The 57,671-nt window shown below is 51.1% G+C and carries 53 protein-coding genes, 3 tRNA genes, 3 other RNA genes, 2 pseudogenes and 1 other annotated feature (2 of these 62 running past the window's edge); of the genes and pseudogenes, 34 read left to right on the forward strand and 27 right to left on the reverse strand.

Annotated features, from left to right (window positions below; all coding sequences use genetic code 11):
• The 12 genes and pseudogenes from OGY83_RS03635 to OGY83_RS25165 form a co-directional block, all read left to right on the forward strand.
• Positions 1-3,448 carry the 3' portion of a nitrate reductase subunit alpha gene (locus tag OGY83_RS03635; RefSeq protein WP_191235268.1) on the forward strand. 296 nt of this gene lie to the left of the window's left edge, so the window shows 3,448 of its 3,744 coding nt (coding positions 297-3,744); its start codon lies off the left edge, out of view; it ends in the stop codon at positions 3,446-3,448.
• Positions 3,445-4,983, forward strand: coding sequence for a nitrate reductase subunit beta (narH, locus tag OGY83_RS03640; protein WP_003020747.1), 1,539 nt, complete (start codon positions 3,445-3,447; stop codon positions 4,981-4,983). Before OGY83_RS03635 ends, narH begins: the two co-directional genes overlap by 4 nt.
• Entirely contained in the window at positions 4,980-5,690 is a 711-nt protein-coding gene (narJ, locus tag OGY83_RS03645; protein WP_079937407.1) for a nitrate reductase molybdenum cofactor assembly chaperone, read from the forward strand. Before narH ends, narJ begins: the two co-directional genes overlap by 4 nt.
• Positions 5,690-6,367, forward strand: a complete 678-nt coding sequence (gene narI, locus OGY83_RS03650) for a respiratory nitrate reductase subunit gamma (protein WP_079937406.1) — start codon at positions 5,690-5,692, stop codon at positions 6,365-6,367. The genes narJ and narI overlap by 1 nt, the downstream gene beginning before the upstream one ends.
• 101 nt (positions 6,368-6,468) lie before the next feature.
• Positions 6,469-7,476: a 3-oxoacyl-[acyl-carrier-protein] synthase III C-terminal domain-containing protein gene (locus tag OGY83_RS03655; RefSeq protein ID WP_286635306.1), complete on the forward strand. Its 1,008-nt coding sequence runs from the start codon at positions 6,469-6,471 to the stop codon at positions 7,474-7,476.
• Positions 7,473-8,489, forward strand: coding sequence for an NAD-dependent epimerase/dehydratase family protein (locus OGY83_RS03660; RefSeq protein ID WP_286635307.1), 1,017 nt, complete (start codon positions 7,473-7,475; stop codon positions 8,487-8,489). Before OGY83_RS03655 ends, OGY83_RS03660 begins: the two co-directional genes overlap by 4 nt.
• Positions 8,467-9,273 (forward strand): MBL fold metallo-hydrolase, encoded by an 807-nt coding sequence (locus tag OGY83_RS03665; RefSeq protein WP_191235271.1) that lies wholly within the window; start codon positions 8,467-8,469, stop codon positions 9,271-9,273. Before OGY83_RS03660 ends, OGY83_RS03665 begins: the two co-directional genes overlap by 23 nt.
• On the forward strand, positions 9,270-10,556 hold the full coding sequence (locus tag OGY83_RS03670) for a F390 synthetase-related protein (RefSeq protein ID WP_286635308.1): 1,287 nt from the start codon (positions 9,270-9,272) through the stop codon (positions 10,554-10,556). Before OGY83_RS03665 ends, OGY83_RS03670 begins: the two co-directional genes overlap by 4 nt.
• Positions 10,553-11,170, forward strand: a complete 618-nt coding sequence (locus OGY83_RS03675) for a phosphatase PAP2 family protein (protein ID WP_079937401.1) — start codon at positions 10,553-10,555, stop codon at positions 11,168-11,170. The genes OGY83_RS03670 and OGY83_RS03675 overlap by 4 nt, the downstream gene beginning before the upstream one ends.
• Entirely contained in the window at positions 11,163-12,287 is a 1,125-nt protein-coding gene (locus OGY83_RS03680; protein ID WP_286635309.1) for a sterol desaturase family protein, read from the forward strand. Before OGY83_RS03675 ends, OGY83_RS03680 begins: the two co-directional genes overlap by 8 nt.
• Positions 12,274-13,380, forward strand: coding sequence for a fatty acid desaturase family protein (locus OGY83_RS03685; RefSeq protein ID WP_286635310.1), 1,107 nt, complete (start codon positions 12,274-12,276; stop codon positions 13,378-13,380). The genes OGY83_RS03680 and OGY83_RS03685 overlap by 14 nt, the downstream gene beginning before the upstream one ends.
• Positions 13,381-13,601: 221 nt before the next feature.
• Positions 13,602-14,346 (forward strand): annotated as a pseudogene (locus OGY83_RS25165) (glycosyltransferase).
• 105 nt (positions 14,347-14,451) lie between these two features.
• Here OGY83_RS25165 and OGY83_RS03700 read toward each other — a convergent pair.
• From OGY83_RS03700 to OGY83_RS03735, 8 genes are all read right to left on the reverse strand, one after another.
• Positions 14,452-14,583, reverse strand: a non-coding RNA gene (locus tag OGY83_RS03700) — RtT sRNA.
• A 44-nt stretch (positions 14,584-14,627) separates the two neighbouring features.
• Positions 14,628-14,712: transfer RNA gene (locus OGY83_RS03705), tRNA-Tyr, on the reverse strand.
• A 34-nt stretch (positions 14,713-14,746) separates the two neighbouring features.
• A non-coding RNA gene (locus tag OGY83_RS03710) (RtT sRNA) lies at positions 14,747-14,878 on the reverse strand.
• Between the two features lie 44 nt (positions 14,879-14,922).
• A tRNA-Tyr gene (locus OGY83_RS03715) sits at positions 14,923-15,007 on the reverse strand.
• Positions 15,008-15,041: 34 nt separating this feature from the next.
• Positions 15,042-15,173, reverse strand: a non-coding RNA gene (locus tag OGY83_RS03720) — RtT sRNA.
• A 44-nt stretch (positions 15,174-15,217) separates the two neighbouring features.
• A tRNA-Tyr gene (locus tag OGY83_RS03725) sits at positions 15,218-15,302 on the reverse strand.
• Between the two features lie 156 nt (positions 15,303-15,458).
• Positions 15,459-16,301, reverse strand: coding sequence for a formyltetrahydrofolate deformylase (gene purU, locus OGY83_RS03730; protein WP_003020737.1), 843 nt, complete (start codon positions 16,299-16,301; stop codon positions 15,459-15,461).
• A gap of 55 nt (positions 16,302-16,356) precedes the next feature.
• Positions 16,357-16,812: a YchJ family protein gene (locus OGY83_RS03735; protein WP_079937398.1), complete on the reverse strand. Its 456-nt coding sequence runs from the start codon at positions 16,810-16,812 to the stop codon at positions 16,357-16,359.
• Between the two features lie 111 nt (positions 16,813-16,923).
• On the opposite strand from OGY83_RS03735, the gene rssA reads away from it, so the two are divergent.
• The 3 genes from rssA to galU all read left to right on the forward strand — a co-directional run bounded on the left by rssA (position 16,924) and on the right by galU (position 20,052).
• A complete protein-coding gene (rssA, locus tag OGY83_RS03740; protein WP_079937397.1) occupies positions 16,924-17,835 on the forward strand; it encodes a patatin-like phospholipase RssA in 912 nt (303 codons plus the stop codon).
• A gap of 90 nt (positions 17,836-17,925) precedes the next feature.
• Positions 17,926-18,939, forward strand: coding sequence for a two-component system response regulator RssB (gene rssB, locus OGY83_RS03745; protein ID WP_079937396.1), 1,014 nt, complete (start codon positions 17,926-17,928; stop codon positions 18,937-18,939).
• A gap of 204 nt (positions 18,940-19,143) precedes the next feature.
• Positions 19,144-20,052: a UTP--glucose-1-phosphate uridylyltransferase GalU gene (galU, locus tag OGY83_RS03750; RefSeq protein WP_286635313.1), complete on the forward strand. Its 909-nt coding sequence runs from the start codon at positions 19,144-19,146 to the stop codon at positions 20,050-20,052.
• 136 nt (positions 20,053-20,188) lie between these two features.
• On the opposite strand, the gene hns is transcribed toward galU, so the two are convergent.
• Positions 20,189-20,602, reverse strand: a complete 414-nt coding sequence (gene hns, locus OGY83_RS03755) for a histone-like nucleoid-structuring protein H-NS (RefSeq protein ID WP_003020723.1) — start codon at positions 20,600-20,602, stop codon at positions 20,189-20,191.
• A 610-nt stretch (positions 20,603-21,212) separates the two neighbouring features.
• Between hns and tdk the strand changes: the two genes are divergently transcribed.
• Positions 21,213-21,830, forward strand: coding sequence for a thymidine kinase (gene tdk, locus OGY83_RS03760; protein ID WP_008784954.1), 618 nt, complete (start codon positions 21,213-21,215; stop codon positions 21,828-21,830).
• A gap of 237 nt (positions 21,831-22,067) precedes the next feature.
• Here tdk and adhE read toward each other — a convergent pair whose 3' ends face one another.
• Positions 22,068-24,746 (reverse strand): bifunctional acetaldehyde-CoA/alcohol dehydrogenase, encoded by a 2,679-nt coding sequence (adhE, locus tag OGY83_RS03765; RefSeq protein WP_123267320.1) that lies wholly within the window; start codon positions 24,744-24,746, stop codon positions 22,068-22,070.
• 487 nt (positions 24,747-25,233) lie between these two features.
• Between adhE and ychE the strand changes: the two genes are divergently transcribed.
• From ychE to OGY83_RS03800, 7 genes are all read left to right on the forward strand, one after another.
• The gene (gene ychE, locus OGY83_RS03770) at positions 25,234-25,881 is read left to right on the forward strand and encodes an NAAT family transporter YchE (protein WP_003020714.1); all 648 of its coding nucleotides are present in this window, start codon (positions 25,234-25,236) and stop codon (positions 25,879-25,881) included.
• A 771-nt stretch (positions 25,882-26,652) separates the two neighbouring features.
• Positions 26,653-28,284: an oligopeptide ABC transporter substrate-binding protein OppA gene (gene oppA / locus OGY83_RS03775; protein ID WP_003020712.1), complete on the forward strand. Its 1,632-nt coding sequence runs from the start codon at positions 26,653-26,655 to the stop codon at positions 28,282-28,284.
• A 233-nt stretch (positions 28,285-28,517) separates the two neighbouring features.
• Positions 28,518-29,438 (forward strand): oligopeptide ABC transporter permease OppB, encoded by a 921-nt coding sequence (oppB, locus tag OGY83_RS03780; RefSeq protein WP_003020708.1) that lies wholly within the window; start codon positions 28,518-28,520, stop codon positions 29,436-29,438.
• Between the two features lie 14 nt (positions 29,439-29,452).
• Positions 29,453-30,361, forward strand: coding sequence for an oligopeptide ABC transporter permease OppC (gene oppC, locus OGY83_RS03785; protein ID WP_003020701.1), 909 nt, complete (start codon positions 29,453-29,455; stop codon positions 30,359-30,361).
• 11 nt (positions 30,362-30,372) lie between these two features.
• Entirely contained in the window at positions 30,373-31,386 is a 1,014-nt protein-coding gene (gene oppD, locus OGY83_RS03790) for a murein tripeptide/oligopeptide ABC transporter ATP-binding protein OppD (RefSeq protein ID WP_003833364.1), read from the forward strand.
• A complete protein-coding gene (oppF, locus tag OGY83_RS03795; protein ID WP_003833363.1) occupies positions 31,383-32,387 on the forward strand; it encodes a murein tripeptide/oligopeptide ABC transporter ATP-binding protein OppF in 1,005 nt (334 codons plus the stop codon). Before oppD ends, oppF begins: the two co-directional genes overlap by 4 nt.
• A 46-nt stretch (positions 32,388-32,433) precedes the next feature.
• On the forward strand, positions 32,434-33,270 hold the full coding sequence (locus OGY83_RS03800) for an ion transporter (RefSeq protein ID WP_079937393.1): 837 nt from the start codon (positions 32,434-32,436) through the stop codon (positions 33,268-33,270).
• 37 nt (positions 33,271-33,307) lie between these two features.
• Here OGY83_RS03800 and OGY83_RS03805 read toward each other — a convergent pair whose 3' ends face one another.
• Positions 33,308-33,637 (reverse strand): HI1450 family dsDNA-mimic protein, encoded by a 330-nt coding sequence (locus tag OGY83_RS03805; RefSeq protein ID WP_003020691.1) that lies wholly within the window; start codon positions 33,635-33,637, stop codon positions 33,308-33,310.
• Positions 33,638-33,671: 34 nt separating this feature from the next.
• Positions 33,672-35,132 carry a cardiolipin synthase gene (cls, locus tag OGY83_RS03810; protein WP_003020687.1) on the reverse strand — a complete coding sequence of 487 codons (1,461 nt, stop codon included), beginning with the start codon at positions 35,130-35,132 and terminating at the stop codon, positions 33,672-33,674.
• Positions 35,133-35,274: 142 nt separating this feature from the next.
• On the opposite strand from cls, the gene OGY83_RS03815 reads away from it, so the two are divergent.
• A complete protein-coding gene (locus OGY83_RS03815) occupies positions 35,275-35,448 on the forward strand; it encodes a YciY family protein (RefSeq protein WP_003020684.1) in 174 nt (57 codons plus the stop codon).
• 50 nt (positions 35,449-35,498) lie between these two features.
• Here the strand turns inward: OGY83_RS03815 and OGY83_RS03820 are convergent, their stop codons facing one another.
• On the reverse strand, positions 35,499-35,795 hold the full coding sequence (locus OGY83_RS03820; RefSeq protein ID WP_003020675.1) for a YciI family protein: 297 nt from the start codon (positions 35,793-35,795) through the stop codon (positions 35,499-35,501).
• A gap of 215 nt (positions 35,796-36,010) precedes the next feature.
• On the opposite strand from OGY83_RS03820, the gene tonB reads away from it, so the two are divergent.
• Complete coding sequence (gene tonB, locus OGY83_RS03825) at positions 36,011-36,739, forward strand: TonB system transport protein TonB (RefSeq protein WP_191214474.1); 729 nt, start codon at positions 36,011-36,013, stop codon at positions 36,737-36,739.
• Positions 36,740-36,803: 64 nt separating this feature from the next.
• Here the strand turns inward: tonB and yciA are convergent, their stop codons facing one another.
• The 4 genes and pseudogenes from yciA to OGY83_RS03845 all read right to left on the reverse strand — a co-directional run.
• Positions 36,804-37,205, reverse strand: coding sequence for an acyl-CoA thioester hydrolase YciA (yciA, locus tag OGY83_RS03830; RefSeq protein WP_003020670.1), 402 nt, complete (start codon positions 37,203-37,205; stop codon positions 36,804-36,806).
• Between the two features lie 165 nt (positions 37,206-37,370).
• Positions 37,371-37,910 carry a septation protein A gene (locus OGY83_RS03835; protein WP_003020667.1) on the reverse strand — a complete coding sequence of 180 codons (540 nt, stop codon included), beginning with the start codon at positions 37,908-37,910 and terminating at the stop codon, positions 37,371-37,373.
• A 54-nt stretch (positions 37,911-37,964) separates the two neighbouring features.
• A complete protein-coding gene (locus tag OGY83_RS03840; RefSeq protein ID WP_003020663.1) occupies positions 37,965-38,708 on the reverse strand; it encodes a YciC family protein in 744 nt (247 codons plus the stop codon).
• Between the two features lie 28 nt (positions 38,709-38,736).
• A pseudogene (locus tag OGY83_RS03845) lies at positions 38,737-38,823 on the reverse strand (YkgJ family cysteine cluster protein); the annotation flags it as partial.
• Between the two features lie 283 nt (positions 38,824-39,106).
• On the opposite strand from OGY83_RS03845, the gene ompW reads away from it, so the two are divergent.
• The gene (gene ompW / locus OGY83_RS03850; RefSeq protein ID WP_003833354.1) at positions 39,107-39,745 is read left to right on the forward strand and encodes an outer membrane protein OmpW; all 639 of its coding nucleotides are present in this window, start codon (positions 39,107-39,109) and stop codon (positions 39,743-39,745) included.
• A 427-nt stretch (positions 39,746-40,172) separates the two neighbouring features.
• Complete coding sequence (locus OGY83_RS03855) at positions 40,173-40,889, forward strand: YebC/PmpR family DNA-binding transcriptional regulator (protein WP_003020658.1); 717 nt, start codon at positions 40,173-40,175, stop codon at positions 40,887-40,889.
• A gap of 403 nt (positions 40,890-41,292) precedes the next feature.
• Here OGY83_RS03855 and OGY83_RS03860 read toward each other — a convergent pair whose 3' ends face one another.
• On the reverse strand, positions 41,293-41,730 hold the full coding sequence (locus tag OGY83_RS03860) for a hypothetical protein (RefSeq protein ID WP_286635314.1): 438 nt from the start codon (positions 41,728-41,730) through the stop codon (positions 41,293-41,295).
• A 259-nt stretch (positions 41,731-41,989) separates the two neighbouring features.
• Here OGY83_RS03860 and OGY83_RS03865 point away from each other — a divergent pair, with 259 nt between their 5' ends.
• Together OGY83_RS03865 and OGY83_RS03870 are read left to right on the forward strand one after the other, a co-directional pair.
• Positions 41,990-42,265, forward strand: a complete 276-nt coding sequence (locus tag OGY83_RS03865; RefSeq protein WP_003833349.1) for a hypothetical protein — start codon at positions 41,990-41,992, stop codon at positions 42,263-42,265.
• A 186-nt stretch (positions 42,266-42,451) separates the two neighbouring features.
• Complete coding sequence (locus tag OGY83_RS03870; protein WP_003833346.1) at positions 42,452-43,924, forward strand: GGDEF domain-containing protein; 1,473 nt, start codon at positions 42,452-42,454, stop codon at positions 43,922-43,924.
• 32 nt (positions 43,925-43,956) lie between these two features.
• On the opposite strand, the gene trpA is transcribed toward OGY83_RS03870, so the two are convergent.
• The 6 genes from trpA to trpL form a co-directional block, all read right to left on the reverse strand.
• The gene (gene trpA / locus OGY83_RS03875; RefSeq protein WP_079937387.1) at positions 43,957-44,763 is read right to left on the reverse strand and encodes a tryptophan synthase subunit alpha; all 807 of its coding nucleotides are present in this window, start codon (positions 44,761-44,763) and stop codon (positions 43,957-43,959) included.
• Positions 44,763-45,956 (reverse strand): tryptophan synthase subunit beta, encoded by a 1,194-nt coding sequence (gene trpB, locus OGY83_RS03880; protein ID WP_003020645.1) that lies wholly within the window; start codon positions 45,954-45,956, stop codon positions 44,763-44,765. The genes trpA and trpB overlap by 1 nt, the downstream gene beginning before the upstream one ends.
• Positions 45,957-45,966: 10 nt before the next feature.
• Positions 45,967-47,328 (reverse strand): bifunctional indole-3-glycerol-phosphate synthase TrpC/phosphoribosylanthranilate isomerase TrpF, encoded by a 1,362-nt coding sequence (gene trpCF / locus OGY83_RS03885; RefSeq protein WP_502873064.1) that lies wholly within the window; start codon positions 47,326-47,328, stop codon positions 45,967-45,969.
• Positions 47,329-48,924 (reverse strand): bifunctional anthranilate synthase glutamate amidotransferase component TrpG/anthranilate phosphoribosyltransferase TrpD, encoded by a 1,596-nt coding sequence (gene trpD / locus OGY83_RS03890; RefSeq protein ID WP_003020639.1) that lies wholly within the window; start codon positions 48,922-48,924, stop codon positions 47,329-47,331.
• On the reverse strand, positions 48,924-50,486 hold the full coding sequence (gene trpE, locus OGY83_RS03895) for an anthranilate synthase component I (RefSeq protein ID WP_286635899.1): 1,563 nt from the start codon (positions 50,484-50,486) through the stop codon (positions 48,924-48,926). Before trpE ends, trpD begins: the two co-directional genes overlap by 1 nt.
• 23 nt (positions 50,487-50,509) lie before the next feature.
• Positions 50,510-50,604 (reverse strand) — a sequence feature (Trp leader region).
• Positions 50,581-50,625, reverse strand: a complete 45-nt coding sequence (gene trpL, locus OGY83_RS03900; RefSeq protein WP_191229385.1) for a trp operon leader peptide — start codon at positions 50,623-50,625, stop codon at positions 50,581-50,583. (Overlaps the previous feature by 24 nt.)
• A 135-nt stretch (positions 50,626-50,760) precedes the next feature.
• Here trpL and rnm point away from each other — a divergent pair, with 135 nt between their 5' ends.
• From rnm to rluB, 3 genes are all read left to right on the forward strand, one after another.
• Complete coding sequence (rnm, locus tag OGY83_RS03905; RefSeq protein WP_008784938.1) at positions 50,761-51,639, forward strand: RNase RNM; 879 nt, start codon at positions 50,761-50,763, stop codon at positions 51,637-51,639.
• Complete coding sequence (locus tag OGY83_RS03910) at positions 51,636-52,256, forward strand: L-threonylcarbamoyladenylate synthase (protein ID WP_003833336.1); 621 nt, start codon at positions 51,636-51,638, stop codon at positions 52,254-52,256. The genes rnm and OGY83_RS03910 overlap by 4 nt, the downstream gene beginning before the upstream one ends.
• Before the next feature lie 100 nt (positions 52,257-52,356).
• Positions 52,357-53,232 (forward strand): 23S rRNA pseudouridine(2605) synthase RluB, encoded by an 876-nt coding sequence (gene rluB / locus OGY83_RS03915; protein WP_003020625.1) that lies wholly within the window; start codon positions 52,357-52,359, stop codon positions 53,230-53,232.
• An 82-nt stretch (positions 53,233-53,314) separates the two neighbouring features.
• Here the strand turns inward: rluB and cobO are convergent, their stop codons facing one another.
• Positions 53,315-53,905: a cob(I)yrinic acid a,c-diamide adenosyltransferase gene (cobO, locus tag OGY83_RS03920; protein WP_123267310.1), complete on the reverse strand. Its 591-nt coding sequence runs from the start codon at positions 53,903-53,905 to the stop codon at positions 53,315-53,317.
• Positions 53,902-54,663 carry a YciK family oxidoreductase gene (locus OGY83_RS03925; protein ID WP_008784935.1) on the reverse strand — a complete coding sequence of 254 codons (762 nt, stop codon included), beginning with the start codon at positions 54,661-54,663 and terminating at the stop codon, positions 53,902-53,904. Before OGY83_RS03925 ends, cobO begins: the two co-directional genes overlap by 4 nt.
• Before the next feature lie 221 nt (positions 54,664-54,884).
• Between OGY83_RS03925 and sohB the strand changes: the two genes are divergently transcribed.
• Positions 54,885-55,931 carry a protease SohB gene (gene sohB / locus OGY83_RS03930; protein WP_191228682.1) on the forward strand — a complete coding sequence of 349 codons (1,047 nt, stop codon included), beginning with the start codon at positions 54,885-54,887 and terminating at the stop codon, positions 55,929-55,931.
• A 108-nt stretch (positions 55,932-56,039) separates the two neighbouring features.
• On the opposite strand, the gene OGY83_RS03935 is transcribed toward sohB, so the two are convergent.
• Positions 56,040-56,291: a YciN family protein gene (locus OGY83_RS03935; protein ID WP_003020616.1), complete on the reverse strand. Its 252-nt coding sequence runs from the start codon at positions 56,289-56,291 to the stop codon at positions 56,040-56,042.
• A 398-nt stretch (positions 56,292-56,689) separates the two neighbouring features.
• Between OGY83_RS03935 and topA the strand changes: the two genes are divergently transcribed.
• A protein-coding gene (gene topA / locus OGY83_RS03940; protein ID WP_194210844.1) for a type I DNA topoisomerase crosses the window boundary here: on the forward strand, positions 56,690-57,671 show its start. The gene runs 1,616 nt beyond the window's last position; only the first 982 of its 2,598 coding nucleotides appear in the window; it begins with the start codon at positions 56,690-56,692; the stop codon falls past the right edge of the window.

Consider the following 57,671-nt stretch of genomic DNA (forward strand, 5'->3'; position numbering starts at 1 on the left):
TTCCTGGTATCTCTACAGCGCTAACCGTCTGAAATACCCGCTGATGCGCAAACGCCTGATGAAAATGTGGCGTGAAGCGAAAAGACTGCACAGCGATCCGGTAGACGCATGGGCTTCCATCATCGAAGACGCCGATAAAGCAAAAAGCTTCAAACAAGCGCGTGGTCGTGGTGGTTTCGTGCGTTCTTCCTGGCAGGAAGTGAACGAGCTGATTGCCGCTTCTAACGTTTACACGGTCAAAACCTACGGTCCTGACCGTGTGGCGGGCTTCTCGCCGATCCCTGCGATGTCGATGGTTTCCTACGCCTCCGGTGCACGCTATCTGTCGCTGATTGGCGGCACCTGCCTGAGCTTCTACGATTGGTACTGTGACCTGCCGCCTGCGTCTCCGCAGACCTGGGGCGAGCAGACTGACGTTCCGGAATCTGCCGACTGGTATAACTCCAGCTACATCATCGCCTGGGGTTCCAACGTTCCGCAGACCCGTACCCCGGATGCGCACTTCTTTACGGAAGTTCGCTACAAAGGGACCAAAACGGTCGCCATCACCCCAGACTACGCCGAAATCGCCAAACTTTGCGATCTGTGGCTGGCTCCGAAGCAGGGCACCGATGCCGCAATGGCGCTGGCAATGGGCCACGTCATGCTGCGTGAGTTCCACCTTGATAACCCGAGCCAATACTTCACCGACTACGTGCGTCGTTACACCGACTTCCCGATGCTGGTGATGCTCGAAGAGCGTGACGGGTATTATGCGGCGGGTCGTATGCTGCGCGCCGCCGATCTGGTTGACTCCCTGGGTCAGGAAAATAATCCAGAGTGGAAAACCGTTGCCATCAATACCGACGGCGAAATGGTTGCGCCAAACGGTTCAATTGGTTTCCGCTGGGGTGAAAAAGGTAAATGGAACCTTGAGCAGCGCGACGGCACGTCCGGTAACGAAACCGAACTGCAGCTCAGCCTGTTAGGTAGCCAGGACGACATCGCTGAAGTCGGCTTCCCGTACTTTGGCGGCGAAGGCACCGAGCACTTTAGTAAAGTTGAACTGGAAAATGTTCTGCTGCACAAACTGCCGGTAAAACGCCTGCAGCTGGCAGATGGCTCTACCGCGCTGGTGACTACCGTTTACGATCTGACCATGGCCAACTACGGTCTGGAACGCGGTCTGAACGATGAAAACTGCGCCTCCAGCTACGACGATATCAAAGCGTATACCCCGGCATGGGCAGAAAAAATCACTGGCGTATCACGCTCTCAGATCGTGCGTATTGCCCGTGAGTTTGCCGATAACGCCGATAAAACCCACGGACGTTCGATGATCATCGTCGGCGCGGGTCTGAACCACTGGTATCACCTCGATATGAACTATCGTGGGCTTATCAACATGTTGGTGTTCTGTGGTTGCGTCGGTCAGAGCGGCGGCGGTTGGGCCCACTATGTCGGCCAGGAAAAACTGCGTCCGCAGACCGGTTGGCAGCCGCTGGCGTTTGGCCTTGACTGGCAGCGTCCGGCACGTCACATGAACAGTACGTCCTATTTCTATAACCACTCCAGCCAATGGCGCTATGAGACGGTTACGGCACAGGAACTACTGTCCCCGATGGCGGATAAGTCTCGCTATAGCGGCCATCTGATTGACTTCAACGTTCGCGCTGAACGTATGGGCTGGCTGCCGTCCGCGCCGCAGTTGGGTACTAACCCGCTGTACATTGCGCGTGAGGCGGAAAAAGTCGGTATGACACCGGTGGATTACACCGTTAAATCTCTGAAGGAAGGTTCTATTCGCTTTGCGGCTGAACAACCAGAGAACGGTAAAAACCATCCGCGTAACCTGTTTATCTGGCGTTCTAACCTGCTCGGCTCTTCCGGTAAAGGCCACGAGTACATGCTGAAGTATCTGCTGGGTACTGAACATGGTATTCAGGGGCTGGATCTGGGTAAACAGGGGGGCGTGAAGCCAGAAGAAGTGGAATGGCAGGATAACGGCCTGGACGGCAAACTGGATCTGGTGGTCACGCTGGACTTCCGTCTGTCGAGCACCTGTCTGTACTCTGACATCGTGCTGCCGACCGCCACCTGGTATGAAAAAGACGATATGAATACCTCGGATATGCATCCGTTTATTCATCCGTTGTCTGCCGCCGTTGATCCAGCGTGGGAATCGAAGAGCGACTGGGAAATCTACAAGGCTATCGCTAAGAAATTCTCTGAAGTTTGCGTGGGCCACCTCGGCAAAGAAACCGACGTAGTGACGCTGCCTATCCAGCACGACTCCGCCGCCGAACTGGCGCAGCCGTTGGATGTTAAAGACTGGAAAAAAGGCGAATGCGATCTGATCCCAGGCGTTACCGCGCCGCACATCATGACCGTTGAGCGTGATTACCCGGCAACCTACGAACGCTTCACCTCTATCGGTCCGTTAATGGACAAAATCGGTAACGGCGGGAAAGGGATTGCCTGGAACACCCAGAGCGAAATGGACCTGCTGCGTAAGCTCAACTACACCAAGGCTGAAGGCCCGGCAAAAGGCCAGCCGATGCTGAATACGGCGATTGATGCCGCTGAAATGATCCTCACCCTGGCACCGGAAACCAACGGTCAGGTGGCGGTGAAAGCCTGGGCGGCGCTGAGTGAATTTACCGGTCGTGACCATACGCATCTGGCGCTGAATAAAGAAGACGAGAAAATCCGCTTCCGCGATATTCAGGCGCAGCCGCGCAAAATTATCTCCAGCCCGACCTGGTCAGGTCTGGAAGACGAACATGTTTCTTACAACGCTGGTTACACCAACGTTCACGAGCTGATCCCATGGCGTACGCTGACTGGTCGCCAGCAGCTGTATCAGGATCATCAGTGGATGCGAGACTTCGGTGAAAGCCTGCTGGTTTACCGTCCGCCAATCGACACCCGTTCGGTGAAAGAGGTGATGGGCGAGAAATCAAATGGTAACCCGGAAAAAGCGCTCAACTTCCTGACGCCACACCAGAAGTGGGGTATCCACTCCACCTACAGCGATAACCTGCTGATGCTGACGTTAGGCCGCGGCGGTCCAATTGTGTGGATGAGCGAAGCGGATGCGAAAGATCTGGGTATCGAGGATAACGACTGGATCGAAGTCTTCAACAGTAACGGTGCGCTGACGGCGCGTGCAGTTGTCAGCCAACGTGTTCCGGCCGGGATGACCATGATGTATCACGCCCAGGAACGTATTGTGAATATTCCGGGGTCGGAGATTACCGAGCAGCGTGGCGGGATCCATAACTCGGTGACCCGTATTACACCGAAACCGACGCACATGATTGGTGGTTATGCCCACCTGGCCTACGGCTTTAACTACTACGGCACCGTAGGTTCGAACCGTGATGAGTTCGTGGTGGTTCGTAAGATGAAGAACATTGACTGGTTGGATGGCGAAGGCAATGACCAGGTACAGGAGAGCGTAAAATGAAAATTCGTTCACAAGTCGGCATGGTGCTGAATCTCGATAAGTGCATCGGTTGCCACACCTGTTCAGTAACCTGTAAAAACGTCTGGACCAGCCGTGAAGGTGCGGAGTATGCCTGGTTTAACAACGTTGAAACCAAACCGGGTACTGGCTTCCCAACTGATTGGGAAAACCAGGAAAAATGGAAGGGCGGTTGGATCCGTAAGATCAACGGTAAGCTGGTGCCGCGCATGGGTAACAAAGCGCTGCTGCTGGGTAAAATCTTTGCTAACCCACATTTGCCAGGCATTGATGACTACTACGAGCCGTTTGACTTCGATTACCAGACGCTGCACAACACCCCGGCAGACAGCAAAGCGCAGCCGATTGCCCGTCCGCGCTCGCTGATCACCGGTCAGCGTATGGATAAAATCACCAAAGGTCCGAACTGGGAAGATGACCTCGGTGGTGAGTTTGAGAAGCTGGCGAAAGACAAGAACTTCGAGAACATGCAGAAGGCGATGTACGGCCAGTTCGAAAACACCTTCATGATGTATTTGCCGCGTCTGTGCGAGCACTGCCTTAACCCGGCGTGCGTGGCGACCTGCCCGAGCGGTGCCATCTACAAGCGTGAAGAAGATGGCATCGTGCTGATCGATCAGGACAAGTGCCGCGGCTGGCGTATGTGCATCACCGGTTGCCCGTATAAAAAAATCTATTTCAACTGGAAGAGCGGTAAGTCAGAGAAGTGCATCTTCTGCTATCCGCGTATCGAAGCCGGTCAGCCGACCGTGTGCTCCGAAACCTGCGTCGGTCGTATCCGTTACCTCGGCGTACTGCTGTATGACGCGGATGCGATTGAAAGCGCGGCAAGCACCGAGCATGAGAAAGATCTGTATCAGCGACAACTGGACGTGTTCCTCGATCCGAACGATCCGGCTGTTATTGAACAGGCGCTGAAAGATGGTATCCCGCTGAGCGTCATCGATGCCGCACAGCAGTCTCCGGTTTACAAAATGGCGATGGACTGGAAGCTGGCGCTGCCGCTACATCCGGAATACCGCACACTGCCGATGGTCTGGTACGTGCCGCCATTGTCACCGATTCAGTCAGCTGCTGATGCGGGCGAGTTGGGCAGCAACGGTATCCTGCCGGATGTTGACAGCCTGCGTATCCCGGTTCAGTACCTGGCGAACCTGCTGACCGCAGGTGACACCCAGCCGGTGTTGTTGGCGCTGAAACGTATGCTGGCGATGCGCCACTACAAACGTACGGAAACCGTTGACGGCAAAGTTGATACCCGTGCGCTGGAAGAGGTGGGCTTAAGCGAAGCGCAGGCACAGGAAATGTATCGTTACCTGGCGATCGCGAACTACGAAGATCGTTTCGTGGTGCCGAGTAGCCATCGTGAACTGGCGCGTGACGCGTTCCCGGAGAAAAGCGGTTGTGGCTTTACCTTCGGTGACGGTTGCCACGGTTCTGATACTAAATTCAATCTGTTCAACAGCCGCCGCATCGATGCTGTCGATGTGACCAGCAAAACGGAGCCGCACCAATGATTGAACTCGTCATTGTTTCGCGTCTGCTCGAGTACCCGGATGCTGCCTTGTGGCAGCATCAGCAGGAACTTTTCGATGCACTCGCGTCATCTGAGAACCTGGATAAAGAGGATGCCCAGACTCTGGGCGTTTTCCTGCGCGATCTAACCGCGCAGGACATGCTGGATGTGCAGGCCGCCTACAGCGAACTGTTTGACCGTGGCCGTGCCACATCGCTGCTGCTGTTTGAACATGTTCACGGTGAATCCCGCGATCGCGGTCAGGCTATGGTTGACCTGATGGCGCAGTATGAGCAGCACGGTTTGCAGCTCGACAGCCGCGAACTTCCCGATCATCTGCCGCTATATCTGGAATACCTTGCGCAACTGCCGAAAAGCGAAGCGCTAGGTGGCTTACAGGATATTGCGCCGATTCTGGCACTGCTCAGCGCTCGTTTGCAACAGCGTGAAAGCCGTTATGCGGTGCTGTTCGATCTGCTGTTAAAACTGGCGAATACCGTTATCGACAGCGAAAAAGTGGCTGAAAAAATTGCGGATGAAGCCCGTGATGATACCCCACAAGCGCTGGATGCGGTCTGGGAAGAAGAGCAGGTGAAATTCTTCGCCGATCAGGGGTGTGGCGAGTCGGAAATCTCCGCTCACCAGCGTCGTTTTGCCGGGGCCGTTGCGCCGCAGTATCTGAATATCACCACCGGAGGACAGCAATAATGCACTTCCTGAATACGTTCTTCTTTGACATCTATCCGTACATCGCGGGTTCTGTCTTTCTGATCGGCAGCTGGCTGCGTTATGACTACGGGCAATATACCTGGCGTGCGGCTTCCAGTCAGATGCTGGATCGCAAAGGGATGAACCTGGCGTCAAACCTGTTTCACATCGGGATCCTGGGTATTTTTGCAGGGCACTTCCTTGGCATGTTGACGCCGCACTGGATGTATGAAGCGTGGCTACCGCTTGAAGTGAAACAAAAGATGGCAATGTTTGCGGGCGGTGCCAGTGGCCTGATGTGTCTGATTGGTGGCGTACTGCTGCTGAAACGTCGTCTGTTCAGCCCACGCGTGCGGGCCACCACTACCGGAGCGGATATTCTGATCCTCTCACTGCTGGTGATCCAGTGTGCGCTGGGCCTGCTGACCATTCCGTTCTCCGCCCAGCATATGGACGGTAGCGAGATGATGAAGCTGGTGAATTGGGCGCAGACAGTGGTGACATTCCACGGCGGAGCGTCTCAGTATCTGGATGGCGTCGCATTTATTTTCCGTGTGCACCTTGTGCTGGGTATGACGCTGTTCCTGTTGTTCCCGTTCTCGCGTCTGGTACACATCTGGAGCGTCCCGGTCGAGTATTTGACCCGCAAGTACCAGATTGTTCGCGCACGTCACTAAGCCAAGATATAAACGCAAAAAACCAGGACAAAGCTCCTGGTTTTTTTTGCATTTGATTTCGATATCATGCTGCGAATCGTGGAATAAAGAAATGAAGCATAATGGAATATTCAGCTCACCCTGGCGTTAACATGGCGCTAAAAATCGTCTCGACCGGCATTGCTCTGCCGCCGACACGGATCACATCATCAATGCTTGACCTTCAACTCGGCAAACCCTCGGGCTATGTGGAAAAACGTTCGGGTATTGCCTGGCGCTATCACGTGACCAACGATGCCAGCCAGGCTGAGCTAGCGGCACAGGCGCTACACCATGCGCTTGACGCCGGGGCGTTATCACCGTCTTCCATTGATCTGCTGATTTGCGCGTCAGCCATTCCGTTTCAGGCTCTCCCGTGTAGTGCAACCCATATTCTGAAAGCTGCAAGGATGCCTGCCGGAATCGCGGGTTTCGACATCAACAGCAGCTGCGTTAGCTTTATTTCCGCACTGGAAGTGGCAGCCGGATTGGTAAACACCGGTGCGTATTGTCGTATCGCCATTGTGTCAGCAGATATTTCCTCGCGCGGTATTGACTGGGGGCATGAAGAATCCTCGCTGATTTTTGGCGATGGTGCGGCATGCGTTATTGTCGAACGTGGCGACGGTTCAACCGGCATTCTGGCAAGCTTGATTGAGATGTATCCGGACGGTAGCGAGTTGTGTGAAATTCGCGCGGGCGGCACGCGGCGTAACCCCCGTGCAGGGATGATCGAGAGTGATTTTCTGTTTCACATGCAGGGGAAATCATTGTTTCGTTATGCTTCTTCCTTAATTGAGGATTACTTTGCCCGCCTGCTGGCGAAAAGCGACGTTACGCTGTCCGACATTGCCACGGTGGTGCCGCATCAGGCCAGCCATCTGTCGCTGGAACATATGCGTAAACGACTGCGCGTGCCGGAATCCGCTCTCATTGACATCTACCGCCACTATGGCAATCAGGTCGCGGCGTCTATACCAACCGCGCTGCACGAGGCCATCGTTAGTGGACGACTGGTCGCAGGTCAACCGGCAATGCTGATAGGGACGGCAGCAGGGCTGACGCTGGCGGGCATGGTCTTCATACCGTGAAAATTCTGCTGACCGGCGCGACCAGTGGGCTGGGGCGCAATGCCGCAGAGTCTTTACTGATGTCCGGACACGATGTGGTGGCTATCGGGCGCAATACGAATCAGGGGGCAGCGCTTACGCAATGGGGAGCGAGGTTTGTGCCACTCGATCTGGCGTGCGCCAGCGATAAGGACTTTTTCAGGCTGGTCGACGGCTGTGATGCCGTGTGGCACTGTGCGGCAAAGTCATCGCCGTGGGGTAGCCGCGCTGATTTTTACCAGAACAACGTTCTGGTTACGCAGCGGCTGGCGCAGGCGGCGGGCAGGGCGCAGATCCCGCGCTTCGTTCATATTTCCACTCCGGCGGTGTATTTCGATTTCCGCCACCACTATGATCTGCCGGAGAGCTACCTTGCACGCCGCTTTAGTAGCCACTATGCCGATAGTAAATATGCCGCAGAACTGGTGATTACCGACGCGGTGCGCGCTTTTTCAGCGACGACATTTATTATGCTGCGTCCGCGCGGCCTGTTTGGCCCATATGATAATGTGATTGTCCCGCGACTGCTACAGCAGATTCATCGGGACGGCGGCGTGCTACGTTTACCGCGCGGTGGTGAGGTGCTGCTGGATCTCACTTTCGTGCAGAACGTGGTGTATGCCATGGAGCTGGCTACGACGGTGGCGTCGCTGCCTTCTGGTCGCGTCTATAACGTGACTAACCATCAACCCCAGCGGCTGAAGGTGATGCTTGATGCGCTTTTGCGAGAACAGCTTGGGCTACGTTATCGCCTGTGTCAGGTGCCGTGGCAGCTGTTGTCTCTGGTCGCCAGCGGAATGGAACTCATCGGACGCTGTCTTGATAAAGAGCCGCCAGTAACTCGCTACAGTGCAGGCACCGTCTGTTTTGATATGACACTGAGTACACAACAAGCCATCAATGAACTGGGTTATCGACCAAGAATTTCAATGACGGAAGGCATTGCACTGACCGGCGAATGGATGAGAAAGCATGGCAACTATCACCGCCTTTGAGGTTGGGTACTGCACGCATATAGGGTGTATGGCACTAAAAGGCGCCGGGTTGCGCGTTTGCAAATTCCCGTCGCGGGCATACTTGCTGGAAGCTGGCGATCAACGCTGGCTATGGGATACCGGTTACGCCTCGTGGTTTGAGCAATACACCCGTTCTGGCGTTTTTCGATTCTACCGTCAGGTGACGCCAGTCTACTTCGACCCAAACGCCTCGTTGGCCCGACAGTTGCTCGCACGAGGGCTGGTCAGCTGCGATATCAGCGCCATTATTCTGTCGCATTTTCATGCCGATCATGTGGCCGGACTACGTGATTTCCCCGATGTCAGCTGCATCTGTTCGGGTGAAGGGTGGGCGCAGGTCAGAACGCTGCGCGGATTTGGTGCCCTGCGCCAGGCCTTTGTGCCAGGACTGTTTCCGGCAGAATTTGAGTCGTCGTTAACGTTTATTGAGCGTTTTGAGCACCTGATATTACCCGCTGCGTTGGCACCCTTTACGCGCGGCTATGAACTTCCGGGAAGTGATGGGCAGATAATCCTGGTGCCGCTTCCAGGCCACGCTGCCGGGCATATTGGCGCGTTTGTGTTGACGGATGATGGATGGACATTGCTGGCGGCTGATGCGGCCTGGTCGCCCGCCAGTTATCGTGAGCTACGAGGTCCGTCCCGGCTGGCAAATTTGGTCATGTCTGATTCCACTGCGTATTACCAGACCCTTGCGCGGTTAAATCAACTCTGGCAGAACGGCGCTACGGATATTCAGTTATGCCATGAGGGTGATTTATGATCCCATTCGCGCTTCTCTGGCGCTATTTCTGCACCCGCAAGCTGCGCTTTACCGACAGGGCCTCTCTTGAGGCCTGGCAGGAAAAAAGAATGCAGGCTTTCCGTCGCCGGGTATTAGTGAAAAGTCCGTGGTTCCGAGATTATCTAGCGAGGCCTTTTTGCGAATGGCCGACGATGGACAAAACGCAGATGATGACCCATTTTGATGAGATGAACACGGCCGGGTTACAGCGTGATGCTCTGATGGCATGCGCGTTGCGCAGTGAACACAATCGCGATTTCTCGCCTAAGGTCGGTGAGTTTAGCGTGGGCCTGTCTTCCGGAACTTCCGGGCAACGCGGGCTGTTTGTGGTGAGTCCACAGGAGCAACTGCTGTGGGCGGGGGCGATTCTGGCAAAAGTCCTGCCCGATGGATTGCTGGCTGGTGAGCGCGTGGCATTGTTCCTGCGTGCAGATAATAATCTGTACCGCAGAGTGAATAATCGCTGGCTCAGTCTGGAATATTACGATCTTCTTGCCCCGTTTCAGCCGCAGCTCGCACAGCTTGAGGCGCAGATACCGACGCTGATTGTTGCTCCCGCGCAGGTACTGCGCGCGCTGGCGCTGGCCGTACGTGCCGGAACGCTGACTCTGAAGGTGAAAAAAGTGATTTCGGTGGCGGAGGTGCTGGAGGAGCAGGATCGCACTTTGCTGCGCGACGTATTCGGCGAGGTCGGTGAAATTTATCAGGCTACTGAGGGCTTTCTGGCCTCAACCTGCGCCTGCGGTACGCTGCATCTGAACGAAGAGTTTATTCATGTCGAGCCGGAATGGCTAGATGAGCAGCGGTTTATTCCGGTTATCACTGACTTTACCCGCAGCACGCAGCCGGTGGTTCGCTACCGCCTTAATGACGTACTGGTGGCGAGTGATAAGCCGTGCCCTTGTGGCAGTGCCGCCAGGGCGATTGTCCGTATTGAAGGTCGGCAGGACGATCAGTTGCTGCTGCCTGACGTGACGGGAGGAGAGCTGGTCGTATTTGCCGATGCCTGTAGCCGGGTGCTGGCTATCGTGTTGCCCCCCATGGTCGATTATCGGTTGGCACAGACGGCCGCCGACGCGCTCTCGCTTACCGCTGATTGCGAGCCGACGACGTTACAAGCCTGCCAGCAGGCGCTGAATGATTTTTTTGCCCGTCAGGGCGTGGATGTGTCGCGTCTGGCGTGGACGCAAATATCAGCATCGCCACCGACGCAGTTTGACGCGAAACGGCGGCGGATTATCCGCCAGTGGGGCGCAGTATGAGAATGATATTTTTGCGACTTAAACAGATGCTGCTGGGCTGGGGTACGGTGGGGATCGTTTATTCGTGTTGCGATCGTTTGCAGGGGCAGGGATCGCTGCTTACGCCCTGGGTCATCGATCGGGTGATTCCCTTTTCACCCACGGCGGTCTGGCTTTATTTATCGTTCTTTCTGCTTATTCCAGCAGGCTACTTTCTGGTGCCGCTGGTGCAATTACGCTGGCTTACGCTTGCCATGCAGATTGCGGCAATAGGGGCTGGGAGTATTTATCTTATGTGGCCGACGACGATGCAGTATCCGCCGCTGGCCGTTGACGGGCTGTCGTCTCAGGTACTGGGCTGGTTGATCGGTATCGATTCGCCGCAGAACTGCTTTCCCTCCTTTCACGCGGGGTTAACGTTGCTTACTGTCTGGGCTATCGCTATGCGGCGGCAGACGGTGATAACCACGGTGAGTCTGGTGTGGGCGCTGGCGATTGCTATCTCGATCCTTCAGTTGCGTAGACATTTATTTATCGATTTAGTGGGTGGCGTGTTACTGGCCGGAGGAAGCGGCTGGCTGGCAATGTATATCGTCGCAAGGAAAAAGCAACACAGGGAAATACGTTATGAGTGAATTATTGTACCCCATTATTTTTATGTTAATACTGGTGACCTGCGAGGCGTGTTTTCTGCAATGGTCGCGCAAAAAGAAAATCGACTGGCGCGATGTGATTTTCAATCTCAATTCCGGGCATATTGTGCTGTGGATGTTTCGCTGCCTGGAAGTGCTGTGTTATGCGCTGATTCTCCAGTACGCAAATTTGCATCTTTTTGATGGGGTAGCTGCAGGCTGGGTCTGGCTGTTTACGGTGGTCGCGTGGGATCTCTGCTTCTACTGGCTGCATCGCCTCCATCACGAGCGGCGCTGGCTGTGGGCGGTGCATGTTGTCCATCATCAGGGGGAACACTATAACCTGTCCCTGGGGGTCAGAAATTCCTGGTATTCATCCCTTACGGGGATCCCATTTTTTATGGTGCTGGCGGTGTGCGGCGTTCCGTTGACGGTGTACCTGACCGTTTCGGTCATCCACTACACTGTTCAGTTTTTTAACCATAATGCGTTTACGCCCCGCCTTGGCTGGCTGGAAAAGGTATTTATTACGCCGTCTCACCATCGTGTACACCACTTGAATGAAAAACGCTATGCCGATACCAATTATGGCGGCACCTTTCTTATCTGGGATCGGCTATTCGGCACGTATTGTAAAGCACCGCCCGTAGAATCGGTTGAGTTCGGGGTGAAAGGCAGCCAGCTTTCAGGCAACCCGCTACGTGAAAGCAATGTGCCTTTTCTCAAGCTGCTTGGGCTAGCGCCTTCTCAACGTCAGAGCGAGCGTCAGAGTAGTGGCGGGGCGATGATCCTTATTACGGGTGCGCTGTTATTATTTGTTCTGGTTCTGGGCTATATCCAGCGGTACGGCTACCAAATCGAAAGTATGTCGCCTGAACAGGCACTACTGGTTGTGCTATTGGCGGCAGGCACAGTGGCGCTTGGCGGTATCAGCGACGGACAGCGCTGGGGGAAGCGAGTCTGGGGTGGGGTTACGCTACTGTTATTGGTCCATCCGCTGCTGTTTACGTGGCATGAACTTCTCTGGCGCGTGACGCCTGTCCTGCTGGTTATCCACGGCATGATGGTCTTCTGCGGGGTTGGTAGCCGAACAGTAGGAGCGGCGCGTGAATCTGTTTAATCCACAGACGCGACTGACCTTTCCTGCGGATGACCCAGCGCTGGTCAAGGCATTGCAGGTTCAGTCTCGCGCCTTGCTGATTGCGCATAACGATCGACGCTACGCCGATAGGTGGGCCATTGTTAAAGCTATAGTGCTGGTTGCGGCCTGGCTTTCCTGCTATCTCATCGCCCTGGGCGCGCAGGCAAAATGGGCCTTTGCGCTGGCGTACCTCGCGATGATGCTGTTTGCGATGTTGCTGGCCGTAAACGTGGTGCATGATGCCTCGCATAATGCGTTTTTGCGAGGGAAGCGCGCCAATGCTCGACTTAGTTTTCTGGCGGCCCTGCCTTTGGGCCTGGATGCTGACAGCTGGCGCGTGCGCCACGTCAGATTTCATCACGGGTTTACCAATATTGAGTGTTACGATCCGGACACCGCTGAAAACGGTTTACTGCGTCAGACCCCCTGGCAGCGCTGGCGACCTTTTATGCGTGCGCAGCGTTTTTACTGGCCGTTGGTGGCCGGTTTGACATTTCCCTGGTATATCTGGGTGGTCGACTGGTTGGATCGCTGCGGACTAACGCCGGTTACGCCGCACCTGGCCCGGCGCGGTGCGGCGGGCTGGAGCCGTTTTCTGGTCAGTAAAGCGGTGCATCTGATATTAATGCTGGCGCTGCCTCTATGGCTTCTGGCGGAGCGGCTGGGCGAGCTTACCGTGCTGGGGACCTATGTGGTGAGCCAGCTTATCGCATCGATGATTTTCGTCATGCTGATCATCGGGACTCACTGGGCCAAAGGATACTCTCAGCTTCCGCCATCGACAGGACGCATGACGCAGGGAAGGATCGCGCATACTTTCGCCACTACCTTCGACTGGCGGCCCACGCCTGCGTGGCTGGGATACTGGCTTGGCGGTATCAATCTTCATTTGACGCATCATCTATTTCCCCATTGGCATCATCGCCATTACCCGGCGCTTTGCCGCATTATTGCCGATATTGCACAGCAGCAGGGGATGGATTACTCCATGCTCACTCAGCGTGATTTGCTGTCGCTCCAACAGCATTTTCTCCGGAAGATGGGGCAACCACCAGAGCGTGATGCGCCATGAAGATCTTACTCACCGGCGTGTCCGGGTTTATTGCCGGCGCTTTTTTGCGGCGGTTTGCCGACGATCCGCAGATCTCGCTGTACGCTGTGGGCCGCCGACCTCGGTCTGATTTTCCGCCTCTGGTTTCGCGACGTGGATACGCATATTGCTTGCGGACATATGAACTATCTTGCCCAGCATGCACTGAGCGATTTGTGTAGACGATTTATCAGGACGCTGTAATGCAACGCTCATACGATCTTATTCCGCCTGGCTTGACCCGTATTGATCTGTTGGCCCCACCCTTTGCCGGGCATTTACATCCTGTACTGGCGATGGGCCTCGCGTTATACACGCAGTATCAGGTGCGGATTATCAGCACCCGTGGCGCAGCAGCGAAGATCACCGCCGCGGGGCTTACCTCAATGGTTTTGTCCGGTGAGTATGACACGCCGCTGCTGGCGGTGGCGAATCCACGCTATGCGGTAAAATCCAGTCCGATAAAGCTTTATCGACAGTTCGCGCTGTGGTCGGGTTACTGAAAAACTTTGCTGATGAACTGGAGCAACTAAGCATGTGCTGGTGACGCTGGTGACGCATCTGGACTGGCATAAAGAGGCGGTAGCGGGTGCCGTTGCAGTACTCGCAGGGATCATGCCCGATTGGGTGTTTCATTTTACCCAAGGAAACGGGACGAGTGGACTGCGCTATCAACAGGGCAACTTTTGTCGCGTGCCGTGGGTCGATTACGACCGGTATTTGTCACGTTATGCTGCAGTTATTCACCACGGCGGGGCCGGTATTGTGTGGCACTGCATCTCGCGTAATGTTCCCGCACTAGTTTATTCGGTCGATTATGATCAGTTTGATCATGCGGCGCGGCTGGAATACAGAGGCAAAGGGATTTGGCTACGTAGTGGACTGACGGCACTAGCGCAGGCTGGTGACACACTGCGAAAACTGGTGGAAAGATATGACAGAAAGTGAGTGTTAATGCTCGAATCGAACCTTAGTCGAAGCTTCTCATCCTTCCCGCATAGGAAGAATATGGGGCATTGCAGATTGATTTTGTGTTGGTGCTTTATGAAGTGATGGTGGTGGGGGAAGGATTACTCAGCGCTGCGCGCTTCGCCCTTCGGGTCGTTGCCTGCGGCAACGCTTTCTCGCTAACGCTCGAATCGAACCTTAGTCGAAGTTTCTCATCCTTCCCGCATAGGAAGAATATGGGGCATTGCAGATTGATTTTGTGTTGGTGTTTTACGAAGTGATGGTGGTGGGGGAAGGATTCGAACCTTCGAAGTCGATGACGGCAGATTTACAGTCTGCTCCCTTTGGCCGCTCGGGAACCCCACCAGGGGTAATTCAAATTGTAGGCAGTGCTAGAAGATGGTGGTGGGGGAAGGATTATTCGTCGCTTCGCTCCTCACCCTTCGGACCGTTGGCGTTGCCAACGTTCTCTCGCTTTCGCTCGAGTCGAACCTTAGTCGAAGGTTCTCACTCTTCCCCGACAAGTGCAAACTTCTGCATTGCTCACCGGGATAACTACATCGCTGTAGTGAATAATGGTGGTGGGGGAAGGATTCGAACCTTCGAAGTCGATGACGGCAGATTTACAGTCTGCTCCCTTTGGCCGCTCGGGAACCCCACCAGGGGTAATTCAAATTGTAGGCAGTGCTAGAAGATGGTGGTGGGGGAAGGATTATTCGTCGCTTCGCTCCTCACCCTTCGGACCGTTGGCGTTGCCAACGTTCTCTCGCTTTCGCTCGAGTCGAACCTTAGTCGAAGGTTCTCACTCTTCCCCGACAAGTGCAAACTTCTGCATTGCTCACCGGGATAACTACATCGCTGTAGTGAATAATGGTGGTGGGGGAAGGATTCGAACCTTCGAAGTCGATGACGGCAGATTTACAGTCTGCTCCCTTTGGCCGCTCGGGAACCCCACCACGGGGTAATGCTAATTACTGGCCTGCTTCCGTTGGAAGCGGGGCGCATCATATCAAATGATGCGCCCCTGTAAAGCATTCCGTTGATAAAAAAGAACTGGTTGCCTGATTTTTACACGTAAAGATGTAAAGGTAACCAATTAACTTATCAATCGATTACAGAATAATCGTTCGGTTACCGTAAACAAAGACGCGTTGAGCCAGAACCTGATACAGCGCACGGCTTAAAACATTTTTTTCAACGTCGCGACCCGCGCGCATCATATCTTCTGCGGTGTAGGTGTGATCAACATGGATCACGTCCTGCATAATGATTGGGCCTTCATCGAGGTTATCATTCACGTAGTGGGCCGTCGCGCCGATGATTTTCACGCCGCGCTCATAAGCCTGATGGTACGGACGAGCACCAATGAATGCAGGCAGGAATGAATGGTGAATATTGATAATTTTATTCGGGAAGCGTGAAACAAATGTCGGGGTCAGAACGCGCATGTATTTAGCCAGTACGACATAGTCCGGCTGGTGGGCGTCGATAGCATCAGCCATTTTCTGATCATGTTCGTCACGTGTTAAACCTTCATGGCTCACCAACTCAAACGGAATATCAAACCGTTCAACCAGAGGACGCAACGTCTCGTGATTGCCGATCACCGCGGCGATTTCAACATCCAGCCCGCCATAATTGGCCTTCATTAACAGATCGCCCAGACAATGCGCTTCCTTGGTGACCAAAATGACGATGCGGCGGCGGCCTGCTGGGGTTAGTTCACGAATCGAGCCTTCAGGTAAGGCGCTGTCCAGATCGGCAAGCAGCGTGACGTCGTTAAAAATGCCCTCCAGTTCGGTGCGCATAAAAAAGCGTCCGGTGCGGTGGTCCACAAACTCATTGTTCTGCACGATGTTCAGTTCATGCTTGTAACAGATGTTCGTAATGCGCGCGATCAGACCTTTTTGGTCCGGGCAAATAGTACGCAGCACTTTTCGTTGTAATGAATGCATTTGCAGCGGTGATCCTGTTGAGAATGTTTGCAAAATTGATACTGTCGGGCATTGATTAGCCGCAGCACTTTTTAAATTTTTTACCGGAGCCACAAGGGCAGGTATCGTTTCGTCCAATTTGGGGGCGTGTACCGTCTATATAGTACCACTGACCGTTTTCTTTTAAAAAACGAGAGCGCTCGATAATTGCACCTGTTTTACCTTGTTCAGAAAACCGTGCGACAAAACTGACATAGCCGATATTTTCTGTGTCAGCCGTATCTTGTTCAAAAACGGTCAGTCCAAGCCATTTGGTATGAGTAAATCCTGCGATAATGTCCTCGCGAAACGCGGCCGCATGACAGTCCGGATGCCAGGTCCTGATAAGGTAATCTGCGTCTTTCATCACAAAAGCACAGTAACGAGAACGCATGAGATGTGACGGCGTAGGTGCTACTTGCGCGCCGGACACATAACGGTAGCAACATAGGCTATACTCGACAGCGCTACCACAGGGACAAAGCTGAGACACAAAGTACTCCCTGGAATATAAAAACGGCGTAAAAACGCCAGAGTAGCACTATGTTAACTGAGCGGTAGCGATGTTGCTACGTCTGCAAGCCAGGGGAAGTATGTACGTACAATGAGAAAAATAAAAATTGGGCTTGCGCTAGGTTCCGGCGCGGCGCGAGGTTGGTCGCATATTGGGGTTATTAAAGCCCTTAAGCATATGGGCATCGATGTTGATATCGTGGCAGGGTGCTCCATCGGTTCTCTGGTTGGCGCTGCCTACGCCTGCAATAAGCTACCTGCTCTCGAAAAGTGGGTATGTTCTTTCAGCTATTGGGATGTTTTACGGCTGATGGATCTCTCGTGGCGCAGGGGAGGTTTACTGCGCGGTGAACGGGTATTCAATCAGTACCGTAATGTCATGCCGGTAGAAGCAATTGAGCAATGCACACGCCGTTTCGCAACAGTGGCTACTAATCTGAGTACGGGCCGGGAACTTTGGTTCACCGAAGGTGATTTGCATCTGGCTGTCCGGGCCTCCTGTAGTATTCCTGGCCTGATGTCTCCCGTGGCGCATAATGGTTACTGGCTGGTCGATGGCGCGGTGGTGAATCCCGTCCCTGTATCCCTGACTCGTGCGTTGGGGGCCGATATTGTTATTGCGGTCGACCTGCAACACGATGCGCATCTCATGCAACAAGATTTACTCTCCTTCAACGTCAATAGCGATACCGAATCGGGTGATGATGCTGACGAGCTTTCATGGCATGCCCGCCTGAAAGAGCGCTTGAGCAACATTACGACCAGGCGCGCGGTAACCGCACCGACGGCGATGGAGATCATGACGACGTCTATTCAGGTTCTGGAAAACCGTCTGAAACGTAACCGCATGGCCGGTGACCCTCCAGACATCCTGATTCAGCCGTTTTGTCCGCAAATTTCCACGCTGGATTTTCACCGAGCCAGTGCGGCAATTGCTGCCGGGCAGTTGGCGGTCGAGAAGAAAATGGATGAGCTTCTACCCCTGGTGAAAACCAACGTCTAACGCATTTTTTATCAACACTTAAGCTAATTCTGACAGGCGTGAGTGGCAATAGCATGCCACTATTTATTAAAGCCAGTCAGGGGGGAGAGTATGACGCAGCCATTGGTCGGAAAACAGATTCTTATCGTTGAGGATGAGCCAGTGTTTCGCTCACTCATGGACTCATGGTTTTCCTCTTTGGGAGCGACAACAGCGGTAGCTGGCGACGGGCTTGAAGCACTTGAACTACTCGGACATTTCACACCAGATCTAATGATTTGCGATTTGGCTATGCCAAGAATGAACGGCCTCAAACTGGTTGAGTATCTACGCAATCGCGGCGATCAGACCCCGATACTGGTGATTTCTGCGACGGAAAACATGTCCGACATAGCCAAAGCGCTACGACTCGGTGTGGATGATGTCCTATTGAAGCCGGTGAAAGACCTTAATCGCTTGCGAGAAACCGTCTTTGCATGTCTTTATCCCAATATGTTTAATTCACGCGTGGAAGAAGAAGAGCGGCTGTTTCGCGACTGGGATGCGATGGTGGACGATCCTGCCGCCGCCGCGAAGCTACTAAAAGAATTACAGCCTCCAGTTTCACAAGTGATTTCGCACTGTCGCATTAACTATCGACAATTGGTGGCAGCCGACCAACCGGGGTTGGTACTGGATATTGCGCCGCTGTCGGATCATGACCTTGCATTTTATTGCCTTGATGTGACGCGGGCAGGGGATAATGGCGTTCTGGCTGCATTATTACTACGGGCGCTATTTAATGGTTTACTGCAGGAGCAACTGACACAACAAAATCAGCGGCTGCCAGAGCTGGGTACGTTATTGAAACAGGTAAATCATTTGTTGCGACAAGCCAATTTACCAGGGCAGTTTCCCTTGCTGGTGGGGTATTACCACAGCGGATTAAAAAATCTGATTCTGGTATCAGCAGGGCTGAATGCGACATTAAATACAGGTTCCCACCATGTGCAAATCAGCAATGGCGTTCCGCTGGGTACCTTAGGTAATACGTATCTTAATCAGTTGAGCCAACATTGTGAGTCATGGCAATGCCAAATTTGGGGGGCGGGAGGTCGCCTGCGCTTGATGTTGTCTGCGGAATGAACAAATGAGAGGCGTGCAAATGAAATTGGTTCACCTTCCCAATGCTGTGAGTGCTACTATCAGCGCCAGTTTTATTCGTATTTATCTTAATTATACCGACGCGCGTCCTTTTCAGACCAGAAGCTTGCCGCTGTACTGATATACTCGGATGCGATACAGAATGATGAACACGTTCAATACATGAACAGTCCAGGAGAGTTTTAAATGGCTGCCCTTAATTCAAAAGTCAAAAAAGCCGTTATCCCGGTTGCGGGATTAGGAACCAGGATGTTACCGGCTACGAAAGCAATCCCGAAAGAGATGCTACCGTTGGTTGATAAGCCATTAATTCAGTACGTCGTAAACGAATGTATTGCTGCAGGCATCACTGAAATTGTACTTGTAACTCACTCGTCTAAGAATTCTATTGAAAACCACTTCGATACCAGCTTTGAACTTGAAGCGATGCTGGAAAAACGTGTAAAACGTCAGCTGCTTGAAGAAGTGCAATCTATTTGTCCGCCACATGTGACTATTATGCAGGTGCGTCAGGGGCTGGCTAAAGGTCTGGGTCACGCGGTATTGTGCGCGCACCCAGTGGTTGGCGATGAACCGGTAGCTGTAATTCTGCCAGACGTAATTCTTGACGAATACGAATCTGATTTATCCCGCGAAAACCTTGCCGAAATGATTCATCGTTTTGATGAAACAGGTAGCAGCCAGATTATGGTTGAACCGGTAGAAGATGTTACGGCTTATGGCGTTGTTGATTGTAAAGGCGTTGAATTATCCCCGGGCGAAAGCGTCCCGATGGTTGGCGTGGTTGAAAAACCAAAAGCTGATGTTGCGCCTTCTAATCTGGCCGTTGTGGGTCGTTACGTTCTTAGTGCCGATATCTGGCCTCTGCTGGCTAAAACCCCTCCGGGAGCGGGTGATGAAATTCAGCTGACAGATGCTATCGATATGCTGATTGAAAAAGAGACGGTTGAAGCTTATCACATGAAGGGCAAAAGCCATGACTGTGGTAATAAACTGGGCTATATGCAGGCGTTCGTTGAATATGGTATTCGCCATAAAACGCTCGGCGCCGAATTTAAAGCCTGGCTGGAAGACGAGATGGGTATTAAGAAGTAACCTGCTGGTATTATCTGGTCAGAACGGCGCTGTATTAACAGCGCCGTTTTTTTATACCTAATCCGGGTAGGGTCGAGCGAAGTACAGGTAAAAAAAATCCCGCCAGTGGCGGGATTTTAAGCAAACTATTTCTGAATTATTCCTTGATCAGGAAATCGTCCAGCTGTTTACCTTGTTCTTCCATCGCTTTTTTGATCACAGCCGGTGTACGACCCTGGCCAGTCCAGGTTTTAGTTTCACCGTTTTCGTCAACATAGCTATATTTAGCCGGACGTGCAGCGCGTTTAGCTTTGGTGCCAGATTTAACAGCAGCCATGCTATTCAGCAGTTCGTTCGGATCAATGCCGTCAGCGATCAGCATTTCACGATATTGTTGGAGTTTACGAGTACGTTCTTCAACTTCAGCAGCAGCAGCGCTTTCTTCTTCGCGACGCTCGCTAACTACAACTTCTAATTTTTCCAGCATTTCTTCAAGCGTTTCCAGAGTGCATTCTCTTGCCTGCGCACGAAGAGTACGGATGTTGTTCAGAATTTTAAGTGCTTCGCTCATTTTAGTAATCTCAAACTTATATTGGGGTGGTTTGTTGAGCTAATAATAGAGCGATAAATTCAGTTGTGCAATAGCCAGGAATGTAAGGAATTCAAAATTGCGCTTTATTTAGTATCAGAATTAATTCTCCTGTCTTAAATTCCCCATGATGTTGGGCATAAAAAAGGCTTATTGATGAGGGGGCTTCTCTGCGGCTGAGAGTAAAAATTCAAGATTCAGGTCACATTTTATGGTGTACAAATAGTATCTCTTTGCAGTGATTTCAACCTTTTGTATTAGTTTTGCTTACGTGAATTCGCTAATACATGGCAACAGTGGGTAGATTCAATAACAATATGGGAAGGGTTTCTTTATTGCCGTATGATGATAAGTGACATTGATAAATTTCATGAGCACTATTTGTGAAAGAGTGTGTATATACGCGTCCGAACTCAGGCTGTTTGGTCGATGGTTGTATGCTCTCTAGCTACCCGTTACTTAAATTCAGGTGGCGCTGTGCGAGCTTGCCCGCTCATTTATACGCCTTTGCGGCCAACGCTACACCGACATGTTCGTGAAATATGATACAATCCCGCCCATATTTATTTCCCCGGGTGAGGGCCTTCGGTCAATGGCACAACTATATTTTTACTATTCTGCAATGAACGCAGGTAAGTCGACTGCATTGTTGCAATCTTCGTACAATTATCAGGAACGTGGGATGCGTGCCGTTGTATATACAGCGGAAATTGATGACCGTTTTGGTGCTGGAAAAGTAAGTTCACGTATAGGTCTGTCGTCACCTGCAAAATTGTTTAACCAAAATTCATCATTGTTCGAAGAGATTCGCGCCGAGAATGCGCAACAAAGAATTCACTGTGTTCTGGTCGATGAGTCTCAGTTTCTGACCCGGCAACAGGTTTATGAATTATCTGAAGTTGTCGACCAACTGGATATTCCTGTTTTGTGCTACGGCTTACGTACTGATTTTCGCGGCGAGCTATTTGGTGGCAGCGAATACCTGCTTGCGTGGTCAGATAAACTGGTTGAATTAAAGACCATTTGTTTCTGTGGCCGTAAGGCTAGCATGGTATTACGTCTTGATCAGGCTGGAAGGCCTTATAACGAGGGCGAGCAGGTGGTTATCGGCGGGAACGAACGCTATGTGTCGGTATGCCGTAAACACTACAAACAAGCGCAGTCTGAGGGCTCTCTGACGGCGATACAAGAACGACACAGCCACGATTAACCCTGTACGCTTCTGAGCGCTTATAAACGCAGGGTAGGCTGGAACCTTCGCCAATGTTCTCTACCCTGTCAGACTCTCTTCTGATGGCTATTCTCACACCTTCCTAAATACATCTCTTACAGTGCCATTCTATTCACATGGCTAAATTGTGTATCACCCGATTCTCATAACACAAGACGAAAAAAAACGGTCCCAACTGGGACCGTTTATGGTGAAACTAAAACTTATCTGAGCAAATTAAGCGGATTTCTTCGCTTTCTTTTCTGCTTTCGGTGCAGCTACTGCTTCAGTCTTAGCGGCAGTCTGGTCTTCGCTGTACTCGCGACCGTAGTAGGTATCCAGCAGAATCTGTTTCAGTTCAGCAATCAGCGGGTAACGTGGGTTAGCACCAGTACACTGGTCGTCAAACGCGTCTTCAGACAGTTTGTCCACGTGTGCCAGGAAGTCAGCTTCCTGAACGCCAGCTTCACGGATAGACTTAGGAATACCCAGTTCAGCTTTGATTTCTTCCAACCAACCCAGCAGTTTCTGGATTTTCGCGGCAGTACGGTCGCCCGGTGCGCTCAGACCCAGATGGTCTGCGATTTCAGCGTAGCGACGGCGTGCCTGCGGACGGTCGTACTGGCTGAATGCAGTCTGTTTAGTCGGGTTGTCGTTCGCGTTATAGCGAATAACGTTGCTGATCAGCAGGGCGTTCGCCAGACCGTGAGGAATGTGGAACTGAGAACCCAGTTTGTGCGCCATTGAGTGACATACACCCAGGAAGGCGTTAGCAAACGCGATACCGGCGATAGTCGCTGCACTGTGTACACGCTCACGCGCTACCGGGTTCTTAGAACCTTCATGGTAAGACGCAGGCAGGTTTTCTTTCAGCAATTTCAGCGCTTGCAGAGCCTGACCGTCAGAGAACTCAGAAGCCAGTACTGAAACGTACGCTTCCAGAGCGTGAGTTACGGCATCCAGACCACCGAACGCACACAGGGACTTCGGCATATCCATAACCAGGTTGGCGTCAACAATCGCCATATCCGGAGTCAGCGCGTAGTCTGCCAGCGGATATTTCTGCCCAGTTGCATCGTCAGTAACAACCGCAAACGGAGTCACTTCAGAACCGGTACCGGAAGTGGTGGTAACTGCAACCATCTTCGCTTTCACGCCCATTTTCGGGAACTTGTAGATACGTTTACGGATGTCCATAAAGCGCAGCGCCAGTTCTTCGAAGTGGGTTTCCGGGTGCTCATACATAACCCACATGATTTTCGCGGCGTCCATCGGGGAACCACCACCCAGCGCGATGATTACGTCTGGTTTGAAGGAGTTAGCCAGCTCAGCACCTTTGCGAACAACGGTCAGAGTCGGGTCAGCTTCAACTTCAAAGAACACTTCGGTTTCAACGCCAGCAGCTTTCAGAACGGAGGTGATCTGGTCTGCATAACCGTTGTTGAACAGGAAGCGGTCGGTCACGATCAGCGCACGTTTGTGACCATCGGTAATCACTTCATCCAGTGCGATTGGCAGAGAGCCACGACGGAAGTAGATAGATTTCGGAAGTTTGTGCCACAACATGTTTTCAGCTCGCTTAGCAACGGTTTTCTTGTTGATCAGGTGCTTAGGACCAACGTTTTCAGAGATGGAGTTACCACCCCAGGAACCACAACCCAGTGTCAGGGAAGGTGCGAGTTTGAAGTTGTACAGGTCACCGATACCACCCTGAGAAGCCGGGGTGTTAATCAGGATACGTGCGGTTTTCATCATCTGACCGAAGTAAGCAACACGCTCTGGCTGGTTGTCCTGGTCAGTGTACAGGCAAGAAGTATGGCCGATACCGCCCATCGCAACCAGTTTTTCAGCTTTAATGACAGCGTCTTCGAAGTCCTTCGCACGGTACATTGCCAGCGTCGGAGACAGTTTTTCGTGAGCAAACGGTTCGCTTTCGTCGACAACCTTCACTTCACCGATCAGAATCTTAGTGGTTTCTGGTACGGAGAAGCCTGCCAGTTCAGCAATCTTGTATGCCGGCTGACCAACGATAGCTGCGTTCAGCGCGCCATTTTTCAGGATAACGTCCTGGACTGCTTTCAGCTCTTTGCCCTGCAGCATGTAGCCGCCGTGAGTCGCAAAACGCTCACGTACTGCATCATATACAGAGTCAACCACGACGACAGACTGCTCAGAAGCACAGATTACGCCGTTATCGAAGGTTTTAGACATCAGAACAGATGCAACAGCACGTTTGATATCAGCGGTTTCGTCGATAACAACAGGGGTGTTACCTGCGCCTACGCCGATAGCCGGTTTACCGGAGCTGTATGCCGCTTTAACCATGCCTGGACCACCGGTCGCAAGGATCAGGTTGATGTCCGGGTGGTGCATCAGTGCATTAGACAGTTCAACGGAAGGTTGATCGATCCAGCCGATCAGATCTTTCGGTGCGCCGGCAGCGATGGCTGCTTGCAGAACGATGTCAGCTGCTTTGTTAGTTGCATCTTTTGCACGCGGATGCGGAGAGAATATGATGGCGTTACGGGTCTTCAGGCTGATCAGTGATTTGAAGATCGCAGTAGAAGTTGGGTTAGTGGTTGGAACGATACCGCAGATGATACCAATAGGTTCCGCAATGGTAATGGTACCGAAAGTGTCGTCTTCAGACAGCACACCACAGGTTTTTTCATCTTTGTAAGCGTTGTAAATGTATTCAGAAGCAAAGTGGTTTTTGATCACTTTATCTTCGACAATACCCATGCCGGATTCGGCAACGGCCATTTTCGCGAGAGGGATTCGAGCGTCTGCGGCAGCCAGAGCGGCGGCACGGAAGATTTTGTCAACCTGTTCTTGAGTGAAACTGGCATATTCACGCTGGGCTTTTTTTACGCGCTCTACAAGTGCGTTAAGTTCAGCGACATTAGTAACAGCCATGATGCTCTCCTGATAATGTTAAACTTTTTTAGTAAATCATCTGCTCGATACGAGAGTATAGACAGACCGACGAAAATTTGTGTAACGGTTTGAAAATCAAACGGTTAATTAACGTCCACTTTACTTTGATTTACTAAAAGAGCTTATACGCTAGCGCCAGTTAACCCTAACGCATTACCTCCAGGTGGCGTAAGCAAGATTACTCACTTCTGAGTAGTAATTGCGTGATCTGGATCAAAAATTCGCAAAGCTGACACCTTTCAGCAGGCCCTTTTAGCGTCTCTCGTTAAGTGTTAACAAATTGACGTAATGAATGCTAATAACATTAGCATAATCAATACATATTAATAACACTGAGTATTGGTAGCGTATTTACGTAGATATACGAAGATAGAAGGTGAAGTATGCTGACAAAAGGCGTATCTTCAGCGCGGATTTTATCAATTTTTATGACTCATTTTATCCGGCTAACGCTTCGGAGCTAACCGTGATCCAAACGCTATTTGATTTTCCTGTCTATTTTAAATTTTTCATTGGGTTATTTGCGTTGGTCAACCCGGTAGGGATCATCCCCGTCTTTATCAGTATGACCAGCTATCAAACTGCTGCAGCGCGAAACAAAACCAACCTTACGGCAAACCTGTCGGTCGCTATCATCCTGTGGACTTCGCTGTTTCTTGGAGATGGTATTCTGCAACTTTTCGGTATCTCAATAGATTCGTTCAGGATTGCCGGCGGCATTCTGGTTGTGACTATCGCGATGTCAATGATTAGCGGAAAACTAGGGGAAGATAAACAAAACAAACAGGAAAAATCAGAAACCGCAATCCGTGAGAGTATCGGCGTTGTACCGTTGGCATTGCCGTTGATGGCGGGGCCGGGGGCGATAAGCTCAACTATTGTTTGGGGTACGCGATATCACAGTGCGATTAACCTGTTTGGCTTTTTTGTCGCGATTGCGCTGTTTGCCCTGTGCTGCTGGGGGCTGTTTCGCATGGCACCATGGTTAGTGCGCCTGTTGGGCCAAACCGGTATCAACGTCATTACGCGTATTATGGGGCTGCTGTTAATGGCCTTAGGTATTGAATTCATCGTTACAGGCATTAAATCTATTTTCCCAGGTTTGCTGGCCTGATATCTCTCTTCTGTACAAACGGAGTCGGTCCCGGCTCCGTTTCCTTTCATTATCAGTAAAACTTCTCACTAAAGTTGAAAATCAGCAAAGTAATAATAAAAAATTATGATGATTACTCATTTGTTTATTCGTTGATTTTATGAATGTAGCACCCATCAGTCCGCCAGATGGATCCCGATGTCGCTGTTATTTTATTAACATCATACTCTGGGGCTTGCTGAAGGATTATCGAAATGTTATTAGTTATTTCAGCGTTTTTTTCAGTTGAATGTGCTAATTAATAACCAATTGTTAAATTTATGTGCATTTTGACAGGGCGTTGACACCGGACAGGGTAGTTAACACTGCTGTCGGTATAATGCATTGATTTATTTTAGTTTTTTATAATGGATCTTCATTCGTAAGACTTTTTAAGTGAGATTTATTTCCAATAAAAGAGAATTGGTTAACAAATTTGTAAAATGTATTGGCGGTTAAGAAACGCATTTGATACTTTCCGGCCAGGTATTATGCAGAAGAATTCACGTTGATGAGAATCATTTGCAGTTAGTTTCTCTCAACAGGGTAATAGCGTGTTTCCGGCAGGGGAGGCACGTAGAGAATCGACGCAAGGCGGTCATACGAATCGCCAGAATAAATAAAGTCGGTGATAGCAAGCAGTAAAACAATAAACCACCTGACGGCAGAAAATCTCCGGTGCCGTACAGGGATCCTGACAGGATTAACAGTCTGGTTAAAAAACCAGCCATAATAATGAGGGAGTACAACACAATGACTAACATCACTAAAAAAAGTTTAGTAGCTGCGGGGATCTTAACTGCGCTAGTCGCTGGAAATGTTGCCACGGCGGCAGTAGTGCCAGCGGGTGTGCAGCTTGCTGAAAAGCAGACTCTGGTGCGCAATAACGGTTCGGAAGTGCAGTCACTCGATCCCCACAAAATCGAAGGTGTACCTGAATCCAACATTAACCGTGACCTGTTTGAAGGTTTATTAATCAGTGATGTCGATGGCAAACCATCGCCTGGAGTGGCTGAAAAATGGGAAAATAAAGATTTTAAAGTCTGGACATTCCATCTGCGTAAAGATGCAAAGTGGTCTGACGGCACGCCTGTTACCGCGCAAGATTTCGTGTATAGCTGGCAACGACTGGCTAACCCAAATACCGCTTCACCGTATGCCAGTTATTTGCAGTACGGTCATATTGTCAATATTGATGATATTATCGCCGGCAAAAAGCCGATCACCGATCTCGGTGTAAAAGCTCTCGACGATCATACTTTTGAAGTCACCCTCAGCGAACCAGTTCCTTATTTCTACAAACTGCTTGTGCACTCCTCCGTTTCACCGGTTCCTAGAGCTGCTGTTGAAAAATTCGGCGAGAAGTGGACCCAGCCCGCTAACATCGTTACTAACGGTGCGTATAAACTGAAAGACTGGGTTGTCAACGAGCGCATTGTGCTTGAGCGTAATACCAACTATTGGGACAACGCCAAAACGGTTATTAACCAGGTAACCTACCTGCCTATTTCTTCTGAAGTGACTGACGTTAACCGCTATCGCAGCGGTGAAATCGACATGACCTATAACAACATGCCGATTGAGTTATTCCAGAAACTGAAAAAAGAGATCCCGAACGAAGTCCACGTTGACCCGTATCTGTGCACCTATTATTACGAAATTAACAACCAGAAAGCACCGTTCAACGATGTTCGTGTTCGTACCGCCCTGAAGCTGGCGTTGGATCGTGATATTATCGTCAATAAAGTGAAAAACCAGGGTGACCTGCCGGCATATAGCTTTACTCCTCCATACACCGATGGTGCGAAACTGGTTGAGCCAGAGTGGTTCAAGTGGTCTCAGGAAAAACGTAATGAAGAAGCGAAGAAACTGCTGGCTGAGGCCGGATATACCGCTGAAAAACCTCTGACCTTTGATCTGTTGTATAACACCTCAGACCTGCATAAGAAGCTGGCTATTGCCGCGGCATCTATCTGGAAGAAAAATCTGGGTGCTAATGTGAAGCTGGAAAACCAGGAATGGAAAACGTTCCTCGATACGCGCCACCAGGGCAACTATGATGTTTCGCGTGCGGGCTGGTGTGCGGACTATAACGAACCGACGTCCTTCCTGAATATGGTGCTGTCCGACAGCTCCAATAATACCGTCCACTATAAGAGTCCGGCATTTGATAAGCTGATTGCGGATACGCTGAAAGTGACGGATGAAGCGCAGCGCAGCGAACTGTATTCGAAAGCGGAACAGCAACTGGATAAAGATTCTGCGATTGTACCGGTTTATTACTATGTTAATGCCCGCCTGGTGAAACCATGGGTTGGCGGATACTCCGGTAAAGACCCGATGGATAATATCCACGTTAAAGACTTGTATATTATCAAGCATTAATGGCAAGACGTGGGGCGATCAAAGTTGCCCCACAGTGTCTTTTTCTTCGAACTATAAATACCTCTTTAGACAAAGAGAGGTATACCCTAAATAATTCACGTTGCAGGAAAGCGGCAACGCAGCGAATCGCCAGAAGCTTACTTAAGTAAGTGACTGGCGTGAGCGAGTAAAGCCAACGCACCTGCAGCTTGAAGTATGACGGGTATAAAGGCACACGCCAGAAGGTACGGGCAATGTTAAAATTCATATTACGTCGCTGTCTGGAAGCGATTCCGACGCTGTTTATTCTTATTACGATTTCATTCTTTATGATGCGCCTTGCGCCCGGAAGCCCATTCACCGGGGAACGCGCGTTACCGCCAGAGGTGCTGGCGAATATTGAAGCGAAATATCATCTTAACGATCCTATCTCGACGCAGTATTTCAGCTATCTGAAACAGCTGGCGCATGGCGATTTTGGGCCATCCTTTAAATATAAAGACTACACGGTTAACGACCTCGTTGCCTCCAGCTTTCCGGTTTCTGCGAAGCTGGGTGCGGCAGCCTTTATTCTGGCGGTACTCGTCGGCGTTAGCGCCGGAGTGATAGCCGCGCTGAAGCAAAATACACGTTGGGACTACACGGTGATGGGGGTGGCAATGACCGGGGTAGTTATCCCCAGTTTCGTGGTCGCTCCCTTATTGGTCATGATATTTGCCATAACCTTGAAATGGCTACCCGGCGGGGGCTGGAACGGCGGGGCGCTGAAATTTATGATCCTGCCGATGGTGGCGTTATCGCTTGCCTACATCGCCAGTATCGCCCGTATTACTCGCGGTTCGATGATTGAAGTACTGCACTCTAACTTTATTCGTACCGCGCGCGCTAAAGGGCTACCGATGCGGCGGATTATTTTCCGCCATGCGTTAAAACCTGCGCTGTTGCCAGTACTGTCCTATATGGGACCGGCATTTGTCGGCATTATCACAGGTTCGATGGTTATTGAAACCATCTATGGTTTGCCGGGCATTGGCCAGTTGTTCGTCAATGGCGCGTTAAACCGCGATTATTCGCTGGTTCTGAGTCTGACCATACTGGTGGGTACGCTGACCATCGTGTTTAACGCGATTGTCGATGTGCTGTATGCCGTTATCGACCCGAAAATTCGTTACTGATACTGGAGCTCGCTATGATGTTAAGTAAGAAAAACAGCGAAGCGCTGGAGAATTTCAGTGAAAAGCTGGAGGTCGAAGGCCGCAGCCTGTGGCAGGACGCGCGTCGACGCTTTATGCATAACCGCGCGGCGGTAGCAAGTCTGGTGGTGCTGGTAATTATTGCGCTATTTGTAACCCTGGCGCCAATGTTGTCGCAGTTTACCTACTTCGATACTGACTGGGGCATGATGTCCAGCGCGCCGGATACGGAATCAGGCCACTATTTCGGTACTGACTCGTCGGGACGCGACCTGTTGGTGCGCGTGGCGATTGGCGGGCGCATCTCGCTGATGGTCGGCATTGCGGCGGCGTTGGTCGCGGTGGTTGTGGGTACACTGTATGGTTCTCTGTCGGGCTACCTCGGCGGAAAAATCGACTCGGTGATGATGCGTCTGCTGGAAATCCTCAACTCCTTTCCGTTCATGTTCTTCGTGATCCTGCTGGTCACCTTCTTTGGGCAAAATATCCTGCTGATTTTTGTCGCGATCGGGATGGTCTCCTGGCTGGATATGGCGCGTATCGTGCGTGGACAAACGCTGAGCCTCAAGCGCAAAGAGTTTATTGAAGCGGCGCAAGTGGGTGGAGTATCTACCGTGCGTATTGTTATCCGCCATATTGTGCCGAACGTGCTGGGTGTGGTGGTGGTATACGCTTCATTGCTGGTGCCGAGCATGATCCTGTTTGAATCCTTCCTGAGCTTTTTGGGATTAGGTACGCAGGAGCCGTTAAGTAGCTGGGGCGCGCTGCTCAGTGATGGTGCCAACTCGATGGAAGTCTCACCATGGCTGCTGCTGTTCCCGGCAGGTTTCCTGGTGGTTACTTTGTTCTGTTTTAACTTTATTGGCGATGGCCTGCGTGATGCCCTCGACCCGAAAGACCGTTAAGGAGTGCAGCCATGAGCGTAATTGAAACCTCAACCGCGCCGCTCGCGCAACAACAGGCTAACGCACTGCTGAACGTAAAAGATCTGCGCGTGACGTTTGCTACCCCCGACGGCGATGTTACTGCGGTCAACGATTTAAACTTTTCTCTGCGAGCCGGAGAAACGTTGGGTATTGTCGGTGAATCCGGTTCGGGTAAATCGCAAACAGCCTTTGCCCTGATGGGCCTGTTGGCGGCGAATGGTCGTATCGGGGGCTCCGCAACGTTCAACGGGCGTGAAATTCTGAATTTACCGGAACGTGAACTGAACAAACTGCGCGCCGAGCAAATCTCGATGATTTTCCAGGACCCAATGACATCTCTCAATCCGTACATGCGGGTTGGGGAGCAGTTGATGGAAGTTCTGATGCTGCATAAAGGCATGAGCAAAGCGGAAGCTTTTGAAGAGTCAGTCAGAATGCTGGATGCGGTGAAGATGCCGGAAGCGCGTAAGCGTATGAAAATGTATCCGCATGAATTCTCCGGTGGTATGCGTCAGCGTGTAATGATCGCCATGGCACTGCTGTGCAGGCCCAAATTACTGATAGCCGATGAACCGACCACTGCGCTTGATGTAACGGTACAGGCGCAAATTATGACGCTGCTGAATGAACTGAAAAGCGAATTCAACACCGCGATTATTATGATCACCCACGATCTAGGGGTTGTTGCCGGTATTTGCGATAAAGTCCTGGTGATGTACGCCGGACGCACTATGGAATACGGCAGTGCGCGGGATGTCTTTTATAAGCCCGTTCATCCGTATTCGATTGGTTTGCTAAATGCCGTACCTCGTCTGGATGCAGAAGGGGAAGAGATGCTCACTATACCGGGTAACCCACCGAACCTGCTGCGTCTACCAAAAGGCTGTCCATTCCAGCCGCGTTGCCCGCATGCGATGGAAATCTGTAGCAGTGCTCCGCCACTGGAGGAGTTTAGTCCAGGCCGCCTGCGTGCCTGCTTTAAGCCGGTGGAGGAATTGGTATGAATGCGGTGACCGAACAACGTAAAGTGCTCCTTGAGATTGCCGACCTTAAAGTCCATTTTGATATTAAAGATGGCAAACAGTGGTTCTGGCAACCGACTAAAACCCTGAAGGCGGTTGATGGCGTAACCCTGCGACTGTATGAGGGCGAAACCCTGGGCGTGGTCGGTGAATCAGGCTGCGGAAAATCGACCTTTGCCCGTGCGATTATCGGCCTGGTGAAGGCCACCGATGGAAAGGTTGCCTGGCTGGGTAAAGATTTACTGGGCATGAAACCCGATGAGTGGCGGGAAGTACGCAGCGATATCCAGATGATTTTCCAGGATCCTCTGGCATCGTTAAACCCGCGTATGACCATTGGTGAAATCATTGCCGAACCGCTGCGAACTTATCATCCGAATCTTCCAGGTCAGGAAGTCCGCGACCGTGTGAAGGCGATGATGATGAAGGTTGGACTACTGCCCAACCTGATTAACCGCTACCCACATGAGTTTTCCGGTGGCCAGTGTCAGCGTATTGGTATTGCCCGCGCGCTGATCCTGGAACCGAAATTGATTATCTGCGATGAACCGGTTTCGGCGCTGGATGTATCAATCCAGGCTCAGGTGGTTAATCTGCTGCAACAGCTTCAGCGCGAAATGGGATTATCGTTAATCTTCATTGCTCACGACCTCGCGGTGGTTAAACATATCTCCGACCGTGTGCTGGTTATGTATCTTGGACACGCGGTGGAATTAGGGACCTATGATGAGGTGTACCATAACCCGCTGCATCCTTATACCAAAGCGCTGATGTCTGCAGTGCCGATTCCCGACCCCGATCAGGAAAGGAACAAGGTTATCCAGTTGCTGGAAGGCGAGTTACCGTCCCCGATTAATCCTCCTTCCGGTTGCGTGTTCCGTACGCGCTGCCCGATTGCCGGACCGGAATGCGCAAAAACGCGCCCGGTTCTCGAAGGAAGTTTCCGACACGCAGTTTCCTGCCTGAAAGTAGACCCGCTATAATCCTGAGGGCTGACAAAGGTCAGCCCTTCTTTTTGGTGAGGTATATGTGTCAGGTTTAGTCTCTTCTGTCCGCCGCGCGCTCTATCGTAAATTATTCGATTTAAACACCCGCTCAGGGCGTCGTTTTGAAGGTATGTGCGCGCTGTTCGCTTTGCTCAGCGTTATTGTTATCTTCATTGAATCCGGAGTAGGGACGCAATACCATTTAACCTTCGAGGAATGGCGCGTTTTTGTCTGGCTGGAGATCTTTATCACTCTGGTCTTTACCCTCGAATATCTTCTTCGCTTATGCTGCTGGGCTAATCCCGCTAAATATGTGTTTAGCTTTTGGGGGATTATTGATCTGGCCACTATCCTGCCGCTGTATGTGATGTGGCTTTGGCCTGAAATCAGTCTGAGCTATGTCTTCGCCTGGCGGGCGATGCGTGTCCTGCGCGTGCTGCGTATTCTCAAGCTATTGCGCTTTATGCCTTCTCTGCGCGTGTTCTGGAATGCGTTAAAAAGTGCCCGACATCAGCTGATGTTGTTCTATTCTTTTATTGCCATCCTGATGGTTGTTTTCGGCGCGATGATGTATCTGATTGAAGGGCCAAAATATGGCTTTACTACACTGAACGCGTCGGTGTATTGGGCAATTGTTACGGTAACCACCGTCGGTTATGGTGATATTACGCCGCACACACCGTTGGGACGGATGGTCGCGTCTGTGCTTATTCTGATTGGTTACTCGGTGATTGCGATACCAACGGGATTGATTACCACACACATGAGCAGTGCGTTTCAGCAGCGTGGACATCAACGAAAATGTCCTCAATGTCAGCAGGCACAGCATGAAAATAGCGCGCAGTTTTGTAACCGCTGCGGAAGTAAGCTACCGGGCTAAAAATGAAAAAAGCTGCGAGAGCAGCTTTTTTGTTTGATTATTCGCGCCAGAGAATATGGCAGAGCTTATGATCTTTTTCGCGACATAATAAAACGCGCGCAAAAATATCGTTAATCTCGCCGTCTTCTGTATCTGCCAGACCAATCACCACCTCGGCAAAGAAATCAGGGTTCAGGTCAAAATCAACATGCTCCTGCCAGTCTTCTGCCGGATCGAACAACTCGGCACCGCCACGCTCTTCAAACTGCAAATTGAACAGAATGATGTCGGCTGGATCCAGATTGTCCGCAGCCAGTTCGAGAAAAATGTCGTAAGCCTGCTCAAGCGTTTCGTCTTCGGTCAGGCGATTGTTCAAATCCATATCCATAATGACTACCTGTTTACTGTCTGATGGGCACGTTTTACAGCAACGGACTAAAGAAGTAAAACAGTCGCTCTGCTATCCGCTGCCAGAGTGGTCGTTTTACCCACAAACGGGCATCAAGCAGGCGGGAACGCGAAATATAATCATCCTGCACTGCCGCGAGATCGCCGCCGAATCCGGCATCATCAATGACCAGCGTGATTTCAAAATTGAGCCACAGGCTGCGCATATCCAGGTTAACCGTACCGACCAGGCTCAGCTCGCCATCGACCAGCACGCTCTTGGTGTGCAGCAAGCCACCTTCGAACTGATAAATTTTTACACCAGCCGCCAGCAACTCAGTGAAAAAAGCCCGGCTTGCCCAGCCAACCAGCAGGGAGTCATTTTTACGTGGAAGAATGATACTGACGTCAACCCCACGCTGCGCCGCCGTGCAGATGGCGTGCAACAGATCGTCGCTGGGGACGAAGTAGGGGGTGGTCATAATTAAATATTCACGCGCTGAATAAGCAGCGGTTAGCAGTGCCTGATGAATTAAATCTTCTGGGAAACCAGGACCCGAGGCGATAGTGTGAATGGTGTGGCCGCTGGCCTGCTCAAACGGCATGATATTGACGTCTGGTGGCGGAGGCAAAATGCGCTTGCCGGTCTCAATTTCCCAGTCGCAGGAATAGACAATGCCCATAGCAGTGGCGACAGGACCTTCCATTCTCGCCATTAAATCAACCCATTGCCCGACACCCGCATCCTGTTTGAAGAAACGCGGGTCGACCATGTTCATGCTGCCGGTATAAGCAATGTAGTTATCGATCATGATCATTTTGCGGTGCTGACGCAGGTCCATACGGCGTAAAAATACACGCATCAGGTTCACCTTCAGCGCTTCTACAACCTCGATACCTGCGTTACGCATCATCGCCGCCCAAGGGCTGCGAAAGAACGCCACGCTGCCAGCGGAGTCCAGCATCAGGCGACAGTGAATGCCACGTCTCGCGGCAGCCATTAACGACTCGGCTACCTGATCGGCCATACCGCCAGGCTGCCAGATGTAGAACACCATTTCGATGTTGTGGCGCGCCAGTTGAATATCACGGATCAGCGCCTGCATCACGTCATCTGAACTGGTGAGCAACTGCAGCTGGTTTCCCTTAACCCCAGCTATTCCCTGACGACGCTCGCACAGTTTAAATAACGAAGAGGCGACGCTGCTGTTTTCCTGGGCAAAAATATGCTTGCAGGCCTTGAGGTCGTTCAGCCATTTGGCGGTTGAAGGCCACATTGCCCGGGCGCGTTCGGCACGTCGCTTGCCCAGGTGGAGTTCACCAAAGGACAGATAAGCAATGATCCCTACCAATGGCAGAATATAGATGATCAACAGCCAGGCCATTGCGGAGGGCACTGCGCGTCGTTTCATTAGAATGCGTAATGTTACGCCAGCAATGAGTACCCAGTAACCCAGAATGACCAGCCAACTCACCACGGTGTAGAAGGTTGTCATAAATTTAAAAATCCTTTTGAAAGCGTATTGTTAAGAGTTTACGCATCAGGATTAATCTGGCAAATAAAAACACGGGAAAACCACTGGTCTGCATTCGGTCTGGCGTTATAATGGCCGCTCAGTGACTGAAAGAGTAGTAAACATGAAGCGTAGTAGAACGGAAGTGGGACGCTGGCGGATGCTGCGTCAGGCTAGCCGCCGTAAAGCACGTTGGCTTGAAGGACAATCGCGTCGTAATATGCGTATCCACACTATCAGAAAGTGCATTCTCAACCATCAACGCAACTCGTTGCTGTTTGCGATCCACAGTATCTGATCAAAAAGGGCACCGCTGGCGGTGCCCAATGTCTGCTTTGCGTTCTGTTTTTAAAATACTTTTTTGTACGGTTTTACTGAAACCTGCGCATAAACGCCCGCTGCAACATACGGATCGGCTTCCGCCCACGCCTGTGCCGCCTCCAAAGATTCAAATTCGGCAATCACCGTCGAGCCGGTAAAACCCGCCGCACCGGGATCGTTACTATCGACCGCTGGCATGGGGCCCGCCGTGAGCAAACGACCTTCGTCATGAAGGAGTTGCAGGCGAGCCAGATGAGCAGGGCGCACGGAGAGACGTTTTTCGAGAGAGTCTGCGATATCTTGAGCGTAAATAACATACAGCACGGGTAGAGCTCCTTGAACGGTAAAAGTCGTTAATAACGTTATTGGAAAGGCCTAACAACTGCAACGGAAAGATAACTGATATGTTAAGGCCATACTCTGAAAGCGGTTTTTTATCATAAAATCGCGTTTTAAATGTCAGTTACCGCCTCGGGCTTATTGAATATGATTGCTATTTGCATTTAAAATCAGGGCCTGGTTTTTTTACTGAAACGATTATGACTTCAATGACCCTTGATTTACCTCGTCGCTTTCCCTGGCCAACGTTACTGTCTGTCGGCATTCATGGTGCCGTAGTGGCTGGTTTGCTGTATACCTCGGTACATCAGGTTATTGAACTGCCTGCGCCAGCGCAGCCGATCTCTGTCACGATGGTCGCGCCTGCCGACCTTGAACCGCCTCAGGCCGTTCAGCCGCCGCCGGAACCCGTTGTCGAGCCTGAACCGGAACCAGAACCGATTCCAGAGCCACCAAAAGAGGCGCCGGTGGTGATTGAAAAACCGAAGCCCAAGCCTAAACCGAAGCCAAAACCGGTGAAAAAGGTGGAAGAGCAGCCGAAACGCGATGTTAAACCGGCAGAAACTCGCCCAACCTCCTCGCTGGAAAATACGGCACCTACGCGCACAATGACCAATACCGCGCCGGCAACTACCAGCAAACCGGTGGTCAGTGCGCCATCAGGTCCACGCGCTTTAAGCCGTAATCAGCCTCAGTATCCGGCGCGAGCTCAGGCGCTGCGCATTGAAGGGCGGGTAAAGGTCAAATTTAACGTAACGCCGGATGGTCGGGTTGAAAATGTGGAGATCCTGTCTGCACAGCCTGCCAATATGTTTGAACGTGAAGTGAAAAACGCGATGCGTAGGTGGCGTTATGAGGCAGGTAAACCCGGTTCCGGACTCGTGGTGAATATTGTTTTCAAATTAAACGGCACAACGCAGATCGAGTAAGCATCAGGCCGTCCGGCAATGATCAAGAGTGATGATTGCCGGATAGCATTACTGGCGTGTGCTATCAGGCCAAAGTGGGAATTGGACGCGGTTTCCCGTCTTTATCAACGGCAACGTAGATAAACAGAGCTTCGGTGGCCTTATAGCGCTGCCCAATTGGTTCAGAAGCGACTTTCTTCACCCAAACTTCAATATTGATGCTGATTGAGGTTGTCCCGCGTTTTACACAGCGCGCATAGCAACACACTACATCACCAACGGCGACCGGTCGCAAAAAGCTCATTCCTTCAACCCGCACCGTTACCACACGACCATGTGCGATCTCTTTGGCCTGAATCGCGCCACCTATATCCATTTGTGACATCAGCCAACCGCCAAAAATATCACCGTTCGCGTTGGTATCTGCAGGCATGGCCAGAGTACGTAAAACCAGTTCACCCTGGGGAGTGTTATTCGTTGTTGTCATTGTAGAACCGACTATAGAGAAAGATTACAGGCGCGATGCTACTAGAATTTGTGCGTTGAGAACAGAGGGGATGCGGCGTGCAGAGCAGATGTAAGTCAGGTTGTCAGCACAATGGAACGCGAGGGGATAAAAATTCGCCAGATCCGCAGATCTGGCGAGCATGTATTACGATTTATCTTCTTGCGGCAGATGACGGTAAATATAGACTCCACTCAGCAGCGTAAAGAATAAAGTCAGGGCGGTCAGGCCGAACACTTTGAAGTTGACCCAAATGTTCTGCGGTAGCCAAAATGCAATGTAGATATTCGCCAGACCACACAGGATGAAAAAGACGGCCCAGGCTAAATTAAGTTTCGACCACACCGGCTGCGGCAGGGTCAGCTCTTTACCTAACATGCGTTGAATCAGCGGCTTTTTCATCACCCACTGGCTAACCAGCAGAGCACCAGCAAACAGCCCGTAAATCACCGTTACTTTCCACTTAATGAATTCATCGTTGTGGAAAAAAATAGTAAGGCCACCAAATACGGCCACCAGGACAAAGGTGATTAGCGCCATTTTCTCAACCTTGCGATAGCGAACCCAGCTGTAAATCAACACTACAGCCGTCGCGACAATCAGCGCCGAGGTCGCCGCATAGATGTCATAAAGCTTATAAAAAGCAAAAAAGACAACCAGCGGTAAAAAATCAAGAAACTGCTTCATTCTTCGATTCCGTCATCAAAAGCACCGGGTACAAGCCCGGAATGCGTTCAGGGTTTATTGGCGAATCAGCATGTACAGGCGGAACAAATAGATCAGCAACACGGCGGAGATCATATTGCTCAGCGTATTCGCCAATACCGCGCCTACATTCGGCGTAAGTACTGCAAAACTTGGCGCAAAAAGCAACAGCAGCGTTTTTGCCAGCAACCAACCGATCACTGCTGGCGCAACCAGTCGCATATTCGACCACGCCAGACGCATACTGTTGCGCATCGCGGCAAAGACACCCATTTTGTCCTGTACCAACATCACCGGTGCGAGTGCCAGCAGGATAGCCAGCAGAATACCGGGAACAACAACCAGCATAATACCGATTTGCACCAGCAGAGTAGTCAGAAAAATCAGAATAAACAGCTTCGGCAACACAGGCGCACTGGCACCGATGGCGCGTAATGCGCTAACCCGATGACCTGCTGAAATCAGCTGAATCATCAGGATGACCCCCCCGGCGAGGATGGCGTTACCAATCAGACCGGAAAACGTCGACGCCGCGGAAGCGCGTAGCAAAATTTGCTGCTGCTCCGGGGTCATGTTTTGCACCAGATCGAACAACCCCACGCTGCTGGTTAACTGATCGCCTTCACTGAGTTGCGCAATTTGTGCGTCAGTGGGGGAAAAGGCATGCCCTAACACCACTGTGATAAACGCGCACAACAACGATACCAGCAAGATGGTAATGAATTGATTACGGAAAAAGTTTCCCGTGTCACGGTAAACGGACTTCGCCGTGATAGACATGCACTCTCCTTGAGTTCTGCAGGTGTTCATTTGCGGGCAATTGTACCCTGGATAACTCTACAGTGGCAGCATCGCGCGACGTATGGAAAAGCATATCTTTGTAAAGCTGCGGTAATTTTTGACTATGACTTCAGCGTTATGCATGAACGCTGTTTGTTATCTGCGCATCATGCGCAGACATCCATCGCCCATCAGCAATGAGTCGGAGGTACTTGCACATTGAAAATATATCAAAATTGATCTGAATTAATTTAACCAGGATTTTGAATGCAAGTTCTAACTTAATCTGGATCAATAAATGTTAAATTATCAAAGTCAATGTGATCCATGTTAGATCACTTATTACTCCAATGTGGGTATATTCGTTCCGCTTTTATAACCATAACGATGGAGCGGACATGAAAAAATTAACAGTTGCAGCATTGGCTTTAACAACTCTTCTCTCTGGTAACGCATTTGCGCATGAAGCTGGAGAGTTCTTTATTCGTGCAGGTTCAGCCACCGTCAGGCCGACGGAGGGTGCAGGTGGTACGCTGGGCAGCTTAGGTGGCTTTGATGTCAGCAATAACACACAGTTGGGTCTGACATTTACCTACATGGCAACCGACAATATCGGTGTTGAATTACTGGCAGCTACGCCGTTCCGCCATAAAATTGGCACTGCTGCAACCGGTGATATTGCCACCGTACATCATTTGCCGCCGACGTTAATGGCGCAGTGGTACTTCGGTGACTCCAGCAGTAAACTGCGTCCGTACGTAGGTGTTGGTGTGAACTACACGACCTTCTTCGATGAAGGCTTTAACGACAACGGTAAAGAAACGGGATTATCGGACCTGAGTCTGAAAGATTCCTGGGGCGCAGCAGGGCAAGTTGGTATGGACTATCTGATTAACCGTGACTGGCTGATTAACATGTCGGTGTGGTACATGGATATCGATACCACCGCAAGCTATAAAATGGGTGGCGTCCAGCAGCGAGACAGCGTACGCCTCGATCCGTGGGTGTTTATGTTCTCTGCGGGTTATCGTTTTTAAGTTCTTCTGCAAAATCCCTGTAAAACTGGTCATCAAATGGCCAGTTTTTCCATTCTTTTCCACACGTGTCATTGTCTTGATCGGCAATTATTTTGCGCCTCTGGCCTGACAAAATTTGTGTGTCGATACCTCGCTATAAGCAGTACTGCGCTAACTTTAATAGCCAGTGTGTTTATCTGGAATATCACTTTTGTTTCTCTTCTCTTATGCATTATTGTTGCGGTTCATTTATTACGCACAAAAAAATCTGAAGATAGTCAGGGGATAATTTATCCAAAATGTTAACTATTGATAAAATTAAAGTAACATATCGTAAAATTTGGATATTTTATTTTTCATGGACGAGGATTTATACATCATGATATAATGTAATGCTAGGTTATTTACCTGTCGACTATGTAAATGAATTTTCGAGGAGATCATTCCAGTGGGACGTAAGTGGGCAAATATTGTTGCTAAAAAAACAGCTAAAGACGGTGCAACGTCTAATGTATATGCAAAATTCGGTGTGGAAATTTATGCAGCTGCTAAACAAGGCGAACCAGACCCAGAATTAAATACATCTTTAAAATTCGTTATTGAACGTGCGAAACAAGCGCAGGTTCCAAAACACGTTATTGATAAAGCCATTGATAAAGCCAAAGGCGGCAGCGATGAAACGTTCGTGCAAGGGCGTTATGAAGGCTTTGGTCCCAGTGGCTCACTGATTATCGCTGAAACATTGACTTCAAATGTTAACCGTACGATTGCTAATGTCCGCTCAATTTTTAATAAAAAAGGTGGGAATATCGGGGCGGCTGGTTCTGTCAGCTATATGTTTGACAATACCGGAGTGATTGTATTTGAAGGAACAGATCCTGATCATATTTTTGAAATTTTGCTTAATGCTGAAGTAGATGTTCGTGATGTAACCGAAGAAGAAGGAAACATCGTTATTTATACAGAATCTACAGATCTTCACAAAGGCATTGCAGCTCTAAAAGCAGCAGGGATTACTGAATTCTCTACCACAGAATTAGAGATGATTGCTCAATCAGAAATTGAACTTTCACCAGAAGATTTAGAAGTCTTTGCAGGGCTTGTTGATGCCCTTGAAGATGACGATGATGTTCAAAAAGTATATCATAACGTTGCAAATCTCTAATGATAGATTAAAGGAATCTGTCATTATGGCAGATTTTTTTAACTCATAGAGTTGTTATGAAGAAGAATGTCTGGCCAGATATGTCTTTTCTAAAAAAAAGATAAAAACCACTATCTTAAAAAAGAAAATGTAATAATTAAAATCTCTGGCCTTAACTTTATAAGTACGCGAAATCCTGCATCCACTCAGCGCAGCTATGAACAATTGAGATGTTAACTTCATCCTTCCAGATCATTCTGATGCAAGCACAACGTGAGTTCCTCACTCATCGTTGTCCCGACATTATCAGTGATGCTTTTCATCAGACTTTTTATCAGATTATGTTGTCCGCTTCATGCTCAGGGTAGTCCACCAATTGACAGTCTCAGGCAGTATGGAAACAATGAGTACAAGTACACTGTTATTACAAACTCGGATATTTTCCATCGTCATCAACTAAAAAAATCTGAGATAGATACCAGGTATCATTTTCTTTGGACAATTGATATTCATAAATAGGTGAATAATACTGCCTTGATAATTTGGTCGTTACGACCGCTATTTTTTCAGTAATCTGAACCGATATGATCTTCTCTTGCTCAGGGTCATGACTAGACTCAGAACCAAAAGCTATAGGCTCGCCCTGAAAACCAGGTTTTGTATATTTTTTCAAAAGCTCATTCCAACCCTTCTGGGCCTGGAGCATAACTTCTTGCTTTCCATCGTTCTGATTTCTCTGGAATGACTGGTCATTCCAATATTTATAATCCCTCTGGAAAGCGGTGACTACCTGTTCCGGAGTATTTGCCAGTATGTCCCCAGCGCTTAAAAATCCAACGCTTAACACAAGTAATTTAATCAACAGATGTCTCAACAAGTTCACCCATATTTGGTATGCTTTAAAGCAGTGTCTCGCAAGGGACTTTTTGAAGTCAACTTAATTAATAGCTGCACAACCAGGATGATTGAACTGTATAGATTCCGAGCATGCCTGACAGTGGTTAGCAACCAAGAGACATTCCCCTCGTTCTTCATTTAAACATTCTGGGGAAAACATCGAGCCTTTCTCCCCTTTGATGTAGTGCTACTCTTTAAGCAAACCAACTTTGAGGGTATTGCTGATGATGTTGACCCGCCATCTGCTACAGCAAAAAATTACACTTCTGGAACCGTTCTCCGAAGATCAGACGGCAGCGTTTGCCGTGAGTGCTGCACGTGAGTTATTGCTTTACATGGATAAAATTGAGGCGCTGGAGAAAATTATTGCGACTCCGGTTACACTACCTTATTGCAGCGCAAGTCCGGTTTGTGAGATTGAGGCGGGCTATGCCGCAGGCGTAAACGACTGCCGCGAGGCCATCCGGCGGGCAGGATATCCTATCGAAGGTGATGATTAGTTTGCGTTTATGTTAACAAATATGTGCTTTTAATGTATAAATCTGTAACCTAAGCGCGCGACTGCGGGCTACATCAACTTACCTGCTTCGGAGTAGCAAACATTCTCTATCAACGTACAACACTGTTATGCAACAACATAAACGGGTAACCGATTTGGCAATACTGTTAACTATCAGGGTGGACTCGTGAAGATTGTGCAGGATAAGCTCAGAAACAGGCAGGCACTGCTGGTATCAGGGCTCATTACGTTGATATTTACTTCGTTGTTTCTGTTTATTATTTATGAACAGCGAATGGCTGCTGCCAGCGAAGGTGTCAACCGCCTGCAAGCGCGCATGATGGACATTTTTAACGATAACGAGCTGATCGCCGATGCGATTGGTGAGCGTTATCACCATATCAAAACGGGGGAACAATGCGGCGATATTTCAAAATTTGTTCTCCGGGATGAGGATGAATGGGGAATTAACGCCGATCCAAAGCGACTGCATTCGGCGACGGGGACAATGGTTGCCCAGCAAACCAGCCACAACGCGCTGTGTATGTATACGGCGGCTGAATTTATTCGCGGTATGGTCAATGAGCTAAACCCGGGCAGCTTCGATGCACATCGTTATATCATCGCCAAAAATTCAGATTATTTTTACTGGTTTATGGCTTCCGATTCACGCAATTTCAGTTTCTCAAATTCTGAAATGGCGCGGGATATCACTCAATTTTTCTACCCGCCCGTCGATTTCTATACCCGATTACTGCAAAAAAACGTCAAAAACAAAGCCCTTAGTTCGACGAATTTTTATACCGATAAAATTACCGGTGAAAAAGCTTACAGCGTGGTGAGTTATATCTACGATCTGTCTGGCAAAGAGATATCAGACCAAATCGTAGCCTATCTGGTCTATGACCATTCAAAGCCCGAATTGCAGGAGGCGTTAGCCCAGGCATTTGACAACCAAATTCCACCGGAGCTGAATGTGGAGTTGGTGAATTTAACAAACCATGAGAGTCTGTGTTTATCCGGCAAATGTACAAGTCAATCCCGCTTTATGGTGCGCAATTTTTCGGAGAAATATGCGCTGCACTATTCGCTATCATTAGGTCGTTTTATGGTACGCGATACTCATGCTGGGATCGTGATTCTGCTGGCGCCGTTCTTTTTCATCATGATCAGTTTCTCACTCAAATCATGGCTGAATGAAAGCGACCTCAAGGTTTATATCGATACTCTGACCGGCTGTTTTAACCGCCGAATACTCGACATTATCAAGCGTCGGGATTTATCACACTGTTCGGTGGTGCTACTGGATTGCAATAAATTCAAGGCCGTCAATGATACTTGGGGCCACGCGGCAGGAGATCGCGCGCTGCAAATTATCGCCAACAGGATGCTGTCAAACACCCGTACCAGCCACGATATTGTGATTCGTACCGGCGGGGATGAATTTATGATCCTGCTGTTTCGATCGCAGGCAACTGACGCCATAGCAATCGCGCAACGTATTAGCGGTCAGGTGACCAGTCATGTGTTTGTGGTGGATGGCCATACAGTGCCATTGTCAGTATCGTGGGGAATTGCAGAGGTGAACGATGAACTGGATGTGGCCATTCAGAATGCGGATAGCGCTATGTATAGAATGAAGCACACGAAAGAAGGGTGAAACCGCCAGCTGTCTCTGGCGGTTGATTTAACTTACTGCTGGGTGGCGGCTTTCATCGCGCTGACAAACGCTTTCAGCTCAGCCAGCATCTGTTCCGGTGCCGCAACATTTTTCTCAATGATTTTCACAATTGCCGAGCCGGAAATTGCACCGGCAGCACCGGCTTCAATAGCACCAGCGACCTGTTCAGGCGCAGAAATACCAAAGCCCTGTAAAGAAGGCGGAGCATCATATTGTTTCAACTTTTCAACCAGATGATGCAGCGGTAATGCCGCACGATTTTCTGCACCGGTCACACCTGCACGTGAAAGCAGATAAGTGTAGCCACGGCCATAAGAGGCAATCTGGCGTAGCAGTTCTTCATCAGCGTTCGGCGGGCAAATGAAAATCGGCGCGATGTTGTGGCGGAGCGCTGCGGTTCTGAACGGGGCTGACTCCTCAACAGGCACATCGGCTACCAACACAGAATCCACACCCACTTTTTCGCACTGGGCGTAAAACTCGTCGATGCCCTTGCTGAAGACCAGGTTGGCATACATCAGCAACCCAATGGGAATCGTCGGATGCTTCTGGCGAATCAGCGCCAACATTTCAAAGCATTGCGATGGTGTGACGCCAGCGGCAAACGCACGCAAGGTGGCTTCCTGAATGGTTGGGCCATCGGCCAGCGGATCGGAGAACGGAATGCCGAGCTCAAGCGCGTCGGCACCGGCCTCAATCAGCGTATCAATGATTTTCAGTGACTGCTCAACAGACGGATCGCCCAGGGTTACGAAGGGGACAAAAGCACCTTCTTTGCGGTCCTTCAGCTGTGCAAACAGATTTTCGTAACGTTCCATCAGATTTCCCCTCGCGCTTTCAGAATATCGTGTACGGTGAAAATGTCTTTGTCGCCGCGACCGGAGAGATTAACCACCAGTAACTGCTCTTTTTCCGGATTTTCACGCATCATTTTCAACGCGTGCGCCAGGGCATGGGAGGATTCCAGTGCCGGAATAATTCCTTCGTGCAGACACAGCGTTTTGAAGGCTTCCAGTGCTTCATCATCGGTGATTGAAACATAATCGGCGCGGCCAATGCTGTTCAGGTACGCGTGCTGTGGCCCAACCGATGGGAAGTCCAGCCCTGCAGAAATAGAGTAAGACTCTTCGATCTGTCCTTCTTCGGTCTGCATCATCGGAGACTTCATGCCGAAGTAAATTCCGACGCGACCATGTTTCAACGGCGCGCCGTGTTCTCCAGACTCAATCCCGTGACCGCCTGGCTCTACGCCAATCAGGCCGACGCTGGTTTCATTGATAAAGTCGGCGAACATACCGATGGCATTAGAACCGCCACCCACGCAAGCGATAACGGCGTCCGGCAGACGACCTTCTTTTTCCAGAATCTGCGCCTTGGTTTCTTCACCGATCATGCGCTGGAACTCACGCACAATGGTCGGGAAGGGGTGCGGGCCAGCCGCCGTACCGAGCATGTAGTGCGCGGTATCGTAGCTGCCAGACCAGTCGCGCAGCGCTTCGTTACAGGCATCTTTCAGGGTGGCGGAACCGCTGTGAACCGGGATGACTTCAGCACCCATCAGACGCATACGGAAAACGTTAGGCGACTGGCGTTCAACGTCTTTCGCACCCATATAAATACGGCATTTCAGACCCAGCAATGCGCTGGCGAGAGCAGATGCAACACCATGCTGGCCCGCGCCGGTTTCGGCGATAATTTCCGTTTTACCCATACGCTTCGCCAGCAACGCCTGACCCAGTACCTGGTTGGTTTTGTGCGCGCCGCCGTGCAGTAAATCTTCACGCTTGAGATACAGCGTTGTGTTGGTGCCTTGAGTAATGTTCTGGCACTTGGTCAGTGCGGTTGGGCGACCCGCATAGTTTTTCAGCAGGTCTGTAAACTGCGCCTGAAATTCAGGATCTTTTTGCGCGCTGACAAAAGCTTCTTCCAGCTGGCGCAGGGCAGGCATCAGAATCTGCGGCACATACATACCGCCAAATTCGCCAAAGTACGGATTGAGTAATGTTGTCATGTCCTTTTCCTTAATATGCGCGCAGCGTCTGAAAGACCGAAGCCAGAAGACGTGCATCTTTGATGCCCGGCTGTGACTCTACGCCAGAATTGAAATCGAGACCGGCACAGCCGGTTTTTGCTGCGTCAACGCAGTTATCTGCACCAAGTCCGCCTGCCAGTAAAACGTTATCCAGCGATTGTCCGCCTAAAAGTGACCAGTCGAAGCGTTGACCGCTGCCGCCCTGGCCGTTGTCGAAGACGTATTTATCGACATGCTGATAATCACGGGCTGGCAACGTCTCGCTGACGCTGAGCGCCTTCCAGATTTGTACCTGTGCGGGCAGTACCTCGCGCAGGGCGTCAACATAGGCCTGGTCTTCGTTACCGTGCAGTTGCACTGCAGCTAGTCCCAGCTCTGCCGCTGTTGCGCTCACGTCGGTAATATCTGAGTTGCGAAATACCCCGACGTATTGCAGTGGCGCGCCTGTCATGACCTCTCGCGCCTGTGCAACGTTGACCGCGCGCGGCGATGTGGGTACAAAAATCAAGCCGCCGTAAATGGCGCCCGCTTCGTATGCTGCGTTTGCATCCTGAGCCCGGGTTAAACCGCAGACTTTATTCTCGCCGAGCAGTACGCGACGCACGGCGGCGTGCAGATCATCATGCGACATCAGCGCGGAGCCAATCAGAAAACCGTTGGCGAAATGGCTGAGCTCGCGCACCTGACCATAGGTGTTGATCCCGGACTCGCTTATGACGGTCACACCGTGACCCAGTCGCGGTGCCAGTTGACGGGTGCGATTCAGATCAATCGACAGGTCGCGTAAATCACGGTTGTTGATACCAACGACTTTGGCGCCCAGTGCGATAGCACGCTCCAGCTCTTCTTCGTTGCTGACTTCGGTCAGTACGCCCATTTTCAGACTGTGGGCGACGGCAGCGAGTTGGCGATATTGCTCATCATCGAGCACCGACAGCATCAACAAACAGGCGTCCGCCTGGTAGAAACGTGCCAGGTAAATCTGGTAAGGATCGATAATAAAGTCCTTGCACAGAATCGGCTGCGGTGCGATGCGGCTGACGATGGGCAGGAAATCAAAGCTCCCCTGGAAATACTTCTCATCGGTCAGTACAGAGATCGCGGAAGCATAATGTTTATAGACGCCAGCAATTTGTACCGGGTCGAAGTCATCACGGATCACGCCTTTTGATGGAGATGCCTTTTTGCACTCCAGAATAAAGGCGGTGCGCGCACCTTGCAGCGCATCGTAGAAATCACGAGAGCTGGGTTGAACATCATTTTGAAAGCTGGCCAGCGGTTGTTGCTGTTTGCGGGCTTCTACCCAAATCGCCTTGTCTGCGACAATTTTCGCTAAAACGGTTTGCATCATTTACCCTCTTGCTGCCAGTGCAGTGACGCGGTCATAAGCCGCACCGCTACGCAGTACATTAATCACGGTTTGCGCATTGGCTTTTAAATCTTCTTCACCGTGCAGGCGCATTAACATGGCGACATTCGCGGCAACAGCAGCTTCATGAGCGGCTTCACCTTTACCTTGTAACAAGCGACTAAGAATGTCACGGTTTTCTTCCGGCGTGCCGCCAGCCAGCTGTTCCTGGTGGTAAGGCGTCAGACCAAAGTCTTCTGCCGTCAGTTGATAACTCTTGATTTCCCCATCGTGCAGCTCTGCCACAATGGTCGGTGCATGCAGCGAAACTTCGTCCATGCCACCACTGTGAACCACGGCTGCTCGTTGATATCCCAGCACGCGCAGCGTCTCGGCAATGGGTAGCACCAGTTCCGGGCTGTAAACGCCGATCAGCGCCAGCGGCGGATGCGCCGGGTTAATCAACGGGCCGAGCACGTTAAACAGCGTGCGGGTTTTCAACTGCTGGCGTACTGGCATGGCATGGCGAAAACCGGTGTGATATTTCGGTGCAAACAGGAAGCACACCCCGAGGTCGTCTAGCGCCTGACGGGATTTATCAGCGTTCATATCCAGATTGATGCCAAATGCCGCTAACAGATCCGAAGAACCAGACTTGCTGGAGACGCTGCGGTTGCCATGTTTGGCAACTTTCAGTCCGCAAGCTGCCGCAACAAAGGCACTGGCGGTAGAAATATTGATGCTGTTGCTACCGTCGCCACCGGTACCGACAATATCGGCGAACAGATAATCAGGACGCGGGAACGGCGCGGCATTTTCCAGCAGCGCGGTTGCTGCACCGGCAATCTCATTCGGGTGTTCGCCACGAATTTTCATGCTTACCAGCGCCGCAGCCAGTTGTTCCGGCTTCAGTTCACCGCGTACCACAGCAGAGAACAGCTGGTGGCTTTCCTGCTGGGACAGCGTCTGGGCCTGATACAGTTTCTCCAGAATGGGTTGCAGCGTATTGGTTTGTTCAAGCTTCTGTTGCGCCCAGGCCAGCGTTTGTTCGAGCAAACGCGCGCCCTGGGTGGTCAGAATTGATTCCGGATGGAACTGGAAGCCGCAGACGCGATCGGTATCGTGACGCACCGCCATCACCATGCCGTTAAAGTGGGCGTTAATGGTCAATCCAGCAGGAACGTTGCTGCCAACCAGTGAATGATAGCGTGCCACCGGCAGCGGATTCGCCAGACCAGCAAACATCGCCTGACCGTCGTGTTCAATGCTGGACGCTTTGCCGTGCAGGATTTCTCCAGCCTGGCCCACATATCCGCCATAGGCCTCAACAATGGCCTGGTGTCCCAGACAAATACCGATGATCGGCAGCTTGCCGCGCAGGCGGGTTAACAGCTCCGGCATGCAACCTGCTTCGCTTGGCGCACCAGGGCCTGGAGAGAGCATCAGCACCGGATTTTTCATTGTTGCTAAGCGGTCAATCAACGTCTGGGCCGGAATATGGTTGCGGTAAATCACCACGTTGTGACCATTAGTACGCAGCTGATCCGCCAGGTTATAGGTAAAAGAGTCGATATTATCGAGCAGCAGAATGTCAGCCATTAGAAGGTCTCCTGTGCGTGGTGCGCGGTGGCGATAGCACGCAGAACCGCGCGCGCTTTATTACGGGTTTCATCGGCTTCAGACTGCGGTACAGAATCCAGAACAATCCCGGCACCGGCTTGTACGGTGGCAATACCGTCTTCCACGAGGGCGGAGCGAATGACAATGCAGGTATCCAGATCGCCATGCGCCGTGAAGTAACCTACCGCGCCGCCGTAGCTGCCACGGCGACGACCTTCTGCCTCGGCGATAAGCTGCATAGCGCGAACTTTTGGCGCTCCGCTTAATGTGCCCATATTCATACAGGCGCGGTAAGCGTGCAGTACATCCAGATCGCTACGCAGTTCGCCGACCACGCGCGAAACCAGGTGCATAACGAAGGAGTAACGATCGACTTTGGTGAGGTCAGCAACATAGCGGCTGCCAGGCGTACAGATGCGCGCCAGGTCGTTACGCGCAAGGTCAACCAGCATCAGGTGCTCAGAAAGCTCTTTATGGTCGGTACGCATCTCCAGCTCGATACGGCTGTCGAGGTCGCGATCAAGCGAACCGTCCGCACGACGACCGCGCGGGCGAGTACCGGCAATCGGGTAGATCTCAATCTGGCGGCTGGTGGCATCGTATTTCAACGAGCTTTCCGGGGAGGCGCCAAACAGCGTGAAATCGTTGTCCTGCATGAAAAACATGTATGGGCTGGGGTTACTTTTCTTCAGCACATAGTAGGCCGCCAGCGGAGATGGGCAGGGCAGCGAGAAACGGCGGGATGGCACCACCTGGAAAATTTCGCCCGCGCGAATCGCCTTTTGCATGCCACGTACTACGGCGCCAAACTCTTCATCGCTCTGATTGCACTCGCAGCGCATCTGTGGGACTTCAGTGACCGGCAATGGCGGCGCAGGCTCGGTAAGCTGCTGGCTCAACTGCGCCAGACGAGCGTTAAGACGCTGTTTTTCAGCATCATTAGGGGTAAAAATACTGGCCTGAATACGGGTGCTTTTTTTCTGGTGGTCGATAACCATCAGCGTTTCTGCCAGATAGAAGCAGTAGTCAGGGCAACGGTTGCCCGCTTCAAGCTGAGGTAAATCTTCAAAACCGGCAACCAGGTCGTAGGAAAAAAGACCGCCGAAGAACATCGCTTCACGTTCTTGTACAGGAACGTTCACCAGCTCCTGCAGTAAGCGGAAAGCGTCAAATACGGAAAGAGAACATAAGCGGGCGTCTTCATCGAGCAATGGGCTGACGGCGGGGAATCGCAGATGGCGACCATTCGGCTGTTTTTCATTCTCAACGCCAGCGGGCAGGGCAGCATCCAGCAAGGGCAGCAGCGATGCGCCGTTCGCGGATAACGCCTGGATAGTGACAGTGTCACCGAGAGCGGTGATGCGCAATGCACTGTCGACCAGTAGCAGGCTCTTCAGATCGTCTTTGCTGTCGATATCTGCAGATTCCAGCAGCAACGTTGCCGGACGTGCGCCACACACCTGATGAAACAGCGCCGTCGGATTCTCACGGTAGGCGGCATCGCAGGCAAGCAGTTCGAGTATCGGTTTTTGTGTTTGCATCATTATTCTCATTAATTTTGTTCAAAAAAAAGCCCGCTCATTTGGCGGGCTGGGTATCTGGTTGCATATTGCAGACGTAAGACACTGCCCGAAATCAGGAAGTGCGCCACCAACCGTGCAGAAAAAATGTTGCTTTCATTTCAGATACCTTCTTCATGTGAACTTGCGTACTAGTTAACTAGTTCAGTGGAATAAAGTCAACACCTGATTTCAGTATATTTGTCGAAACCGCTATGATGGGCGTGTTACGACATTTATTGAAACGGGAGCCGCCTTGAGCGACACGAATTACGCAGTGATTTATGACCTGCACAGTCATACTACAGCCTCCGACGGGCGATTAACCCCAGAAGCCTTAGTACACCGTGCGGTAGAGATGCGAGTCGGTACACTGGCGATCACCGATCATGACACCACGGCGGGCATTGCGGCGGCAAGAGAAGAAATTTCACGTTCGGGTTTAGCGTTAAATTTGATCCCTGGCGTAGAGATATCAACGGTCTGGGAAAACCATGAGATCCATATAGTGGGTCTGAACATTGATATCGCCCATCCCATGATGTGCGAGTTTCTGGCGCAGCAAACGGAACGTCGTCAGCAGCGTGCGCGCCTGATAGCTGAACGACTCGACAAAGCGCATATCCCCGGCGCGTGGGAAGGGGCGTTACGCCTGGCTGATGGCGGGGCGGTGACGCGGGGGCATTTTGCGCGTTTCCTGATGGAATGCGGAAAAGCCACAACCATGGCGGATGTCTTTAAAAAATATCTTGCCCGTGGGAAAACCGGTTACGTTCCGCCACAGTGGTGTACAATAGAACAAGCTATTGATGTCATTCATCATTCTGGCGGTAAGGCTGTTCTGGCTCATCCTGGGCGGTACGATCTTAGCGCTAAGTGGCTGAAAAGACTGGTTGCACATTTTGCTGAACATCGCGGCGACGCGATGGAAGTTGCACAGTGCCAGCAGTCTCCCAATGAACGCACCCATTTGGCGACGCTTGCACGTTCGCATCAACTGTGGGCATCGCAAGGGTCTGATTTTCATCTACCCTGCCCATGGATTGAGTTGGGGCGTAAACTTTGGTTGCCCGCAGGCGTAGAAGGCGTCTGGCAACTTTGGGAGCAGCCCGAGATCACAGAGAGGAAAGTATGAGCCAGTTTTTTTATATTCATCCCGAAAACCCGCAGCAGCGACTGATCAATCAGGCCGTTGAAATCGTGCGTAAAGGTGGGGTGATCGTCTATCCAACCGACTCCGGCTATGCGTTGGGCTGCAAAATTGAAGATAAAGGCGCAATGGAGCGCATTTGCCGCATCCGTCACCTGCCGGACGGGCACAACTTTACGCTGATGTGCCGTGACCTGTCCGAACTGTCGACCTATTCTTTTGTCGACAACGTGGCCTTCCGTTTAATTAAAAACAACACGCCGGGCAACTACACCTTCATCCTGAAAGGGACGAAAGAAGTTCCACGCCGTTTGTTGCAGGAAAAACGTAAGACCATCGGCCTGCGTGTGCCGTCGAATCCGATTGCGCTGGCGCTGCTGGAAGCGCTGGGCGAGCCGATGCTCTCTACATCACTGATGCTGCCGGGCAGTGAATTTACCGAGTCAGATCCGGAAGAAATTAAAGACCGTCTGGAAAAACTGGTGGATTTGATTATCCATGGTGGCTATCTCGGCCAGCAACCGACCACGGTCATCGATTTAACCGACGATTCTCCGGTGGTGTTGCGTGAAGGCGTAGGTGACGTTAAACCTTTCTTATAAGGGCGCGAACCGCTATACTACGCGGCCTTAAAATGGCGCTGACTGGCGCCGTTGATTCTCCTGTTCGACGCCTGTGAAGGCGACATCTAAAGGAAGCTCTATGAGCGAAAAGTTACAAAAAGTGCTGGCGCGCGCTGGCCACGGTTCTCGCCGTGAAATCGAATCTATTATTGCCGCGGGTCGCGTGAGCGTTGATGGCAAAATTGCCACGCTCGGCGATCGCGTTGAAGTCACTCCGGGTCTGAAAATCCGTATCGACGGCCATCTGATTTCGGTTAAAGAGTCTGCGGAGCAAATCTGCCGCGTTCTGGCCTATTACAAGCCAGAAGGCGAACTGTGTACCCGTAACGACCCGGAAGGTCGTCCGACCGTGTTCGATCGTTTACCAAAACTGCGTGATGCGCGCTGGATTGCCGTAGGGCGCCTGGACGTGAATACCTGCGGTTTACTGCTGTTTACCACCGATGGTGAACTGGCTAACCGTCTGATGCACCCAAGCCGCGAAGTTGAACGTGAATATGCGGTACGTGTGTTTGGTCAGGTTGATGATGCAAAACTGCGCGACCTGAGTCGTGGCGTGCAGCTGGAAGATGGTCCGGCGGCATTTAAAACGATCAAGTTCAGCGGTGGTGAAGGGATTAACCAGTGGTATAACGTTACGTTGACCGAAGGGCGTAACCGTGAAGTCCGTCGCCTGTGGGAAGCTGTAGGTGTACAGGTAAGCCGTCTTATTCGTGTTCGTTACGGTGATATCCCGCTGCCGAAAGGTCTGCCGCGTGGTGGCTGGACGGAGCTTGACCTCGCGCAGACCAACTATCTGCGTGAACTGGTGGAGCTGAAGCCGGAAACGACTTCTAAAGTTGCCGTCGAGAAAGATCGTCGTCGCATGAAGGCAAATCAGATCCGTCGTGCGGTGAAGCGCCACTCACAGGTCGGCAGCAGTCGTCGCCCAGGTGGCCGTAGCAACAACGGTTAATCATGCCAGGCCTGATAAGCAAAGTGCCATCAGGCGTTAGCGTGGGGCCGGATGCGGCGCAAGCGCCTTATCCGGCCTGGTGTCAGTAATCGATCCCTATCTGGGCTTTCACGCCCGCTTCAAACGCATGCTTGACCGGGCGCAGCTCGCTGACCGTATCCGCTAACTCCAGAATATCGCGATGACATCCACGGCCGGTGATAATCACCGTTTGATGGGCAGGGCGCGCGTTTAGGGCATTGATGACCTCTTCAAGCGGCAGATAGTCGTATGCCACCATATAGGTCAGCTCGTCCAGCACCACCATATCCAGTTCATCGTCGGCCAGCATCCGCTTGCCGTGTTCCCACACGGCCATACAGGCCGCGGTGTCGGACTCACGGTTTTGCGTTTCCCAGGTAAATCCAGTCGCCATAACCTGAAACTCTACGCCGTGGGGTTCAAGTAAGTTACGTTCTCCGTTTGGCCACGTACCTTTAATAAATTGTACGACGCCGACTTTTTTACCGTGGCCCACCGCGCGCGTGGCGGTACCGAATGCGGCGGTGGTTTTACCCTTACCATTTCCGGTGAATACGATGATGATCCCGCGCTCGTCCGTAGCGGCGGCAACGCGTGCGTCAACCCGATCTTTTACGCGCTGTTGACGTTGCTGATAGCGTTCTTCACTCATTGGGCAATTCCTGGTTTACGGCCCGGCTGGGCATCAAAAGTCATACCGGTTTTACGGCGGCTGTCATCGCCCATCAGCCACAGGTAGAGCGGCATAATATCGGCGGGAGTTTTCAATTTTTGTGGATCTTCCGTGGGGAATGCGCTGGCTCGCATGCCAGTTCGCGTTCCACCAGGATTGATACAGTTAACGCGCAGATGACGGTTTTGATACTCATCAGCCAGAACCTGCATCATCCCTTCGGTAGCAAACTTTGAGGTGGCATATGCTCCCCAATTGGCGCGTCCCTGGCGACCGACGCTGGAAGAGGTAAAGACCAGCGATCCGGCATCGGATTTGAGTAACAACGGCAGCAATGCCTGAGTTAGCATAAAAGTGGCATTCACATTTACTTGCATCACATCCTGCCAGACCTGCGGGTTTTGCTCGCTCATTGGACAAATATCGCCGAGTAATCCGGCGTTATGCAGTACACCATCCAGACGCGGGAAATGTGCGGCAATGCGCTGCGCAAGCTGGTGACATTCTTCAGAGGTACAGGTCAGTAAATCCAGTGTAAACCACTGTGGTTGTGTTCCGTTTTCATCGGCGATAGTGCGGGCAACCTGACGCAGTTTTTCTTCGTTACGCCCAAGCAGGATAACGGTCGCGCCGTAGCGTGCATAGGTCTGCGCGGCTTCGCGTCCGATACCATCGCTGGCACCGGTGACAAGAATAATGCGGCCTTGTAAAAGGTCTTGTTTAGGTTGGTAATGCACGGCTACTCCTCGGCGACGTCCTGGCCATCTCGTTCGCGATAACTTTTGGGCTTTATGCCTTAAACCTTCTACTTTTTCAATCAGCCAAAGGCAATAACACCGCAAAATGAACACTTTGTCATGCTTTTTACTGATTCAGCACTGGATGTATGAAGCAAGACGAGGTGACACGCCTGTTGTACACTGAGCGGAAGTCGCGTTGTTTAACCAAGGTGGGTCTCGTGGAATTGTTGTCTGAATATGGGCTGTTTTTGGCAAAAATTGTCACTGTCGTGGTGGCTATTGCAGTGGTGGTGATGCTGATCGTAAACGCGACACAACGCAAACGTCAGCGTGGGGAATTGCGGGTTATTAACCTCAGCGATCAATATAAAGAGATGAAGGAAGATCTATCGCTGGCCTTATTGGATGGGCATCAGCAAAAATTCTGGCATAAGGCGCAGAAAAAGAAACAGAAGCTGGAGGCGAAGGCCGCCAAGGCAAAAGCGAAACTGGGTGACAGCACGTCATCAGATAAACCTCGTGTATGGGTGCTTGATTTTAAAGGCAGTATGGATGCCCATGAGGTTAGCTCATTACGCGAAGAGGTGACGGCGGTGCTGGCGGTTGTTAAACCTCAGGATCAGGTGGTGGTTCGTCTGGAAAGCCCGGGTGGTGTGGTACATGGCTATGGCCTGGCTGCATCGCAATTGCAACGTCTGCGCGATAAGCAGATACCGTTGACCGTCACGGTGGATAAAGTCGCTGCGAGCGGCGGATATATGATGGCCTGCGTGGCAGATAAAATTGTCTCGGCGCCGTTTGCTATCGTCGGCTCAATTGGCGTGGTGGCGCAGATCCCGAACTTTAACCGCTTCCTGAAAGGGAAAGATATTGATATCGAACTGCACACCGCCGGACAGTATAAGCGTACGCTGACCTTACTCGGTGAAAACACGGAAGAAGGGCGGCAGAAATTCCGCGAAGATCTGAACGAAACGCATCATCTGTTTAAAGATTTTGTGCATCGCATGCGTCCGACTCTGGACATTGAGCAGGTTGCCACGGGTGAACACTGGTTTGGTCAACAGGCGCTGGCAAATGGGCTGGTGGATGAGATCAATACCAGCGATGAGGTGATCCTCGGGCTGATGGAAGGTCGTGAAGTGTTGAACGTTCGCTATCTGCAGCGTAAAAAGCTGATGGATCGTTTTACCGGTAGTGCGGCGGAGAGCGCCGATCGTTTGCTGATGCGCTGGTGGCAGCGAGGGCAGAAACCACTGATGTAAAATTATCATTGCCGGATAGCGATGCTCACATATCCTATCCGGCTTACAAATATGCATCAATGTAGGCAGGATAAGGCGTTGCCGCCATCCGGCAAATTATTTCTCGTGTTAATCGATCAAGTGATACTTTTCAGAAAGTACGTGCGCCAGGTGTTTAAACATATTAAACACAGCCGTACTTTTGGGCGTTGGTAGCCCTTGCTCGTCTAAAAAGTAATCTCCGCTGAAAACCAGCACGCCGTTTCGCTGCGTAACGCCGGTGGCGACAATCCCCGCCAGCGTGTCCTCATGCTCACGAATGATTTTGTTGGCTTCAATCAGCAGTGTTTCGCGATCGATGGGTTGAGTGTCTTTATGCATGATTTACTCCTTAAACAAGGACATTAGTCTACGCTGAGCCCGCCTTATGGGCAAATATTCCCTGACATAAATGAAGGTTTTACGACAGTGTTACAACTGGCGAGATTTGTTTTTGCATGCTAATAAAGTTGCGTAACGCATTTTATCAGGTACAGTGTGACGCTTTCGTCAATCTGGCAACAGATTTGCTTGACATTCGACCAATACTTCGTCGCGCTAGAGCGTTTGTGAGCAAAAAAGCCTGTTAACTCAGTTACATGAGAGTTACATTACAAGCGCAAATCAGTTTAAGGGGTTGATATCCGCCGACGCAGAGACCATATCGATGTCTCGTCGCCAGTGGAAGGTGAATCAACGTGCGACGCATTCTGGAAGAATCAAATTAGGTAAAGGTGAATATGGGTAAAGCTCTTGTCATCGTTGAGTCCCCGGCAAAAGCCAAAACGATCAACAAGTATCTGGGTAATGACTACGTGGTGAAATCCAGCGTCGGTCATATCCGTGATTTGCCGACCAGTGGCTCAGCAACTAAAAAGAGCGCCGACTCAACCTCCACCAAAACGGCTAAAAAGCCCAAAAAGGATGAACGTGGCGCTCTCGTCAACCGTATGGGTGTTGACCCGTGGCACAACTGGGATGCGCGCTATGAAGTGCTGCCTGGTAAAGAGAAAGTTGTTTCTGAACTGAAGCAACTGGCTGAAAAAGCCGACCACATCTATCTCGCAACCGACCTTGACCGCGAAGGGGAAGCCATTGCATGGCACCTGCGGGAAGTCATCGGTGGCGACGACACCCGCTACAGCCGTGTGGTGTTTAACGAAATTACCAAAAATGCTATTCGCCAGGCGTTTGAAAAACCGGGCGAGTTGAATATCGATCGTGTTAATGCGCAACAGGCGCGCCGCTTTATGGACCGTGTTGTGGGCTATATGGTGTCGCCGCTGCTGTGGAAAAAAATTGCGCGTGGTCTGTCTGCCGGTCGAGTACAGTCTGTGGCTGTGCGTCTGGTGGTTGAGCGTGAACGCGAAATCAAAGCATTCGTTCCAGAAGAGTTCTGGGAGATCAATGCTAACACGACCACGCCGGGCGGCGACGCGTTACCGCTTGAGGTGACGCATCAAAATGATAAACCGTTCCGCCCGGTAAATCGGGAACAAACGCTTGCCGCCGTTAGCCTGTTGGAAAAAGCGCGCTATAGCGTCCTGGAACGTGAAGATAAGCCGACCAGCAGCAAGCCGGGCGCGCCGTTCATCACTTCCACGCTGCAGCAGGCCGCCAGCACGCGTCTGGGCTTTGGCGTGAAGAAAACCATGATGATGGCGCAGCGCTTGTATGAAGCGGGCTACATCACTTATATGCGTACTGACTCAACTAATCTGA

The sequence above is a fragment of the Citrobacter sp. Cpo090 genome (assembly GCF_030332665.1).
Taxonomy (GTDB): Bacteria; Pseudomonadota; Gammaproteobacteria; order Enterobacterales; family Enterobacteriaceae; genus Citrobacter; species Citrobacter portucalensis.

What these genes read in the sequence shown, in the direction of transcription:
- rssA (WP_079937397.1), top strand. Translation starts at nt 16,924, where the DNA reads ATGAGAAAAATAAAAATTGGGCTTGCGCTAGGTTCCGGCGCGGCGCGA.
- rluB (WP_003020625.1), top strand. Translation starts at nt 52,357, where the DNA reads ATGAGCGAAAAGTTACAAAAAGTGCTGGCGCGCGCTGGCCACGGTTCT.
- OGY83_RS03675 (WP_079937401.1), top strand. Translation starts at nt 10,553, where the DNA reads ATGAGAATGATATTTTTGCGACTTAAACAGATGCTGCTGGGCTGGGGT.
- oppD (WP_003833364.1), top strand. Translation starts at nt 30,373, where the DNA reads ATGAGCGTAATTGAAACCTCAACCGCGCCGCTCGCGCAACAACAGGCT.
- hns (WP_003020723.1), bottom strand. Translation starts at nt 20,602, where the DNA reads ATGAGCGAAGCACTTAAAATTCTGAACAACATCCGTACTCTTCGTGCG.
- oppA (WP_003020712.1), top strand. Translation starts at nt 26,653, where the DNA reads ATGACTAACATCACTAAAAAAAGTTTAGTAGCTGCGGGGATCTTAACT.
- cobO (WP_123267310.1), bottom strand. Translation starts at nt 53,905, where the DNA reads ATGAGTGAAGAACGCTATCAGCAACGTCAACAGCGCGTAAAAGATCGG.
- OGY83_RS03935 (WP_003020616.1), bottom strand. Translation starts at nt 56,291, where the DNA reads ATGCATAAAGACACTCAACCCATCGATCGCGAAACACTGCTGATTGAA.
- narH (WP_003020747.1), top strand. Translation starts at nt 3,445, where the DNA reads ATGAAAATTCGTTCACAAGTCGGCATGGTGCTGAATCTCGATAAGTGC.
- oppB (WP_003020708.1), top strand. Translation starts at nt 28,518, where the DNA reads ATGTTAAAATTCATATTACGTCGCTGTCTGGAAGCGATTCCGACGCTG.
- rssB (WP_079937396.1), top strand. Translation starts at nt 17,926, where the DNA reads ATGACGCAGCCATTGGTCGGAAAACAGATTCTTATCGTTGAGGATGAG.
- yciA (WP_003020670.1), bottom strand. Translation starts at nt 37,205, where the DNA reads ATGACAACAACGAATAACACTCCCCAGGGTGAACTGGTTTTACGTACT.
- oppF (WP_003833363.1), top strand. Translation starts at nt 31,383, where the DNA reads ATGAATGCGGTGACCGAACAACGTAAAGTGCTCCTTGAGATTGCCGAC.
- trpD (WP_003020639.1), bottom strand. Translation starts at nt 48,924, where the DNA reads ATGGCTGACATTCTGCTGCTCGATAATATCGACTCTTTTACCTATAAC.
- trpB (WP_003020645.1), bottom strand. Translation starts at nt 45,956, where the DNA reads ATGACAACATTACTCAATCCGTACTTTGGCGAATTTGGCGGTATGTAT.
- tdk (WP_008784954.1), top strand. Translation starts at nt 21,213, where the DNA reads ATGGCACAACTATATTTTTACTATTCTGCAATGAACGCAGGTAAGTCG.
- adhE (WP_123267320.1), bottom strand. Translation starts at nt 24,746, where the DNA reads ATGGCTGTTACTAATGTCGCTGAACTTAACGCACTTGTAGAGCGCGTA.
- tonB (WP_191214474.1), top strand. Translation starts at nt 36,011, where the DNA reads ATGACTTCAATGACCCTTGATTTACCTCGTCGCTTTCCCTGGCCAACG.
- trpE (WP_286635899.1), bottom strand. Translation starts at nt 50,486, where the DNA reads ATGCAAACACAAAAACCGATACTCGAACTGCTTGCCTGCGATGCCGCC.
- OGY83_RS03680 (WP_286635309.1), top strand. Translation starts at nt 11,163, where the DNA reads ATGAGTGAATTATTGTACCCCATTATTTTTATGTTAATACTGGTGACC.
- OGY83_RS03865 (WP_003833349.1), top strand. Translation starts at nt 41,990, where the DNA reads ATGATGTTGACCCGCCATCTGCTACAGCAAAAAATTACACTTCTGGAA.
- OGY83_RS03670 (WP_286635308.1), top strand. Translation starts at nt 9,270, where the DNA reads ATGATCCCATTCGCGCTTCTCTGGCGCTATTTCTGCACCCGCAAGCTG.
- OGY83_RS03665 (WP_191235271.1), top strand. Translation starts at nt 8,467, where the DNA reads ATGGCAACTATCACCGCCTTTGAGGTTGGGTACTGCACGCATATAGGG.
- cls (WP_003020687.1), bottom strand. Translation starts at nt 35,132, where the DNA reads ATGACAACCTTCTACACCGTGGTGAGTTGGCTGGTCATTCTGGGTTAC.
- purU (WP_003020737.1), bottom strand. Translation starts at nt 16,301, where the DNA reads ATGCATTCATTACAACGAAAAGTGCTGCGTACTATTTGCCCGGACCAA.
- narJ (WP_079937407.1), top strand. Translation starts at nt 4,980, where the DNA reads ATGATTGAACTCGTCATTGTTTCGCGTCTGCTCGAGTACCCGGATGCT.
- trpA (WP_079937387.1), bottom strand. Translation starts at nt 44,763, where the DNA reads ATGGAACGTTACGAAAATCTGTTTGCACAGCTGAAGGACCGCAAAGAA.
- OGY83_RS03910 (WP_003833336.1), top strand. Translation starts at nt 51,636, where the DNA reads ATGAGCCAGTTTTTTTATATTCATCCCGAAAACCCGCAGCAGCGACTG.
- OGY83_RS03815 (WP_003020684.1), top strand. Translation starts at nt 35,275, where the DNA reads ATGAAGCGTAGTAGAACGGAAGTGGGACGCTGGCGGATGCTGCGTCAG.
- trpCF (WP_502873064.1), bottom strand. Translation starts at nt 47,328, where the DNA reads ATGATGCAAACCGTTTTAGCGAAAATTGTCGCAGACAAGGCGATTTGG.
- OGY83_RS03655 (WP_286635306.1), top strand. Translation starts at nt 6,469, where the DNA reads ATGGAATATTCAGCTCACCCTGGCGTTAACATGGCGCTAAAAATCGTC.
- OGY83_RS03840 (WP_003020663.1), bottom strand. Translation starts at nt 38,708, where the DNA reads ATGTCTATCACGGCGAAGTCCGTTTACCGTGACACGGGAAACTTTTTC.
- OGY83_RS03835 (WP_003020667.1), bottom strand. Translation starts at nt 37,910, where the DNA reads ATGAAGCAGTTTCTTGATTTTTTACCGCTGGTTGTCTTTTTTGCTTTT.
- oppC (WP_003020701.1), top strand. Translation starts at nt 29,453, where the DNA reads ATGATGTTAAGTAAGAAAAACAGCGAAGCGCTGGAGAATTTCAGTGAA.
- OGY83_RS03805 (WP_003020691.1), bottom strand. Translation starts at nt 33,637, where the DNA reads ATGGATATGGATTTGAACAATCGCCTGACCGAAGACGAAACGCTTGAG.
- narI (WP_079937406.1), top strand. Translation starts at nt 5,690, where the DNA reads ATGCACTTCCTGAATACGTTCTTCTTTGACATCTATCCGTACATCGCG.
- ompW (WP_003833354.1), top strand. Translation starts at nt 39,107, where the DNA reads ATGAAAAAATTAACAGTTGCAGCATTGGCTTTAACAACTCTTCTCTCT.
- galU (WP_286635313.1), top strand. Translation starts at nt 19,144, where the DNA reads ATGGCTGCCCTTAATTCAAAAGTCAAAAAAGCCGTTATCCCGGTTGCG.